The 56,227-nt window shown below is 69.7% G+C and carries 54 protein-coding genes and 1 tRNA gene (2 of these 55 only partly in view); 33 read left to right on the top strand and 22 right to left on the bottom strand.

Annotated elements, in window-relative coordinates:
- Both BEN78_03750 and BEN78_03745 read right to left on the bottom strand, forming a co-directional pair.
- Positions 1-728: the 5' portion of a ribosomal protein L11 methyltransferase gene (locus tag BEN78_03750; protein ID ASR42639.1), read on the bottom strand. 187 nt of this gene lie to the left of the window's left edge; the window shows 728 of its 915 coding nt (coding positions 1-728); the start codon lies at positions 726-728; its stop codon lies off the left edge, out of view.
- A 70-nt stretch (positions 729-798) separates the two neighbouring features.
- Positions 799-1,155, bottom strand: a complete 357-nt coding sequence (locus BEN78_03745) for a hypothetical protein (protein ID ASR42638.1) — start codon at positions 1,153-1,155, stop codon at positions 799-801.
- Between the two features lie 247 nt (positions 1,156-1,402).
- On the opposite strand from BEN78_03745, the gene BEN78_03740 reads away from it, so the two are divergent.
- The 9 genes from BEN78_03740 to BEN78_03700 all read left to right on the top strand — a co-directional run bounded on the left by BEN78_03740 (position 1,403) and on the right by BEN78_03700 (position 15,499).
- Positions 1,403-2,368: a hypothetical protein gene (locus tag BEN78_03740; GenBank protein ID ASR44888.1), complete on the top strand. Its 966-nt coding sequence runs from the start codon at positions 1,403-1,405 to the stop codon at positions 2,366-2,368.
- Entirely contained in the window at positions 2,365-2,814 is a 450-nt protein-coding gene (locus BEN78_03735; GenBank protein ASR42637.1) for a hypothetical protein, read from the top strand. The genes BEN78_03740 and BEN78_03735 overlap by 4 nt, the downstream gene beginning before the upstream one ends.
- A 391-nt stretch (positions 2,815-3,205) precedes the next feature.
- Positions 3,206-4,759 (top strand): starch synthase, encoded by a 1,554-nt coding sequence (locus BEN78_03730; protein ASR42636.1) that lies wholly within the window; start codon positions 3,206-3,208, stop codon positions 4,757-4,759.
- 47 nt (positions 4,760-4,806) lie between these two features.
- Entirely contained in the window at positions 4,807-6,969 is a 2,163-nt protein-coding gene (locus tag BEN78_03725; protein ASR44887.1) for a 1,4-alpha-glucan branching enzyme, read from the top strand.
- The gene (locus BEN78_03720) at positions 6,957-8,717 is read left to right on the top strand and encodes a malto-oligosyltrehalose trehalohydrolase (protein ID ASR42635.1); all 1,761 of its coding nucleotides are present in this window, start codon (positions 6,957-6,959) and stop codon (positions 8,715-8,717) included. The genes BEN78_03725 and BEN78_03720 overlap by 13 nt, the downstream gene beginning before the upstream one ends.
- Positions 8,714-10,609 carry a 4-alpha-glucanotransferase gene (locus BEN78_03715; GenBank protein ASR42634.1) on the top strand — a complete coding sequence of 632 codons (1,896 nt, stop codon included), beginning with the start codon at positions 8,714-8,716 and terminating at the stop codon, positions 10,607-10,609. Before BEN78_03720 ends, BEN78_03715 begins: the two co-directional genes overlap by 4 nt.
- On the top strand, positions 10,606-13,113 hold the full coding sequence (locus tag BEN78_03710) for a malto-oligosyltrehalose synthase (protein ASR42633.1): 2,508 nt from the start codon (positions 10,606-10,608) through the stop codon (positions 13,111-13,113). The genes BEN78_03715 and BEN78_03710 overlap by 4 nt, the downstream gene beginning before the upstream one ends.
- Before the next feature lie 11 nt (positions 13,114-13,124).
- Positions 13,125-13,301 (top strand): DUF2934 domain-containing protein, encoded by a 177-nt coding sequence (locus tag BEN78_03705; GenBank protein ID ASR42632.1) that lies wholly within the window; start codon positions 13,125-13,127, stop codon positions 13,299-13,301.
- Complete coding sequence (locus BEN78_03700; protein ASR42631.1) at positions 13,301-15,499, top strand: glycogen debranching enzyme GlgX; 2,199 nt, start codon at positions 13,301-13,303, stop codon at positions 15,497-15,499. Before BEN78_03705 ends, BEN78_03700 begins: the two co-directional genes overlap by 1 nt.
- 44 nt (positions 15,500-15,543) lie before the next feature.
- Here BEN78_03700 and BEN78_03695 read toward each other — a convergent pair whose 3' ends face one another.
- Positions 15,544-15,954, bottom strand: coding sequence for a hypothetical protein (locus BEN78_03695; GenBank protein ASR42630.1), 411 nt, complete (start codon positions 15,952-15,954; stop codon positions 15,544-15,546).
- Between the two features lie 236 nt (positions 15,955-16,190).
- Here BEN78_03695 and BEN78_03690 point away from each other — a divergent pair, with 236 nt between their 5' ends.
- The 4 genes from BEN78_03690 (at position 16,191) to BEN78_03675 (ending at position 19,988) form a co-directional block, all read left to right on the top strand.
- Positions 16,191-17,171 carry a tRNA dihydrouridine(20/20a) synthase DusA gene (locus tag BEN78_03690; protein ASR42629.1) on the top strand — a complete coding sequence of 327 codons (981 nt, stop codon included), beginning with the start codon at positions 16,191-16,193 and terminating at the stop codon, positions 17,169-17,171.
- A gap of 306 nt (positions 17,172-17,477) precedes the next feature.
- Complete coding sequence (locus BEN78_03685) at positions 17,478-17,720, top strand: hypothetical protein (protein ID ASR42628.1); 243 nt, start codon at positions 17,478-17,480, stop codon at positions 17,718-17,720.
- Between the two features lie 58 nt (positions 17,721-17,778).
- The gene (locus BEN78_03680; GenBank protein ID ASR42627.1) at positions 17,779-18,465 is read left to right on the top strand and encodes a DNA-binding response regulator; all 687 of its coding nucleotides are present in this window, start codon (positions 17,779-17,781) and stop codon (positions 18,463-18,465) included.
- A 77-nt stretch (positions 18,466-18,542) separates the two neighbouring features.
- Complete coding sequence (locus BEN78_03675) at positions 18,543-19,988, top strand: two-component sensor histidine kinase (protein ID ASR42626.1); 1,446 nt, start codon at positions 18,543-18,545, stop codon at positions 19,986-19,988.
- A 41-nt stretch (positions 19,989-20,029) separates the two neighbouring features.
- On the opposite strand, the gene BEN78_03670 is transcribed toward BEN78_03675, so the two are convergent.
- Complete coding sequence (locus BEN78_03670) at positions 20,030-20,770, bottom strand: hypothetical protein (GenBank protein ASR44886.1); 741 nt, start codon at positions 20,768-20,770, stop codon at positions 20,030-20,032.
- A 28-nt stretch (positions 20,771-20,798) separates the two neighbouring features.
- A complete protein-coding gene (locus tag BEN78_03665; GenBank protein ASR42625.1) occupies positions 20,799-21,053 on the bottom strand; it encodes a hypothetical protein in 255 nt (84 codons plus the stop codon).
- Positions 21,054-21,228: 175 nt separating this feature from the next.
- Between BEN78_03665 and BEN78_03660 the strand changes: the two genes are divergently transcribed.
- From BEN78_03660 to BEN78_03640, 5 genes are all read left to right on the top strand, one after another.
- Positions 21,229-22,227, top strand: coding sequence for a biotin--[acetyl-CoA-carboxylase] ligase (locus BEN78_03660; GenBank protein ID ASR42624.1), 999 nt, complete (start codon positions 21,229-21,231; stop codon positions 22,225-22,227).
- Positions 22,224-22,970 (top strand): pantothenate kinase, encoded by a 747-nt coding sequence (locus tag BEN78_03655; protein ID ASR42623.1) that lies wholly within the window; start codon positions 22,224-22,226, stop codon positions 22,968-22,970. Before BEN78_03660 ends, BEN78_03655 begins: the two co-directional genes overlap by 4 nt.
- A gap of 9 nt (positions 22,971-22,979) precedes the next feature.
- Positions 22,980-23,678 carry a hypothetical protein gene (locus tag BEN78_03650; protein ID ASR42622.1) on the top strand — a complete coding sequence of 233 codons (699 nt, stop codon included), beginning with the start codon at positions 22,980-22,982 and terminating at the stop codon, positions 23,676-23,678.
- Positions 23,679-23,705: 27 nt separating this feature from the next.
- Positions 23,706-23,781, top strand: a tRNA-Thr gene (locus tag BEN78_03645).
- Between the two features lie 90 nt (positions 23,782-23,871).
- Positions 23,872-24,279, top strand: a complete 408-nt coding sequence (locus BEN78_03640) for a hypothetical protein (protein ASR42621.1) — start codon at positions 23,872-23,874, stop codon at positions 24,277-24,279.
- A 144-nt stretch (positions 24,280-24,423) separates the two neighbouring features.
- Here the strand turns inward: BEN78_03640 and BEN78_03635 are convergent, their stop codons facing one another.
- Positions 24,424-24,675: a hypothetical protein gene (locus BEN78_03635; GenBank protein ID ASR42620.1), complete on the bottom strand. Its 252-nt coding sequence runs from the start codon at positions 24,673-24,675 to the stop codon at positions 24,424-24,426.
- A gap of 847 nt (positions 24,676-25,522) precedes the next feature.
- Here BEN78_03635 and BEN78_03630 point away from each other — a divergent pair.
- From BEN78_03630 to BEN78_03605, 6 genes are all read left to right on the top strand, one after another.
- Positions 25,523-26,446 carry an arginase gene (locus tag BEN78_03630; GenBank protein ASR42619.1) on the top strand — a complete coding sequence of 308 codons (924 nt, stop codon included), beginning with the start codon at positions 25,523-25,525 and terminating at the stop codon, positions 26,444-26,446.
- Between the two features lie 133 nt (positions 26,447-26,579).
- Complete coding sequence (locus BEN78_03625; GenBank protein ASR42618.1) at positions 26,580-26,738, top strand: entericidin; 159 nt, start codon at positions 26,580-26,582, stop codon at positions 26,736-26,738.
- A 244-nt stretch (positions 26,739-26,982) separates the two neighbouring features.
- Positions 26,983-27,183, top strand: coding sequence for a hypothetical protein (locus BEN78_03620; protein ASR42617.1), 201 nt, complete (start codon positions 26,983-26,985; stop codon positions 27,181-27,183).
- Positions 27,184-27,361: 178 nt separating this feature from the next.
- The gene (locus tag BEN78_03615; protein ID ASR42616.1) at positions 27,362-28,681 is read left to right on the top strand and encodes a tryptophan--tRNA ligase; all 1,320 of its coding nucleotides are present in this window, start codon (positions 27,362-27,364) and stop codon (positions 28,679-28,681) included.
- Positions 28,678-28,989 carry a hypothetical protein gene (locus BEN78_03610; GenBank protein ASR42615.1) on the top strand — a complete coding sequence of 104 codons (312 nt, stop codon included), beginning with the start codon at positions 28,678-28,680 and terminating at the stop codon, positions 28,987-28,989. Before BEN78_03615 ends, BEN78_03610 begins: the two co-directional genes overlap by 4 nt.
- Before the next feature lie 95 nt (positions 28,990-29,084).
- A complete protein-coding gene (locus tag BEN78_03605; protein ASR42614.1) occupies positions 29,085-30,020 on the top strand; it encodes an MBL fold metallo-hydrolase in 936 nt (311 codons plus the stop codon).
- A gap of 59 nt (positions 30,021-30,079) precedes the next feature.
- Here BEN78_03605 and BEN78_03600 read toward each other — a convergent pair whose 3' ends face one another.
- From BEN78_03600 to BEN78_03580, 5 genes are all read right to left on the bottom strand, one after another.
- Positions 30,080-30,502, bottom strand: a complete 423-nt coding sequence (locus tag BEN78_03600; GenBank protein ID ASR42613.1) for a hypothetical protein — start codon at positions 30,500-30,502, stop codon at positions 30,080-30,082.
- A 334-nt stretch (positions 30,503-30,836) separates the two neighbouring features.
- Positions 30,837-31,601 (bottom strand): 3-oxoacyl-ACP reductase, encoded by a 765-nt coding sequence (locus BEN78_03595; protein ID ASR42612.1) that lies wholly within the window; start codon positions 31,599-31,601, stop codon positions 30,837-30,839.
- Between the two features lies 1 nt (position 31,602).
- A complete protein-coding gene (locus BEN78_03590; protein ID ASR42611.1) occupies positions 31,603-31,902 on the bottom strand; it encodes a hypothetical protein in 300 nt (99 codons plus the stop codon).
- 103 nt (positions 31,903-32,005) lie between these two features.
- Entirely contained in the window at positions 32,006-32,668 is a 663-nt protein-coding gene (locus BEN78_03585; GenBank protein ASR42610.1) for a hypothetical protein, read from the bottom strand.
- A gap of 15 nt (positions 32,669-32,683) precedes the next feature.
- On the bottom strand, positions 32,684-33,559 hold the full coding sequence (locus tag BEN78_03580) for a tryptophan 2,3-dioxygenase (GenBank protein ID ASR42609.1): 876 nt from the start codon (positions 33,557-33,559) through the stop codon (positions 32,684-32,686).
- A 132-nt stretch (positions 33,560-33,691) separates the two neighbouring features.
- On the opposite strand from BEN78_03580, the gene BEN78_03575 reads away from it, so the two are divergent.
- Positions 33,692-37,246, top strand: a complete 3,555-nt coding sequence (locus BEN78_03575) for a hypothetical protein (protein ASR42608.1) — start codon at positions 33,692-33,694, stop codon at positions 37,244-37,246.
- Positions 37,247-37,392: 146 nt separating this feature from the next.
- Complete coding sequence (locus tag BEN78_03570; GenBank protein ID ASR42607.1) at positions 37,393-38,973, top strand: aminobenzoyl-glutamate transporter; 1,581 nt, start codon at positions 37,393-37,395, stop codon at positions 38,971-38,973.
- Here BEN78_03570 and BEN78_03565 read toward each other — a convergent pair.
- The 3 genes from BEN78_03565 to BEN78_03555 are packed head-to-tail and all read right to left on the bottom strand — an operon-like array spanning position 38,958 to position 40,285.
- Positions 38,958-39,362 (bottom strand): hypothetical protein, encoded by a 405-nt coding sequence (locus BEN78_03565; GenBank protein ID ASR42606.1) that lies wholly within the window; start codon positions 39,360-39,362, stop codon positions 38,958-38,960. The two genes, BEN78_03570 and BEN78_03565, sit on opposite strands and share 16 nt — an antisense overlap.
- Complete coding sequence (locus tag BEN78_03560) at positions 39,359-39,889, bottom strand: hypothetical protein (protein ID ASR42605.1); 531 nt, start codon at positions 39,887-39,889, stop codon at positions 39,359-39,361. Before BEN78_03560 ends, BEN78_03565 begins: the two co-directional genes overlap by 4 nt.
- A 6-nt stretch (positions 39,890-39,895) precedes the next feature.
- On the bottom strand, positions 39,896-40,285 hold the full coding sequence (locus BEN78_03555; GenBank protein ID ASR42604.1) for a hypothetical protein: 390 nt from the start codon (positions 40,283-40,285) through the stop codon (positions 39,896-39,898).
- A 157-nt stretch (positions 40,286-40,442) separates the two neighbouring features.
- Between BEN78_03555 and BEN78_03550 the strand changes: the two genes are divergently transcribed.
- The gene (locus BEN78_03550) at positions 40,443-42,449 is read left to right on the top strand and encodes a hypothetical protein (protein ID ASR42603.1); all 2,007 of its coding nucleotides are present in this window, start codon (positions 40,443-40,445) and stop codon (positions 42,447-42,449) included.
- 391 nt (positions 42,450-42,840) lie between these two features.
- The gene (locus tag BEN78_03545) at positions 42,841-44,364 is read left to right on the top strand and encodes a dihydroorotate dehydrogenase (GenBank protein ID ASR42602.1); all 1,524 of its coding nucleotides are present in this window, start codon (positions 42,841-42,843) and stop codon (positions 44,362-44,364) included.
- 64 nt (positions 44,365-44,428) lie between these two features.
- On the opposite strand, the gene BEN78_03540 is transcribed toward BEN78_03545, so the two are convergent.
- Positions 44,429-44,911 carry a MarR family transcriptional regulator gene (locus tag BEN78_03540; protein ID ASR42601.1) on the bottom strand — a complete coding sequence of 161 codons (483 nt, stop codon included), beginning with the start codon at positions 44,909-44,911 and terminating at the stop codon, positions 44,429-44,431.
- Between the two features lie 79 nt (positions 44,912-44,990).
- Here BEN78_03540 and BEN78_03535 point away from each other — a divergent pair, with 79 nt between their 5' ends.
- The 3 genes from BEN78_03535 (at position 44,991) to BEN78_03525 (ending at position 48,404) form a co-directional block, all read left to right on the top strand.
- On the top strand, positions 44,991-46,097 hold the full coding sequence (locus tag BEN78_03535; GenBank protein ID ASR42600.1) for a 4-hydroxyphenylpyruvate dioxygenase: 1,107 nt from the start codon (positions 44,991-44,993) through the stop codon (positions 46,095-46,097).
- Positions 46,098-46,261: 164 nt separating this feature from the next.
- Entirely contained in the window at positions 46,262-47,581 is a 1,320-nt protein-coding gene (locus BEN78_03530) for a homogentisate 1,2-dioxygenase (protein ASR44885.1), read from the top strand.
- Between the two features lie 160 nt (positions 47,582-47,741).
- A complete protein-coding gene (locus BEN78_03525; GenBank protein ID ASR42599.1) occupies positions 47,742-48,404 on the top strand; it encodes a hypothetical protein in 663 nt (220 codons plus the stop codon).
- A 37-nt stretch (positions 48,405-48,441) separates the two neighbouring features.
- Here BEN78_03525 and BEN78_03520 read toward each other — a convergent pair whose 3' ends face one another.
- The 6 genes from BEN78_03520 to BEN78_03495 are packed head-to-tail and all read right to left on the bottom strand — an operon-like array spanning position 48,442 to position 54,250.
- Positions 48,442-48,819, bottom strand: coding sequence for a Na+/H+ antiporter subunit G (locus BEN78_03520; protein ASR42598.1), 378 nt, complete (start codon positions 48,817-48,819; stop codon positions 48,442-48,444).
- Positions 48,816-49,100 (bottom strand): K+/H+ antiporter subunit F, encoded by a 285-nt coding sequence (locus BEN78_03515; GenBank protein ASR42597.1) that lies wholly within the window; start codon positions 49,098-49,100, stop codon positions 48,816-48,818. The genes BEN78_03520 and BEN78_03515 overlap by 4 nt, the downstream gene beginning before the upstream one ends.
- Positions 49,097-49,585 (bottom strand): Na+/H+ antiporter subunit E, encoded by a 489-nt coding sequence (locus tag BEN78_03510; GenBank protein ID ASR42596.1) that lies wholly within the window; start codon positions 49,583-49,585, stop codon positions 49,097-49,099. The genes BEN78_03515 and BEN78_03510 overlap by 4 nt, the downstream gene beginning before the upstream one ends.
- Positions 49,582-51,111, bottom strand: a complete 1,530-nt coding sequence (locus BEN78_03505; GenBank protein ID ASR42595.1) for a monovalent cation/H+ antiporter subunit D — start codon at positions 51,109-51,111, stop codon at positions 49,582-49,584. Before BEN78_03505 ends, BEN78_03510 begins: the two co-directional genes overlap by 4 nt.
- Entirely contained in the window at positions 51,108-51,473 is a 366-nt protein-coding gene (locus BEN78_03500) for a Na+/H+ antiporter subunit C (GenBank protein ID ASR42594.1), read from the bottom strand. The genes BEN78_03505 and BEN78_03500 overlap by 4 nt, the downstream gene beginning before the upstream one ends.
- Positions 51,473-54,250 carry a monovalent cation/H+ antiporter subunit A gene (locus BEN78_03495; protein ID ASR42593.1) on the bottom strand — a complete coding sequence of 926 codons (2,778 nt, stop codon included), beginning with the start codon at positions 54,248-54,250 and terminating at the stop codon, positions 51,473-51,475. The genes BEN78_03500 and BEN78_03495 overlap by 1 nt, the downstream gene beginning before the upstream one ends.
- Positions 54,251-54,425: 175 nt before the next feature.
- Here BEN78_03495 and BEN78_03490 point away from each other — a divergent pair, with 175 nt between their 5' ends.
- Positions 54,426-55,286, top strand: a complete 861-nt coding sequence (locus tag BEN78_03490; GenBank protein ASR42592.1) for a hypothetical protein — start codon at positions 54,426-54,428, stop codon at positions 55,284-55,286.
- Positions 55,287-55,296: 10 nt separating this feature from the next.
- Here BEN78_03490 and BEN78_03485 read toward each other — a convergent pair whose 3' ends face one another.
- Positions 55,297-55,791, bottom strand: a complete 495-nt coding sequence (locus BEN78_03485) for a hypothetical protein (GenBank protein ID ASR42591.1) — start codon at positions 55,789-55,791, stop codon at positions 55,297-55,299.
- 227 nt (positions 55,792-56,018) lie between these two features.
- Here BEN78_03485 and BEN78_03480 point away from each other — a divergent pair, with 227 nt between their 5' ends.
- On the top strand, positions 56,019-56,227 hold the beginning of the coding sequence (locus tag BEN78_03480; protein ASR42590.1) for a hypothetical protein. Its footprint extends 1,798 nt past the window's final position; the window shows 209 of its 2,007 coding nt (coding positions 1-209); its start codon is at positions 56,019-56,021; the stop codon falls past the right edge of the window.

Here is a 56,227-nt window from a genome sequence, read left to right as displayed (position 1 = left end):
AGGATGTTGGCGACCACCACCGGATAGCTCGCCTGTGGCGCGTCGCTGGGCAGAAACACCGTCAGGGCCGTGTCCACGCCATTGCGCGCGGCGTTGTCGCCCGAGGCCTGGAGCGCCTGCGGATCGTTGTCGACGCCGATCGCCTGCGCGGCGCCCAGCTTGAGCGCGGCGAGCGCGAGGATGCCGCTGCCGCAGCCGTAGTCGAGCACGGTGCAGCCGTCGAGCACGCCATCGGTGGCCAACCCATCGAGCCACTGCAGGCACAGCGAGGTCGTGGGGTGGGTACCCGAGCCGAAGGCCAGGCCGGGATCGAGGCGGACGATCGCCGCATCGTCGCTGGCCTCCTCGGGGACCTCGCTGTTCCACGGCACGATCCAGGTGCGCGCGCCGAAGCGCAGCGGCACGTACTGGTCCATCCAGGCCCGCTCCCAGTCCTGGTCCTCGACCTTGGCGAAGCCGGCGCGGGTCCAGTCGAGCCCGCCGTCGAAGGACTCGAGCGCGGCCAGCAGCGCCAGCGCGTCGGTGTCGACCTCGAACAACGCGGTCAGCACCACAGAGTTCCACAACGGTGTCTCGCCCACGCCCGGCTCCAGGATCGCCTGCTCGTTGGAGGTATCGGCGTCGGCGTCGAGCATCGTCACTGCCAGGGCCCCCACGTCTTCGAGCGCGCGCGCATAGCGTGGCTGCTCGGCTTCGCTGCAGCGCAGGCTCAGTTCGAGGTGAGGCATGGTGAATTTCCGCGACGTGGGGCCGGCATCTTCGGTCCCATGTCCCGGCGCGTAAAGGCCGCAGTGTCGCTCAAGGGGCCGGCGGCGGGTCGGGCGGCGGCGGCGCGGGGTCGCCAACGGGTTCCGACAGCGGGCCCTGCTCGACGCTGTCGGCCGGGGGCGCGGCGGTGCGGTCGCCGTCCACGTCCTGAGCGGTGACGCCCGCGCCCGCGTCCGGGTTGCGAGTGGCCGCGTGGTCGGGCGGCGGCACGGTCTGCGGGTCGGTCGATAGCGCTTCTTGCTGGTCGCGGCGATCGCAGCCGGCGGCGGCGAACAGGGCCAGCGAGGCGAGGGCGGCGGCGAGCGGGCGCACGAACGGCGTGGGACGCATGGCGGGCTCCGAAAAAGGGCGGCACATCACCTTGCGGGCGGCGGGTGCATGCAGCATGTCAACGCGCGTCTCAAAAGGCGCGCCGGATGCCACCACTGAGGTCTGCCCTGCAGGGCGTGTGAGCGCGCGCGCAATGACGTGATGGCAGTCACACATTGTGGCCGGGATCCCGCCCGGGCGGGATCCCGCGATGGGCTACAATCGCGTCCCCGCCCGGTTCCTGCGCGCCGGCGGCATTGCCGCCCAGGTCGAATGGCTCGGCGTGGGCGATCCCGCTCCTGCCCGGACCTGCCGGAAGCCCACCTTGCATCTGAGAGTCGCCGCCGCCCTCGTGCTCGCCGCCGCCGTGGTCCTGGCGCTGGCGTTCTCGCGTGCCGATGCACCGGCTGCTGCGAACCGGAGCCGTGACGCGGCGCCGGTTAGCGATGCATTCGCCATGTCGCGGGTGTCTGGGGCTGCAACGAAGACGACCCCACGGTTGGGACGGACGACGCGCCATGCCACCTCGCAGCGCGCGGCCTCGGCGGTCCCGGTCTCGCCCCGGCAGGCTTTCGAGCGGTCGCAGGATCTGTTCGCACTCGCGCAGCGATTGCTGCCGCTGGCCGAGAGCGGCGACGCCGAGGCGCGCTGGCTGGTCAGCCGGATCCATGAGTACTGCGCCGGCTATGCCCGGGCGCCGGTCGACTACGCACGCGACACCTTGTTGCTCGCCAGTCTGCCCCTGCCGGCCGCGCGCCCGCTGCGGGACGCGCGCGCCCGGATCGAGCGCCGCTGCGGCCGCTTCGTCGCCGACGACGCGCCGAGTTTCGTGCAATTGGTGGAACAACGGCGCGAGGCGGCGCTGGCCGGCAGCCTGCCGGCCGAGGCGGCGTTGCTGTCGATGGGCGCGCCGCTGGCCGACGACGAGGACTATCGCCGCGGGCTGGTCGACCGCGTGCTCGAATCGGCCGACCCGGATGCCTACACCGCATTGGCCCCGGCGATGGGCGAGGCGGCGGCCGGGGATCCGGCGCTGGCCGGTCGCGTGGCCGGCTCCCAGAACGCGGAGATCGCCTGGCACAACGCGGCCTGCGGCCTGGGCCTGGATTGCAGCGGCGACGGGGCGCTGATGACCCGGTACTGCGCCGAGGGTGGCATCTGCGCTCAGGATGAGAGCCAGGATTTCTCGGCGTTCGTCCGGGAGGCGTCGCCGCCTCAGGACGCCGAACAGATCGAAGAGATGACAGCTGAACTACGACGCGACCAGCAGGTCGGGATGGTGACGAAATGAAGCAGCGGGCGTTTTCGCGCAGGGTACGGTTCTGGTTCTGGGCTGCGGTCTTCTTCGGCTACTCGGTCGCGGTCGCAGGGGTGGTCGTCGATGCGATCGGCGACCATTACGGTGGCCTGGCCGAAGTCGCCGAGACCACCATCGCGGCGCCGCCCGAACAGCGCCGCCTCGGCGCTGCGCAGGTGGCCGCGTTGTATCGCGCGCAGAGCCCGACCCCGTTTCGGACGTTGCCGCCCGGGGCCACATTCCGTGTGGTCTGGCCGGATGGGTCGAGCGAGCTGGTGCGCATCGTCAGCCAATCGAGCGAACACGGCACGCAACTGGTGGAAGGCTCGCAGGTCGGCGCGAGCGGTTTGCCGTCCACGCAGACCGAGGTGCAGGTGGTGCCAGTATCGACGGCGACGCCGGCACGCCGCGCGCCCGGTGCGAACGCGCACGTCGACTGAGATGGTCAACCGGCCTTGCGCTCGCGCCATCGGCCATGCGGCGCGCGGCAGTGTCGAGGCAACCGGCCTGTAGATCGAGAGGCAGAACGCGATCGATCCGCGTGCGCGATTCAGGCGCAGCGCTGACGGGCAGCGTCCCCACAGCGCATTCATCGCATCGTTGTGCCCGTTGCCTGCGTCCGAGATGGCGAAAGTTCGTCCCAGGCGTCACATCGCGGCCATGCCCGCTTCACGACGCTTTTATTGGCGCATTCCCATAGTGGATTCAAGGCCGGGACGATCGTCCCGTCGCCGGTGACTCCCCCACACGCCATCCCGCCATGGATCGCCGCCCTGCCCGGGCAGCGCGCCGTATGACGGCCGTTCGTCGCCACGCTTATCGGACTTCGTCATGCCACAGCCCATCGACCACCCAGGACCCGTGGTCCGCGCCAAGACCGTTCGCGGCTTGCAGCGCCAACGCGATGCACGCGGCCGGTTCGCCCGTTCCGCTCCGACCGCCCGGATCGCAGTCACCGCGCCAGCGCGACAACCCTCGCTGTTCGTGACGTCGGAGATGAGCGACTTCGTCAAGGCCGGTGGTCTGGGCGAGGTGGCCGCTGCGCTCCCACGCGCGTTGCGCGCGCGTTATGACGTGCGGGTGCTGATTCCGGGCTACCCGGCGGTACTGGAGAAGGCCGGCGCGCTGGAGATCGTCGGTGAGATCGCCGGCAGCGCCGCATTGCCGGCCTGCCGCATCGGCCTGGTGCGCCAGGCCGACGGCCTGCCGGTCTACGTGCTGCTCAACGCCGCGCTGTTCGAGCGCGAGGGCTCACCCTATGTCTCGGATGCCGGCACCGACTGGGACGACAATGCAGTGCGCTTTGCGACCCTGTCGCATGCAGCCGCGCAGATCGCCGCCGGCCGCGCTGGCCTGGATTGGACGCCGCGGTTGCTGCATCTCAACGACTGGCCGTGTGCGCTTGCCGCCGGCTACCTGCGTTGGGAGGGGATCGCGGTCCCCAGCCTGCTGACGATCCACAACCTCGCCTACCAGGGCCTGTTTCCGGCGACGATGGCGCCACAGTTGGGCATTCCCGAGGCCGCCGCGCCGGCGCTGGACTTCTACGGCCGGCTGTCGTTCCTGCAGGCCGGCATCGTGCATGCCGACCAAGTCAACACCGTGAGCGTGAGCTATGCGCGCCAGATCACCGGCCCGGAGCTGGGCTGCGGACTCGATGCGCTGCTCGCACGCCGCGCCGCGGCCGGGCGCCTGAGCGGGATCATCAACGGCGTGGACGCCAGCTACGATCCGCGCACCGATACGCATCTGCCCGTGCACTTCAGCGTCAATCAGTGGCAGGGCAAGAACGTCAACGCCGAGCAGGTGCGGCGCGAGTTCCATCTGCCGCAGAGCCGCGGACCGCTGTTTGCGGTGGTATCTCGGCTGGTGCACCAGAAGGGTATGGACCTGGTGGTGGAGGTAGCGCCGCAGATCGCCGCCGCCGGCGGCCAGATCGTGTTCGTCGGCCAGGGCGAACGGCAGATCGAGCGCTCGGTGCGCACGCTGTGCGGCCGCTATCCGGCGCACATGGCGGCGATGATCGGCTTCGAGGAGAGCCTGGCGCGGCGCGTCTATGCCGCATCCGATTTCCTGTTGATGCCCTCGCGCTTCGAGCCGTGCGGGCTGAGCCAGATGTACGCTCAGCGCTTCGGCAGCTTGCCGATCGCGCATGCCACCGGTGGGTTGATCGATACCGTCGACGACGGCGTGACCGGCTTCCTGTTCGCCGAGCCGTCGGCCGATGCGCTGCGCCGTTGCGTCGGACGTGCGTTCCGGACCTGGCGGCTGCCGGGCCTGATGTCGGCGATGCGTCGCGCCGCGATGCTGGTGCCCTCGGGCTGGGAGCACGCAGGCCAGCGCTACGCCGACCTCTACGCGCGCACCGCGGCGCGCGCCGCATGAGCGAATCTGCCAGCGCCGGCCACGATCCGGCGCATGCCTCGGACGACCTGGGGCCAGAAGTCGACGCATTGCTCGAGGCCTGCGCCGCCGATGCATTCGCGCTGCTCGGCCCGCACGTCCAGGCCGATGGTGACATGACGGTGCGCGCGCTGTTGCCCGGGGCACACGGCGCGGCGCTGGTCGACGCGACCGGTGCGGTGCTGGCGCCGATGCGCGCGCGCGATCCGCGCGGCCTATTCGAGGCGCGGCTGGCGACGGGGACCGATTACCGCCTGCGCATCGAATGGCCTGACGCGGTGCAGATCACCGAGGACCCGTACCGGTTCGGCCCGGTGCTGGAGGAGGCGACGCTGCATGCGCTGCGCGACGGCGATCCCGATGCGACGCGCCGCGCGCTCGGCGCCCATGCCAGGACGCTCGATGGCGTGCCCGGCACCGGCTTTGCGGTCTGGGCCCCGAATGCGCAGCGGGCCGCCCTGGTCGGCGACTTCAACGCCTGGGACGAGCGCCGGCATCCGATGCGCCTGCGGCATACCGCGGGCGTGTGGGAGTTGTTCCTGCCGCAGGATCTGGCCGGGCAGCGCTACAAGTTCGCGATCGTCACTGGCGACGGCCGGCGCTTGGCGCACAAGGCCGATCCGCTCGCGCGGCAGGCCGAACTGCCGCCGGCGACCGCGTCGATCGTGCCGCAGCAAGGGCCATTCGCGTGGACCGACCAGGCCTGGATGGCCGAGCGCGAGACACGCGCCGACCTGCCGATGAGCATCTACGAAGTCCACGCGGCGTCGTGGCAGCGGACGTCCGACGGCGCATCGCTGGACTGGGACGCGCTCGCCGCGCAGCTGGTGCCCTATGTCGCCGGGCTGGGCTTCACCCATGTCGAGCTGCTGCCGGTCGGCGAGTACCCGTTCGGCGGCTCCTGGGGTTACCAGCCGACCGGACTGTATGCGCCGACCGCGCGCCACGGCGGGCCCGACGGCTTCGCCCGCTTCGTCGATGCCTGCCATCGTGCTGGTCTGGGCGTGATCGTCGACTGGGTCGGCGCGCACTTCCCCGACGATGCACACGGGTTGCAGGGCTTCGACGGCACCGCGCTCTATGAGCACGCCGACCCGCGCGAAGGCCTGCATCGTGACTGGAACACACTGATCTACAACTACGGCCGCAACGAGGTCTCGGGCTATCTGATCGGCTGCGCGCTGGAGTGGATCGAGCGCTTCCATCTCGACGGGCTGCGCATCGATGCGGTTGCCTCAATGCTCTACCGCGACTACAGCCGCGGCGACGGCGAGTGGGTGCCAAACGAACACGGCGGGCGCGAGAACCTGCAGGCGGTCGCGTTCCTGCGCCGGCTCAACACCGAGGTGGCCGCCCGCCATCCCGGCGTCTGGGTCATGGCCGAGGAATCGACCGCGTGGCACGGGGTGACCGCGCCGGTGGAGGAGGGTGGCCTGGGGTTTTCGCACAAGTGGAACATGGGCTGGATGCATGACACGTTGCAGTACATGCAGCGCGACCCGGTGCATCGCCGGCACCACCACAGCGAGATGACCTTCGGCATGGTGTACGCGTTCTCCGAGCGCTTCGTGCTGCCGCTTTCGCATGACGAGGTCGTGCACGGCAAGGGCGCGCTGTTGTCGAAGATGCCCGGCGACGACTGGCGCCAGCGCGCCAACCTGCGGGCCTACTTCGGCTTCATGTGGGCGCACCCGGGCCGCAAGCTGCTGTTCATGGGCGGCGAGTTCGGCCAGCGCCGCGAGTGGGCCCACGACGGTGCGCTGGACTGGCACTTGCTCGACGACCCGGGGCATGCCGGGATCCAGCGCCTGGTCGGTGATCTCAATGCCCTGCTGCGTGCGCACTCCGCACTGCATGTCGCAGACGACCGGCCCGAGGGCTTCGACTGGAGCGTCGGCGACGACCACGCCAACAGCGTGTTCGCTTTCCTGCGCCATCGTCCCGGCGGCGGACGTCCGGTGCTGGTGGTCAGCAACATGACCCCAGAAGTTCACCACGGCTATCGGGTCGGGGTGCCGCATGCCGGGCGCTGGCGCGAGATTCTCAATACCGACAGCGCCCACTACGGCGGCAGCAATGTCGGCAACGGCGGTGATGTCGTCACCGCCCCCGAGAGCATGCACGGTCACGCACAGTCACTGCGGCTGACCCTGCCGCCGCTGGCGACGATCTGGCTGGAATGCCTCGGGTGAGCACGCCGGCAGGCGCCTGGGGCGCGCAACCGCAGGCTGACGGCACGGTGCGGTTCTCGATCTGGGCGCCTGCCTGTACGCAGGCCTGGTTGGTCCCCCAGGACGGTGCGCCGGTGCCGATGCGTGCCGACGGCGACGGTGGCTTCGTGCTCGACCAGCCCGCCGCGCCCGGCCTGCGCTATCGCTACCGGCTCGATGACGCGCTGGTGCCCGATCCCGCCTCGCGCTGGCAGCCCGACGGCATCGACGGCCCGAGCGCGGTCGTCGATCCGGCGGCCTATCGCTGGCGCCACGACGACTGGCGCGGGCGTCCCTGGAACGAGACGGTGCTCTATGAACTGCACGTCGGCGCCTGCGGCGGCTATGCCGGCGTGCGTGCGCAGCTGCCGCGGCTGGCGAAGCTGGGCATCACCGCGATCGAGTTGATGCCGCTGGGCGAGTTCCCGGGCGCGCGCAACTGGGGCTACGACGGCGTGCTGCCGTACGCGCCAGCCTCGGCCTACGGCACGCCGGACGAACTGCGCGCGCTGATCGACGAAGCCCACGGACATGGCCTGATGGTGTTCGTCGACGTGGTCTACAACCACTTCGGTCCGCACGGCAATCATCTGCCGGCCTACGCGCCGGCGTTCTTCCGCAGCGACACGCCGACGCCGTGGGGCGCGGCGATCGATTTCCGCCAGCCCCGGGTGCAGCGTTTCTTCATCGACAACGCGCGCATGTGGCTGCACGAATACCGCATCGACGGGCTGCGGTTCGACGCCGTGCACGCCATCGCGCCGCCGGCGTTCCTCGAGACCCTGCGTGCTGCGCTGCGCGCCGAGATACCGGCGCAGCGGCACGTGCACCTGGTGCTGGAGAACGAACACAACACGGCCTCATGGCTCGGCGGCGATGGCTACGACGCGCAGTGGAACGACGACTTCCATAATGCCTTGCATGTGCTGCTGACCGGCGAGACCGAGGGCTACTACGCCGCGTTCGCCGATGCGCCGGCCGCCCACTTGTCGCGCGTGCTTGGCGAAGGGTTCGCCTTCCAGGGCGAGGCCGATGCACGCGGCCTTGTGCGTGGCGAACCCAGTGCCCAGGTGCCGCCGCAGCATTTCGTGGCGTTCGCACAGAACCACGACCAGATCGGCAACCGGGCGTTCGGCGATCGGCTCGCGTCGCAGCTGCCGGCCGCGCGGCTGCGCGCGGCGCTGGCGCTGACCGCACTCACGCCGATGGTGCCGCTGTTCTTCATGGGCGAGCCCTGGGGGGCGACCGCGCCGTTTCCGTTCTTCACCGATTTCCCGCCGCCGCTCGATGCCGCGGTGCGCGAAGGCCGGCGCCGCGAGTTCGCGTCGTTCGCCGCCTTCGCCGACCCGCAGGCGCGCGCGCGGATCCCGGACCCCAATGCGCTCGCGACGTTCGAACTGGCGCGTCTGGACCCGGGCGAGGCCGAGGCCGGGCCGGGCGCCGAATGGGCCGCCTGGTTCGCCGACCTGCTGGCGGTGCGCCGCGCGCAGTTGGTACCGCGGCTTCGCGCGTTGCGCGCACAGGGCGCGCGCGCCATCGCGCCGGCCGCGGTGCGCGCGGCCTGGTCGGATGGCACGTGGCACATGGAGCTGGTCTGCAATCTGGGCACGACGCCGGTCGCGTTCGAGCCGGAGCTTGCGACCCCGCTCGGCCACTACCGCAGCGACGGCGGTCCCGATGCGTCACAGGTGCCGCCCGACACCACGGCGCTGCGCTGGGGGCGGGCATGAACGCCGCGCTCCATGCGCTGGCCGACGCCGCTGGGCTGTGCCGCGCATGGGAGGACGCCGCCGGCCGCGCGCGCATTGTCGACGACGGCGCACTGCGCGCGATCCTCACGGCGTTGGGCCTGCAGACCCATACACCGGCGGCGATCGAGGCGGCGCGCCGCGCATGCGCTGCTGCCGATGCGATCCCGCCGCCGCTGGCGACCGCCGAAGCCGGCATGGCCTGTCGTTTGCCGGCCGGCGCCACACTGACACTGATCCATGAGGATGGCGACGAACATGTGGTCACTGTCCCGGCGGACGGCTGCACTCGCGCACCGGTCCGGCCCGGCGACTGGCGATATGTCTGGCAAGGGCGCACGCAGACGCTCGCGGTCGCCCCGACGCGCTGTTTCGGCGTCGCCGATGCGCTCGGTATCCCCGCACCGCGTGCCTGGGGCGTCGGGCTGCAGGTCTACGGCACGCGCGCCGTGGACGATGGCGGCGTCGGCGATGCCGCCGGCGTGCTCGACTGGGCGCAGCGGGTCGCGGCCGCGGGCGGCGATGCGCTGGCGCTCAGTCCGGTGCATGCCGCGCGACCGCGGGGCGGCCTCTACAGTCCGTATTCGCCCAGCGATCGGCGTTTTTTCGATCCGGTCCACGCCGCACCGGCCCTGGTGCTCGGCGATGACACCGTCCGCGCGCTGTGCGCGGCGCTGGAGTTGTTCGCGACCGACGGCGCGGACGCGGATCTCGTCGACTGGCCGGCCGCGGCCGGGCTGCGCTGGCGTCGGCTGCGCGCGCTGCATGAGGCGCGCGATCGACTGCCCGAGACCGCCCGTGCGGCATTGACGCAGTTCGAAGCCGCAGGCGGTTCCGCGCTCGACGCCTTCGCCAAGCACGCCGCCGCCGACTTTGGCGATGACGATCCGTCGCTGCATCGCTTCGCGCAATGGCTGGCGGCTGGGAGCTTGGACGTTGTGCAGGACGCCGCTCGGCAACACGGCATGGGCCTGGGGCTGATCGCCGATCTCGCGGTGGGCTTCGACCCGGCCGGCGCCGAGGCCGCCGCCTGCCCGGATGCGGTGCTGCAAGGGCTCGAACTCGGCGCGCCACCCGACGCCTTCAACGCCGAGGGCCAGGTCTGGGGTGTCACCAGCTACGCCCCCAGCGCTTTGCGACGCCAGGGCTTCGCTCCGTTCCGAGCGTTGCTCGATGCGACGATGCGCGGCCGCGGCGGCATTCGCATCGACCACATCCTCGGCCTGATGCGCCTGTGGGTGGTGCCGCGCGGCGCGCCCTCGTCCGCCGGTGCCTACCTGCGCTGTCCGCTGGACGATCTGCTCAATCTGGTCGCGCTGGCGTCATGGCGCCATCGCTGCATCGTCATCGGCGAGGACCTGGGCGTGGTGCCGCCCGGCATCCGCGACACGTTGGCCCGTCGCGGCGTGCTCGGCATCGACGTACTGCCGTTCACCCGCGACGCCGATGGCGCCTTCCTGCCGCCGTCGCGCTGGCGCCGCGAAGCGATTGCGACCACCACGACCCACGACCTGCCGACGCTGGCCGGCTGGGCATGCGGCCGCGATCTCGATTGGCGCCTGCGATTGGGGAGTCTGACGCCGGCGGACCAGCGCGTGCAGCGGCAAGCACGCGCGGCCGATGTTGCCGCGCTCGACGCGGCCTGTGCGCAGGCACTGGGGACGACCGGGCCGACAGCCTGGCGCGCCTTCGTCGCCGCTTCGCCTTCGCCGCTCGCGCTGCTGCCGGCCGAGGACGCGTTGGACCTGGACGAGCAGCCGAACCTGCCGGGCACGGTCGACACCCATCCCAACTGGCGCCGACGCCTGCCCACGCCCGACGCATCGTTGGATGCAGCGCTGGCCGCGTTCGATCGTGCAAGGAAATGCCCATGACCGCGCTGCGCGCGACCGCCCGCCTGCAACTGCATGCCGACTTCGGCTTCGACGCGGCCGCAGCGCAAGTCGACTACTACGCCGCGCTTGGTGTCAGTCACCTGTACCTGTCGCCGGTCGGTACCGCGGTGCCCGGCTCGACCCACGGTTACGATCAGATCGATCCCACCCGTCTCAATCCCGAGCTCGGCGGCGACGCCGGCTTCGCGCGGCTGGCGCGCACTGCGCGTGACGCCGGCCTTGGCCTGCTGCTCGACATCGTGCCCAACCACATGGCCACGCACGCCGACAATCCGTGGTGGTGGGACGTGCTTGCCCAGGGGCGTGCGTCGCGCCACGCGGACTGGTTCGATATCGACTGGCGTGCGCCCGGTCGCGAGGGGCGGTTGTGGCTGCCGGTGCTGGACCGGCCGCTGCGCGCCGCGATCGCCGATGGCGTGTTGCAGGTCGAGGATGGTGCGCGCGGCCCGGTGCTGGTGCATCACACGGTACCGTTCCCAGTGACGGGCGCGCCCGAAGGCGACCGCGCCGCCTGGTGCGCCGCCTGCAATGCCGACCCGGCGCGGCTCGAGGCGCTCGCGCTGGCGCAGCCCTACCGGTTGGCGTGGTGGCGCACGGGCTTCGATCGCGTCAACTACCGGCGTTTCTTCGACATCACCTCGCTGGCGGCGCTGCGGATCGAACACGTGCCGGTCTTCGACGCGGTGCATGCGCTGCCGCTGCGGCTGCTGGCCGAGGGCGCGATCGACGGCGTGCGCATCGACCACGTCGACGGCCTGGCCGATCCGCGCGGCTACCTGCGGCGCCTGCGCCGCGCCCTTGATGCGGCGAGCACGGGGCCCGATCGACCGGTGCTGCTGGTCGAGAAGATTCTCGCGCCGGGCGAGGGGCTGCCTGCCGACTGGGCCTGCGACGGCACCACCGGCTACGACTTCATGGACCAGGTCGCCGGCGTCTTGCATAACGACGAGGGCGAGGCCGCGCTGCAGGCGCAATGGCGTGCGGCCAGCGGACGCAGCGGCGATTTCGCTGCCGAGGAACGACTGGCGCGTCACCAGCAACTGGACCGGGCGCTGGCCGCAGAAGCCGACCGCGCGGCGCGCGCCCTCGACGCCGTGGTCGCCGGCGATGCCGCGTTGCGCGAACTGGGGGCGCCGGCGCTGCGCCGGGCGCTGGTCGCGGTGCTGTGCGAGTTTCCGGTCTACCGGACCTATGCGCATGCGGGCGGCTTCGACGCCGACGACCTGGCGCGCTGGCAGACCGCGGCGCAGTGCGCGCTCGCGCGCGACGACGATGCGGTGCTGGCGGTCGCGGTCGCTGCGCTGCTCGAGGCCTTGCAGCGCCCGGGCGCGGCCTCGCGCGCGCTGCGCTTGCGCTGCGAACACCTCTCGGCGCCACTCAATGCGAAATCGGTCGAGGACACCGCGTTCTATCGCCACGGCGTGCTGCTCTCGCGCAACGAGGTCGGCAGCCACCCCCAGCATCTGGCACTGCCGGTCGAGGACTTCCATACGGCCGCTGCCCGCCGTGGGCCGCGGGCGTTGCTGGCGACCTCGACCCACGATCACAAGCGCGGCGCCGACGTCCGGGCGCGGCTGGCGCTGTTGAGCGCCGAGCCCACCTGGTGGGCGAATGTCGTGGCCGATGTTGAGTCCTCGCTGGTCGAAGCCTGCGCGCCGGTCGATGGCGGTGACCGCGCGATGCTGTGGCAGACGCTGGTCGGCGCCTGGCCGCCCACGTTGCGCGCCGACGACAGCGCCGGCGTCGCGCACTTGCGCGAGCGCGTCGCCGCCTGGCAGCTCAAGGCCTTGCGTGAGGCCAAGCTGCGCTCGTCGTGGACGCGGCCTGATGCCGACTACGAGGCCGCGGCGACGGCGCTGCTCCGTCGCGCGCTTGCCGACGACAGCGCGCGCGCGGTGCTCGCGCAGGCGGCCGAGTGCTTGGCCGCGCCGGGCGTGGTTGTCGGCTTGGCGCAGGCGGCGTTGCAGTTGTGCGTGCCCGGTGTGCCGGACCTGTACCAGGGCTGCGAGGGCTGGGATCTGTCGCTGGTCGATCCCGACAATCGGCGTGCGGTGGACTTCGACTTGCGCCGGGCGTGGCTGGCTGACGACCGCGCACCCGATGCGGACTGGCGCGAGGGGCGTCCCAAGGCCTGGCTGTGGCGATGTCTGTTGGCCTTGCGTCATGCGCACTCGGCGCTGTTCGCGCATGGCGACTATGCCCCGCTGTACGCCGACGGCGATGCAGCCGATCGAGTGCTTGGATGTACACGACGGCATGACGGCGATGCGCTGATAGTGCTCGTGCCGCGCGCGTTCGGGCTGTCCTGGGTCGAGGGGGACGCGCCGGCACTGGTTCCCCGGGTCTGGAATACGACGTCGATCGTGCTTCCCGATGGCCGCTGGCGCGATGCGATCGCCGGCACCGTCGTGGCAGGCGGGCGGCATCGGCTCACGGCGCTGTGGTCGCGGTTTCCCCTGGCGGTGCTCACCGCCGAACGATGAGTCGAACGACAATGGACGAACAGCAGCGCACGGCCCGGATCCGGGAGCTCGCGCGCGAGATCTGGCAGGCCGAAGGCCGCCCCGATGGCGAATCGTTGCGCCACTGGGCGATGGCCGAGCGGCTCGTCGATGCCGAATTGCAGGCCGAGCGCGAAAACATCGAACACGTCGCTGGGATGCCGCGCTGATGGCCGCGCCACGCACTGCGCGCGCCACGCCACCGCGCCTGTTGCAGCGCTCGCGCGTACGCGAGGGCCGCCCGTTCCCGCTGGGGGCGACCTGGGACGGCCTGGGCGTGAACTTCGCGCTGTACTCGGCCCATGCCACGCGCGTGGACCTGTGCCTGTTCGACGCGCGTGGCCGCGAGCAGGAACGCATCACGCTGCCCGAGCACACCGACGAGATCTGGCATGGCTATCTGCCCGACGCCCGACCGGGCCAGCTCTATGGCTATCGCGTGCATGGCCCTTATGCACCCGATGCAGGCCACCGCTTCAACCCCAACAAGCTGCTGCTCGATCCTTACGCCAAGCAGATCGTCGGCGAGCTCAAGTGGGCGCCGCACTTGTTTGGCTACACCGTCGGTCACCGCGATGCCGACCTGAGCTTCGACCGTCGCGACAGCGCGCCGTACATGCCCAAGGCCGCGGTCATCGACCCGGCCTACACCTGGGGCGAGGACCGCCGGCTGCATACGCCATGGGATCGCACGGTGATCTACGAGGCACACGTGCGCGGCCTGAGCATGCGCCATCCCGCCGTGCCCGAGTCTGCGCGCGGCACGTTCTCGGCGCTCAAGCACGATGCCCTGATCGACCACCTGCGCGGGCTGGGCGTGACCGCGGTCGAGCTGTTGCCCATCCATGCCTTCGTCGACGACCAGCACCTGCTCGAACGCGGCCTGCGCAACTACTGGGGCTACAACTCGATCGGCTTCTTCGCGCCGCATCCGCGCTACCTGGCGTCCCACAACATCGCCGAGTTCAAGCAGATGGTCGCCCACCTGCATCGTGCCGGCATCGAGGTGTTGCTCGACGTGGTCTACAACCACACCGCCGAGGGCAACGAACTGGGGCCGACGCTGTCGTTCAAGGGCATCGACAACGCCAGCTACTATCGGCTTGCCGACGACCGTCGCTACTACATCAACGACACCGGCACCGGAAACACCTTCGACCTGACCAACGCCGGCGCGCTGCGCATGGTCAACGACTCGCTGCGCTACTGGGCCTCGCAGATGCATGTCGACGGCTTCCGCTTCGACCTGGCGACGATCCTGGGGCGCGAACCGCATGGCTTCGATCGCAGCAGCGGCTTCCTCGATGCGGTCGGCCAGGATCCGCAGTTGGCCCAGGTCAAGCTGATCGCCGAGCCCTGGGACATCGGGCCGGGCGGCTACCAGGTCGGCAACTTCCCGCCCGGTTGGTCGGAGTGGAACGACAAGTTCCGCGACACGATGCGCGCATTCTGGCGCAGCGATGCCGGCCAACTGCCCGAGTTCGCGCGGCGGCTGACCGGTTCGGCCGACCTGTTCGACCACCGCGGTCGGCGTCCGCGTGCCTCGGTGAACTTTGTCACCGCGCACGATGGCTTCACGCTGCACGACCTGGTGACCTACGCCGACAAGCACAACGAGGCGAACGGCGAGGATAACCGCGACGGCCACGATCACAGCCTGTCGGCCAACTACGGCGTCGAGGGCGAGACCGACGACGCCGCGATCAACACATTGCGCGCGCGGCAGAAGCGCAACCTGCTGGCGACCCTGCTGCTGTCGCAAGGCACGCCGATGCTGCTGGCCGGCGACGAGTTCGGCCACAGTCAGCAGGGCAACAACAATGCCTACTGCCAGGACAACCCCTTGACCTGGCTTGACTGGGAGGCGGCCTGGCGCGGCGAGGGCGCGGCACTGTCGGCCTTCGTCGGCCGGCTCGCGCGGCTGCGTCGCGACCAGCCGCTGCTGCGCAGCACGCGGTTCCTCGACGGCCGATTCGACGAGCGTCGCGGCGTACGCGACATCGCCTGGCTCGCGCCCGATGGCAACGAGCTCTCGCCTGGGCAATGGGATGACCCGAATGCGCGCGCGATCATGGTCCGGCTCGATGGTCGCGTCGAGGACGCCGAAGGGCACCCAGGCGCCCGCCATGTCAGCCTGTTGCTGCTCGTCAATGCCAGCGCCGACGCTGTCGACTTCGCACCGCCGACGATCGATGGCGTGCCGTGGCGCGTGCTGATCGACACCGCCAATCCGGACGACCGCGGCCAACTGGCACCGGGCGCGACACGGGCACTGGTCGACCGCAGCCTGATGCTGCTGGTGGCCGAACATGAGGGTGCGGGCGCAACGGCGGCGCAGCGGTCCTTACCCGAGCCGGACGCCAGCTGAGCGGCGCAGCACAGGCCGACCGTGCGATGGATCGTGGGCCGCGATCAGTCGCGCTTCGGGCGGCCGCGCCTTGACGCGCGCCGCCGCTGCGCATGCGTCGACCAGAAGCCGATCGATGCGAACTGCGCTGCGCACAGCATCAGCAGCGTCCAGCCCAGATCGAGCCCCAGATAGACGCCCGATAGCCGGTTGAGCCAGCCCCATTCCGAGCGACGCAGTGCCAGGCTGCCCTCGCCGAATACTGCGTGCAGCGCCTGCGCGGTCGTTAATGCCTCCCAGTCGCCGTAGCGCACGAGCCCGACCAGCCCGACGCCGAACGCCGCCGCAGTCGCCAGCGCCAGCAGCCCGGCAACCCAGGCCAGCGCATCGCTGGCGCGAGGCGTGTCGCGCCACAGCAGCACCGCGCCCAAGCTCCAGACGACCAGCAGCGCGGCGAACAGGAAGACGAACACCATCGAACGGACCCTCAGGCGCGCTTGCGGCGCGATCGCTGTGCAGCATCGCAATGCGCCCGCATTCGCGGCGTTGTGGCGCCCGCGCGTACAGACACCGACCGGTCGTTCAGACGGTGGCGTTTGAGGCGTCAGGCGCGCGGGCGCACAATGGCCGACCCTGCACGGCCCGCGACGCGACGGGCCTCGCGCGACGCCCACGCCGGCAAGGCCGGCACGTCGCGCCCAACGGAAGCCGTATGCACACTTTCGACCCCGACGCCCTGCGGCTCTCGGTTGCGCCGATGATGGACTGGACCGACGTCCATTGTCGGCAGTTCCACCGCATCCTCGCGCCCGGCGCACGCCTGTACACCGAGATGGTGCATGCCAACGCGGTGATCCACGGCGACCGCGTGCGGCTGCTCGCGGCCACGCCCGAGCAGGCGCCGCTGGCGCTGCAACTGGGCGGGAGCGATCCGGCGTTGCTGGCGCAGGCGTCGGCGATTGCCGCCGAGCATGGCTTCGACGAGATCAACCTCAACTGCGGCTGCCCCTCGGATCGGGTGCAGGCCGGGCGTTTCGGGGCTTGCCTGATGCGCGAGCCCGCGCTGGTCGCCGACTGCGTCGCGGCGATGGCCGCCGCCAGCCCGGTGCCGGTCACGGTGAAATGCCGGCTCGGGGTCGACGACGATGACGATTACGGCGCATTTGCCGCGTTTGTCGATGGGGTGGTCGCCGCCGGTGCGTCGATGGTGGTGGTGCACGCGCGCAATGCCTGGCTGCAGGGTCTGTCGCCGAAGGAGAACCGCGACATCCCGCCGCTGCGCTATGACTGGGCCTGGCGGCTCAAGCGCGAGCGCCCGGCGCTGCCGGTTGTGGTCAACGGCGGCATTGCGACGCTGGAGGCGGCGCATGAGCAGTTGAGGTATGTCGACGGCGTGATGCTGGGCCGCGCCGCCTACCACGATCCCTATCTGCTGCACCGGCTCGATGCCGCGCTGTGGGGGCGGGTGGAACAGCCGCGTGAGGCGTTGCTGCGGGCGTTGCGTCCCTGGATCGAGGCGCGCCTGGCCGAGGGCGTGGCGCTCAAGCACGTCGTGCGCCACGTGCTGGGGCTGTTCCACGGACAACCGGGCGGGCGGCGCTTCCGGCAGATCCTCAGCGAAGGTGCGCACCGGCCGGGCGCCGACTGGGCCTTGGTCGAGCAGGCACTGGAGGCGACGGCGGTGCCGGCCTGATCCATTGACGTCGGATCGAGGGACCGCCGTTGCACCCTTGGGCGAATCCGGACATGATCGGACCCCCTTCGAAGCTGAACACAGACAGCCTTGTCAACGAAAAGTTAAGGACGGATTCACCGCCTCCGCCCGACCATGCCATGCATTAGTCCGCCGACCCACGCTCAAGGAGCGGCCGTGCCTGCCCCGTCGTCCAGACCCACTTCGCTGATCCTGCTCGCTGTGGCGTTTTGCGCCTCGGGCGCGGCCGTGACGGTGCGGGCGCAAGAGGGCCCGCCGATGGGAGACGCCCGCAGCGGGCCCGACATGCGGGCATCGTGGGGGCGGCAGAACGTGGGCCCGCGGGGCGCCCAGGATTCCATGTCCGCTTCGGTCCGCCGGATCGAACGCACGACGCGGGGCCGGGTGCTCAGCGTGGAGCGGATGCATGCCGATGGCCGCGACGTCAATCGCATCAAGGTGATGGACGATAGCGGCCGGGTCCGGGTGTACGTCGACGATCCGCAGCAGCGTGGGCGTGACGCCCGTGCACGCGGCGACGACGATTGATCCTGCATTCTCGCCCCCAATTCACGGCCGGTCCGGCCGTTCGACCGGAGTTGACCCCATGCGAATCCTGCTCGTCGAAGACGAAGCTCCCCTGCGTGAGACCCTTGCCGCCCGGCTGAAGCGCGAAGGCTTTGCCGTCGACGCTGCCCAGGACGGCGAAGAGGGCCTGTACATGGGCCGCGAAGTGCCGTTCGACGTGGGCATCATCGACCTGGGGCTGCCGAAGATGTCGGGCATGGAGCTGATCAAGGCGCTCCGCGAAGAGGGCAAGCAATTTCCGGTGCTGATCCTGACCGCACGTTCGAGTTGGCAGGACAAGGTCGATGGCCTCAAGCAGGGCGCGGACGACTACCTGGTCAAGCCGTTTCACGTCGAGGAACTGCTCGCACGCATCAATGCGCTGGTCCGCCGCGCGGCGGGCTGGAGCAAGCCCACGCTCGAATGCGGCACGGTAACGCTGGATCTGGCCGCGCAGACGGTCAGCGTGGACGGCAAGAACGTCGATCTGACGAGCTACGAGTACAAGGTGCTCGAGTATCTGATGATGCATGCCGGCGAGCTGGTCTCGAAGGCCGATCTGACCGAGCACATTTACCAGCAGGACTTCGATCGCGATTCCAACGTGCTCGAGGTGTTCATCGGCCGCCTGCGCAAGAAACTCGATCCGGACGGCGCGCTCAAGCCGATCGAAACCGTGCGGGGCCGTGGCTACCGGTTCGCGATTCCGCGCAACGGCGAGGGGTGAGCCGCGCGGTCGGCAGTCGCGCCCTTCGGCCCGTTGCCGTCACGCATCCGGGCCGCAGTCCACGCCCGTGAGCCTTCATGCCTGCTGAGTCCCGACGCCCCAAGACCAAGGTGCGGCGCCCCTCGCGGTGGCGCCCGCGCTCGTTGCAGGCGCGCCAGTTGCTGGCGGCCAGTATCGGCCTGCTTGCGTTCCTGGCACTGGCCGGTTATGCGCTCGATCGGGCGTTCATCGACGTCGCCAGCGAAGGCCAGCGCGAGCGCCTGCGCAACTATGTCTACGCCTACGCCGGCGATATCGAGTTCCTGCGTGGCGGTGAGATCTACCTGCCGTCCGAGTCCCCGCCCGACGACCGCTTCCTGCGCCCAGGCAGCGGCCTGTACGCCGAGGTGGTGCTGCCCAGCGGCACCTGGGCCTCGCGTTCGGCGTCGGGCCCGCAGTTGCCCGAGGCGACGATGCTCGGCGCGCGCGAGGAGAAGTTCGAAGGCCCGCTGCCCATCGTGCGCAGCGACGGCTCGCCGGGCGAGGTCTATCGCTACGGTCTGGGCCTGCTGTGGTCGCCGGAGGAGACGCGCACCGACGACGAGTTCGCCTACACCATCTATGTGATGGAGGACGCCGGTATCGTGCCGCGCCAGGTGCGGGTCTTCCGCGCCGCGCTGTGGGTCAACCTCGGCATCGCCGGCATGATCCTGCTGCTGCTGCAGGCGCTCATCGTGCGCTGGAGCCTGTGGCCGTTGCGGCGGGTCGAACACGAACTGGTGCGCGTACAGCGCGGCCAGGCCGACCGCATGGGCATGCAGCATCCGCGCGAGCTGCTGCCGCTGACCGAGAGCATCAACGCGCTGATCGAAAGCGAGCGCGAACACCTCGCGCGTCAGCGCAACACCATGTCCGACCTGGCGCACAGCCTCAAGACGCCGCTGGCGGTGTTGCGCTCGCGGCTCGACGCCGGCACCGGCGAGGCCGAACTGCGCGAGGAGGTCGAGACCCAGTTGCAGCGCATGACCGACCTGGTGACGTACCAGCTCGCGCGCGCGGCCTCCAGCGGCCATCAATTGTTCTCGGCCGCAATCGAGATCGAACCGCATGCCGAGCAGATCGTGCGCGGGCTGGAGAAGATCTACGCCGCCAAGGGCGCGGTCTGCGAGTTCGAGATCGACGCGGCAGCGCGCTTCCATGGCGAACCCGGCGACCTGCAGGAACTGCTCGGCAACCTGCTCGAAAACGCCTTCAAGTGGGCACGCTCGCGGGTGCTGCTGACGGTGCGTTCGGGCGACACCGCGCCCAACCGGCGGCCGGGCCTGGTGCTGGTGGTCGAGGACGACGGTCCCGGCATTCCGCCCGATCGCGTCGCAACGGTGCTCCAGCGCGGTGTGCGTGGCGACGAGCGCGTGCAGGGCCACGGCATCGGCCTGTCGATCGTGCAGGACATCGTGCATAGCTACCGCGGCGAACTGCACGTGGGACGTTCGGAAGAACTGGGCGGTGCCTGCTTCTCGGTGCGGTTGCCGCCGGGCTTCTGAGTGGCATCGGCGGCCGCCTGTCGCGACGGCGCTGCGCTGGCCTACGCCAGCGGCGACGGACCGTAGAAGCGTTCGAGGTGCGCGGCGACCTCGGGCAGCGTGTCGCGCAGCAACGCCGGCGCGCTGAAGTGGTACTCGCTGCAGACGGCGAAGAATTCCTCGGGCGCCTCGGCTGCGTAGGGGTCGAGCGCGGTGTCGTGCCCTGCGTCGACGCGGGCGACGAAGCCATCGAACGCGCGCTGGAAATCCTGCGCCCAGGCCCGCTGCCACGGGCGCGGCAGCGGCGGGGTGCCGTCGAGCACGCCATCGAGCGCATCGAGCTTGTGCGCCATCTCGTGCACCGCCACGCAGAAGCCGCCGTCGGGCTCGGCGATGTCGCTCTGAATGTCGGCCCACGACAACACCAGCAGCCCGCTCTCCCAGGCTTCACCGATCAGTTCGTCGTCCCACTCATGCATCACGCCGGCGGCGTCGATGTGGCTGCGGTTCACCCGGAACGCATCGGGGTAGACGATGAGCTGTGACCAGCCGTGCAGGCCCTCATCGCCAAACTCGAGCAGCGGCAGGCAGCACAGCGTCGCGAGCAGCAGCCGCTCGCGTGCGTCCAGCGCCAGGCCGGCGACCGGGGTGATGGTCTTGCGGTGCAGGAAGTGCGCTGCGAGCGTGCGCAGCCGCACCGCACGTGCATCGTCGAGCGCGTGGACCCAAGGCAATTGGTGGCGGATGGCCACCCAGTCCGCATCGGGGATGGGCGGCGGGGCGCCCGCGAACAGGCGCCGGATCAGCGAACGCACGACCGGAGCCGTCGCCTCAGCGGAACATGCCGGGAAGGAAGCTGTGCCAGCGCGGGCCGCGCAGCGGACCGTCGCTCTCGATGCCGCCCGAGGTCGCCGGACGGGCCTTCGACGCGCTGGCCGGCGGGCGCCGGACGGCGTCGCTGCCAGCCGTCTCGGGGGCTGACGCAGGCGTCGCCGCGGCGCAAGGCGGGGTGTCCGAGGGCCCGGGGACGCGCGCTTCGCGGGCCGCCGCCGGCAGGCAGGCAGCGAACAGCAGCGCGCAGAACATCGCTCGTATCGACATCGAAGACCCCGGGCAGTCAGGCGGACGCGAAGATCCACCGACTATAGCGCAGGTCGCGCGCCCGCGACGTTGCGTCGCAGCAGCGCACGACAGCGGCGGCGCCCTCGCCGATAATCGGCCGCATGTCCGCCTTCTCTGTTCATCCGCCCGCGACCGCCGCATGACCACGCCCAACGCCGAGCGCGCCTTGCTGGCGCGGCTGATCGCAGGCCCGGTGTCGGGCGATGCGCTGGCGCGCGAGTCGGGACAGACACGCGCGGCGGTCTGGAAGCGGATCGGCCTGCTGCGCGAGGCCGGCGTGCCGATCGAGGCCCGGCGCGGGCAGGGGTATGCGCTGGCCCACCCGGTCTCGCTGCTCGACCGGGACGCGATCCTCGCGGCATTGCCGGCGAACGCGCGCGCGGGCCTGGATCGGCTCGACGTGGCCTGGACCCTGGATTCGACCAACGCCGAACTGCTGCGCCGGCCCATGCCGGGCGCGGCCGCCGAGGCGCTGCTGGCCGAACGCCAGACCGGCGGGCGCGGGCGCCGGGGCCGGAGCTGGTGCTCGCCGCTGGCCGCGCACATCTACCTGTCGCTGCAGCGTGGCTTCGAGGGCGGGCTCGCGCGCTTGGGCGGGCTGAGTCTGGTGGCCGGTGTCGCCGCGGTGGAGGCGCTGCATGGGCTCGGTTTTGGCGACGTGCGGCTCAAATGGCCAAACGACCTGGTGGTGTCGGACAGCGCCGGACTGCGCAAGCTCGGCGGCGTACTGGTCGAAGGCGGCGGCGAGCATGCCGGGCCGGTGCGCGCGGTGCTGGGCATCGGGATCAACGTGCGGATGCCTGACGCCGATGCCGCCCGTATCGATCAGCCCTGGATCGATCTGGCGAGCCTCGCCCCCGCGCTGCCGTCGCGCGATGCGGTCGCCGCTGCCGTGATCGGTGCCTGGATTCCGGCGTTGGCGCGTTTCGATCGCGACGGCCTGACGCCGTTCCTGCCCGCATTCGCGGCGGTCGACGCGCTGGCCGGTCGCGCGGTGCGGGTGCAGACCGGGGCCGGCGTGCTCGAGGGCAAGGCCGAAGGCATCGCCGACGACGGCGCGCTGCGCGTCCGCTTCGACGACGGTGTCAGGACCTTCCACGCAGGTGAAGTGAGCGTGCGCAACGGGGACGCGGCATGACGGTCTGGCTGTTCGATCTGGGCAACACCCGGCTCAAGTACGCGCCGCTCGAGGGCGCGGGCATTGGACCCGTGGCGGGCACGGCGCATGCGGCCGGCGGGCTGGATCCGGCCTGGATCGAACGCCTGCCGCCCCGGATCGGGACCGCGGTGGTGGCCAGCGTCGCCTCGCCAGCGCTGCGGGCGGTGCTGCTCGACGCGCTGACCGCACGCGGCGCGCAGGTCGAGCTGGCGCGTACGCTGCCGGTGCTCGATGGCCTCACGATCGCTTATGCCGACCCGACGCGGCTGGGCGTCGACCGGTTCCTCGCCCTGCTGGCGGCGCGCGCGCAGGCCGCATCGCCCGTCGTCGTGGTCGGGGTCGGCACCGCGTTGACGATCGATCTGCTCGACGCCGACGGCCGGCACCTGGGGGGCCGCATCGCGCCGTCGCCGACGCTGATGCGCGAAGCCCTGCAGCGTCGGGTCGCGCAACTGCCCGCGACGGGCGGACGCTATCTCGAGTTCGCGAGCGATACCGACGACGCCCTGGCGTCAGGCTGCGAAGGCGCCGCCGTGGCGCTGGTCGAACGCAGTCTCGCCCAGGCCGCGTCGCGGATCGGCGCCACGCCCGACCTGTTGCTGCATGGCGGTGGCGCGGCAGACCTGCAGCCGCTTCTGCCGCAGGCGCAGGTCCGGCCCGACCTGGTCCTGGCCGGCCTGGCGCGCTGGTACCGTGCGAGGCCGACCACGGCCGGCACCTAGGAGGCTTCCATGCTGCTGCGCGCGCTCGTTCTGTTGCTGGTGATCCTCAATCTCGGTGTCGCCGCCTGGTGGGCACTGCGCGACACCCCGGCCGAATCGGCGCCACTGGTGGCGGAGGCTCCGCCCACACTGACCCTGCTCGAGCCGCAGGCGGCACCGCAGGCCCCGGTGCCGCTGGCCGAGGCCTTCGAGAGCGCAGAGGCCGCGGTACTCGATGGCGACAGCGAGGGCGACGCGGCGGCAGCGCCGCGCTGCGTCGCACTTGGCCCATTCGCCAACACCGGCGCACGCGATGCCGCGCGCCGGCGTCTGGCGAGCGATGGTGTCCGCGTGTTCGCGCGTGAGGTCGCCGTCGCGCCGCGCGGCTGGCGGGTCTGGCTGCCGCCGCAGCGCGACCGCGCCGCGGCCGACGCGATGGCCGCACGGCTGCGCGCGGCCGGGATCGAGGACCAGTACGTGATTGCCGATGGCGACGACGCGCACGGCATCGCGCTGGGCCGCTTCGACAGCGAAGCGCCCGCGCAGGCACGCGTCGACGCCCTGCGCGCCGCCGGCTTCGCCGCGCAGGCCGAGCCGATCGGCGGCCAGGCGCAGCCCTGGCTCGATGCGCTGGTCGACGGGGCAATGGCCGATGCCGCGCTGCGCACGGGCACCGGGGCGGCCCGGGTCGAACCCGGCCACTGCGCTGCCACCCAGGATGCAGGTTAGAATCCCCGCGCGGCCTCGCCGCCCCATGCCGGCATAGCTCAGTTGGTAGAGCAACCGCCTTGTAAGCGGTAGGTCCCCAGTTCGAACCCGGGTGCCGGCACCATCTTCTGATTCCAGGTCATCCCAGGCGGCGGGGGAGCACGGACGCCCAGGCCTCGGCCTGGATAGAATCGGGCCGACTTTCGTCCAGGGGATGACGATGATGAAGCAGGGAGGCATCGCGGCCGGCGTGGCCGCTGTCGTGATCGCGCTACTGGCGCCGGCGGTATCGGCCTCCGGCGTCGATCAGCCGCCGCGCACCGTCGGCGAACTCGCGACCTGGTGCCGGGATGCACTGCAACCCTGGATAGCAGGCGACGAGCCGCCTGCGGCCGAGGCAGCGCGCGGCGCCTACTGCTTCGCCTACGTGCAGGCGGTGATCGACAACACGTCCGCCGCGCCAGACAACCCTTACTGCTTCCCGATCGGCGCCTCGCACCGCGAGGTGATCGAGGGCTTCGTTAAGTACACAGCGCGCGCGCCGCGCGAGGTGCAAGAGGCAGAAGTTGGCGCCGGTGTCGACGCGGCGCTTCGGGCTGCGTATCGCTGCCCCACGCGCTGATTGATTGGGAAAGCGGCCGGCAAGTGCAGCCCGGTCGTGCCATGGGCTGCAGCGTGGTTCTGGTAGCTGGCGCGGGCGTCGGATTGGCGCTGGTCGCGGGCGCTCGGGCGGTATTTACGACCGCGCTTGCCTAGCGCCTCCGCGTCAGTCCGGCAGCTTTGCGATCGCCCAGCCGGCGGCCAACTCGAACGCGGCTTGCGGGTCCGAGACGCGGGCGAACCCCTCGCCGCTGGTGACCTCGAACATGCCGTCCTCCAGCAGTCGCACGCTCGATAGCACGCACGATGACGCCGGCCCGATCCTGTAGGCCTCCCACCGAGACCGATCGACGTGCTCGCCGCGCAGCGGATTCCGCCAGCCGCGGTCGTTGAAGACCGAATCGCCGAGCGACGGCATGTTGGCCAGCCCAGCAGGTGGGATCACGTGCGGCTCGCGAGAGCGTAGGAGGGCGGCTTTGGCTGTTGATCTGGAAGGCATGCTGGGCATCATCCCGGCCGTGGTCGCATGGGCTGCGACCCGCGCGACGCTGGCGCGGCGCTCCCGTCGGTTCTCAACCGCTCTTCGCGCACTCGGCGTTGCTGAAAAGCGCGCCCAGCATCGATCGGGGGCGCGCCAGAACGGAGGTGTGGACGGCTGTATTGGCTACTCGCAACCGATGCCGTCCCCGTCCCGGTCCAAATGTGGCCCATAGCCTGGCGCTCCGCGCCGGATGGGGGCCGCGCCTGCCTCCCGTGCCTCAGTGCAGTTGCGATATGACCACCCCGCGGCTGGCACGACGCTGGATGGCGCAAGTCGCTGCCGTGGCGGCGCCGGTGCCGATGGCGACCTGTGGCAGTGATACTCACCGGTCTTCCGGTTGTTGTGGCAGCCCTCTGCGTTAAGGCCACCCGGATGCGCTTGCGCTGCGGCGGCGGCAAAGAGGAGGGCCAGTCCCGCGCTTCTGTACATGATCCGTCCTTGGCGATCGAGTGGGGCAGGTTCGGAGCATGGCGCCCCGGCTGATAGACTGCGCCTCTTACCAGTGGCGCGCCTACGGAAGTTTCGTAGCACGCCTCCGGCTTTGTCGAAGCTCCAAACGATTCAACCGGCCCCCATGGTTTTCGAAGCCGGGTGCCGCACCATCCAGACGCCGTTTCCGCGACCCGCGCCGCCCAGGCGCCTCCCACGGCCGCACGGTGTCGGTCCGTCGTCCGCGCGTGGTGCCACCCGCGCGGCTTGCGTCCGCCAGTTCCCAGGAGAAGCCATGCAGCACGCGTACCCGCCGGTCTCGATCTTCGGTGTGCCCACGGACGTGGGGGCAGGACGTCGCGGTGCCTCGATGGGCCCCGAAGGCTTGCGTGTGGCCGGCTTGGCCGAAGCCTTGCTGGCGCGCGGGATCGATGTCGTCGACCTGGGCGATCTCAAAGGGCCCCGGAATCCGTGGCAGGGGCCGCAGGGGGGCTACCGGCATCTCGACGAGGTGGTCGCCTGGAACCGGGCCGTGCTTGAGGCCTCGTCGGCGGAACTCGCGCGCGGGCGCATGCCGATCATGCTCGGCGGCGACCACTGCTTGGCGATCGGCTCGATCGCGGCGGTCGCGCGCCACTGCCGGGCGGTCGGCAAGACGCTGCGCGTTCTGTGGCTCGATGCGCACACCGATTTCAATACGTCGCAGATCACCCCGTCGGGCAATGTGCACGGGATGCCGGTCGCCTGCCTGTGCGGGATCGGGCCGGAGGTGCTGACCGGACTCGGCGGCGAGACGCCGGCCACGCGGGTCGACCAGTTCCGCCAGATCGGCATCCGCTCGGTCGATCCGGACGAGAAGCGCCTGGTCAAGGCGCACGGCCTGGACATCTACGACATGCGCTACATCGACGAGGTCGGCATGCGGCGCGTGGTCGAGCAGGCGCTCGAGGGTGTCGATGCCGACACCCATCTGCATGTGAGCTTCGACGTCGACGTGCTCGACCCGACCATCGCCCCGGGTACCGGCACCCCGGTCCCGGGCGGCATCAACTATCGCGAGGCGCAGTTGGTGATGGAAATGATCGCCGACACCGGGCGGCTGGGGTCGCTGGATGTGGTGGAGGTCAACACCGCGCTCGACCACGGCAACGCCACCGCGGAACTGGCGGTGGATCTGGTTGAAAGCCTGTTCGGAAAATCGACGCTGATGCGCGACTGAGGGCCCCATGCAGGGCGCCGCAGCCGGGACGATGTCAGCGCGTTGCACGCGGTATTCACACTGCGGGCTCCTATAGTCCGCCCAACGGTTGCCTGCCTGCGCAATCGCCCGTGAAACCTCCCTGGAGAATCCCATGAAGCGTCTGACTGCACTTCTGCTGCTCGCCCTGTTCACCGCCGGCTCGCTGAGCGCCTGCAACACCGTCCGCGGCGCTGGCCAGGACGTCCAGAAGGTCGGTGAGAAGATGGAAGACAGCGCGAACGACACGGGCGCCACCACGCGTCGCCCCTGATCGTACTCCGCACCACGCAATCCGAAAAAGCCGGCGAATGCCGGCTTTTTCGTGCGCGTGTGGTCATCGCCTGTCGCGAGCGGCCCATGAACGGTCAGGGAAGCGCTCAGCGATGTGACGGCCGAGATCATGTTCCCTTGACCGCCACTTGATGCGCGCTGCGCGAGGATCTCCCCAAGCCCGCTGCGATCCAATCCGCATCGCTTCTGCGGGCCTTCCGACCTCACGATAGGACGAAACGACGATGAACAAAGACATCATTTCCGGCAAGTGGACCCAGCTCAAGGGCAAGGCGCAGGCCAAGTGGGGCGACCTGACGGATGACGTATTCGATGTCGCTGCCGGCGACAGCAAGTACCTGGCCGGCAAGCTGCAGGAGAAGTACGGCTGGGAGCGCGACCGCGCCGAGAAGGAAGTGCGCGAGTTCGAGAAGACCCTCGACTGATCCGCTTCATCGAGATTCAATGCGCCACGACGGGCCGGTTCGCCGGCCCGTTTTCGTATCTGGGGAGCGGAGCCGGCGACCAGACCAGTGCGTCGACGTGCCGGTCTGGCGGCGCGAGCGGGGGATCGGCTGCAGTCGAACAGGTAGACTGGGCCATCCCTGGTCTGTCGCTGCTGCCATGTCACAACGTCCCCTGCGCGTCCTCACTGGCATCAAGCCCTCCGGCACGCCGCACGTCGGTAACTACGTCGGCGCCGTGCGCCCGGCAGTCGCCGCCAGCAAGGCGCCGGGCACCGAGAGCTTCTACTTCCTCGCCGACCTCCACAGCCTGGTCAATACGCAGGACCCGGCCCGTGTGCAGCGCTCGACCCTGGAAGTCTCGGCCACGTGGCTGGCCGCGGGCCTGGATCCGGCGAAGGTCTGGTTCTACCGCCAGAGCGATGTGCCCGAGACCACCGAGCTGATGTGGCTGCTGACCTGCGTGGCCGGCAAGGGGCTGCTCAACCGGGCGCATGCCTACAAGGCCGCCGTGGACCGGAATCGGGCCCAGGCGCTGGATGAGGACGCGTCGGTGACCGCCGGGCTCTATCTCTATCCGGTGCTGATGGCGGCCGACATCCTGATCTTCAACGCCGACCGCGTGCCGGTGGGGCGCGACCAGATCCAGCACATCGAGATGGCACGCGACTTTGCGCAGCGCTTCAACCATCTGTACGGGCGCGAGTGGTTCACGCTGCCCGAGGCGGTGATCGACGACGACGTCGCCACGCTGCCCGGCCTGGACGGGCGCAAGATGAGCAAGAGCTACGACAATACGATTCCGCTGTTCGCACCGCCCGCGCAGCTCAAGAAGCTGGTGTTCTCGATCCTCACCGACTCCCGTGCACCTGGCGAGCCGAAAGACACCGAGGGCTCGGCGCTGTTCCAGCTCTATCAGGCGTTCGCCACGCCGGAGCAGACGGCCGCATTCGCGCAGGCCTTCGCCGACGGCATCGGTTGGGGCGAGGCCAAGCAACAGGCGCTCGATGTGATGGAGCGCGAGATCGCGCCGATGCGCGAGCGCTACGAGGCGTTGATCGCGCGGCCGTCGGACATCGAGGACATCCTGCGCGACGGCGGGCGCCGGTTGCGCGAGCGCTACGCGACCCCGTTGCTGGCACAGCTGCGCGATGCGGTCGGCCTGCGCGATCTGGGCCGGGTGGCGGTGCCGGCCGCCGCCGGCGCGGCCGCGATCCGCAGCGAGCCGCCGCAGTTCAAGCAGTACCGCGAGGCCGACGGCCGGTTCTATTTCAAGCTCGTGGACGGCGACCGGGTGTTGCTGCAGAGCCACGGCTTCGACGCGCCGCGCGAGGCGGGGCAGAGCATTGCGCGCCTGCGTCGCGGCGAGCTGACACCGGCACAGGCGCCTGCCGAGCTTGGCGAGGGCGTCGCGCTGGCCGACGTGCAGGCCGCACTGGATGCGATCGCAGCGGCGGAGGCGGAGAAGGCGGCATCATGAACCCGCTCGTCGAGTTCAACCTGACGTTGCTGCTGTTTCTGCCATGGTTCGCGATTCTCGGCGTGCTGTTCTGGGTCTATCCGCGGCGTCCGCGTGGCGTGCGCCGCGTGCTCTACGATCTGGTCAGCCTGGCGGTGTCGGTGGCCGCCTTCATGGTCTCGATCTATTGGGCGCAGACGAGTGCCGATCCCGTGCATGGCCACATGTGGCAGCAGATCCTGGCGACCGCGGTCGGCTACGGGGTATTCCTGGCGGTGCTCGGCGCCGCGTTCGTGCTGCGCCTGTTGATTCTGCGCCCGCGCGACTGAGGCCGGTGGCGCCGCGTCGCGCCTACGACCAAAGACCCATGCGCGTCTTCCGGCGCACGACCTAGACTGCCGGTAGCGGACCTGGGAGCGACGCGATGCGCGAAGACAGCGGCGGAATCACCATCATCGATACGGGCTATGTGCGGCCCGCGTTGTGCGCGGCCTATCTGCTGCGCAGTGGGGGGCGCGCCGCGCTGATCGACTGCGGGACCGCGACCTGCGCTCCGCGCGTGCTTGCCGCGATCGAAGCGGCCGGTGTGGACCGCGCATCGGTCGACTGGGTCATGGTCACCCACGTGCATCTCGACCACGCCGGCGGCGCCGGGCCGTTGATGCGCGCGCTGCCCAACGCGCGACTGGTCGTGCATCCGCGCGGCGCGCCGCACATGATCGATCCGACGCGGCTGATCGCCGGCGCGAGGGCGGTGTACGGCGAGGCGGACTTCGCGCGCGACCACGCCGGCATGTTGCCGGTGCCTGAGGCGCGCGTGGTGATCGCCGACGACGGCCATGTTGTCGATCTGGCGGGCAGGGCGCTGGTCTGCGTCGATACGCCCGGCCACGCCCGTCACCATTACAGCGTCTGGGACGACGTGACACGCAGTTGGTTCGCCGGCGATACCTTCGGTATTTCCTATCGCGAGCTCGATACCGACGCGGGCGCCTTCATTGTTCCGACGACCTCGCCGGTGCAGTTCGATCCGCAGCAGATGCATGCCTCCATCGATCGGCTGCTGGCGCGTGCGCCGGTCTCGATCCGGATCGCGCACTACGGCGAGGTGACCGAGTGCACGCGGCTGGGCAGCGACCTGCATACGGTGATCGATGCGATGGTTGCGATCGCGCAGGCGGCTGACGGGCGCGACGATCGGCAATCGGTGATCGCCGACGGCCTGGTCGGGCTCTACACCCAACGGGCCGTCGCCCACGGCATCGTCGACGCGCCTGCGCGCGTGCGCGAGGTGCTCGGCGGCGACATCGCCCTCAACGCACAAGGGTTGTGCGCCTGGCTGGATCGCGTCGCGCGCTGACTGTACGCCGAGGCCGCCCCCGCCGGCATCGTCGACGGGGGCGGGCCGGCCAGATCGGATCAGCCCAGCGGCGGCTGGCCCAGCTCGGCCAACAGCTGGTTCTGTGCCTTGAGGGCGTTGGCGCGCGGGAGCTTGGCCATCACGCCGGGATAGGACAGCGCGAGGTCGCCCTTGAGCAGCAGGCCGTCGACATGGACGTAGCTGCGGGTGGTGTAGCGATTGCCGTCGCGCTCGACGTCCAGGCGTGTCGGCGCGGTCAGGATGTTGATGCCCTTCTGATAGACGCGGCGGCGACCGTCGTCGCTGCGCAGCTTGTAGCCGTTGGCTGCGGCCCAGGCGTCGACCCGGCCCAGCACGTCGCCGTCGGCGGTGAACTCGCGCACGTCCCACGGGTGGTTCGCGCTCTTGGCCTTGTGCGCCATGAAGTTGATCAGGCCGAAGCCCATGAGCCCGCCTGCGATCGTTGCGGTCAACATCGCCATTGTTGCGATTCCTGTTCATGATGAATGGGGAGCGCACTTTAGTGTGCGCCATGTGAAGGCGGTGCTGGGGTGCTCCCCAGGTGGCAGTGCGGGGCTCGGTATGCCACGCAGAACGCGGCGACCGCGCCAGGGCAGCGGTCCTGGCCCCCCACCGTGGGGCGCGCCGGAGCGCCGCGCCCGTGCATAGGCGCGAAGGACTTGATCGGGTGGCATCGGCGCCCGCGGCCAGACGTCGGCGCGGTCGTCGCGGTCGAAGGACGAGGACATGCGGCTGCGGCGCGGCATGCGGGCGTGCCTCGGAGGCAGCCGGGCGCCGGGCGGCGCCGTGGCGGCCTTACACGCCCAGTGACTGCCCGCCGTCGACCGCCAGGACCTGGCCGGTGATCCAGGCGGCCTGGTCGGAGCACAGGAACAGCGCCGCCGCGGCGACGTGTTCCGGACGCCCGAAGCCGCCGAATGGGATCGCGTAGCGGACCTGCGCGTACAGCGCAGGCTCCGATTCCGCACGCCGTGCCCACAGCCCGTCTTCGAAAAGGATTGAACCTGGCGCGAGCGCGTTGACCCGGATGCGCTCGCGGGCGAGCTCGGCCGCCAGGCTCAGGGTGTAGTGGTGCAGCGCGGCCTTGAGCGCCGAGTACGCCGTGGCGCGCGGCGTCGGGCGCAGCGCGTTGATCGAGCCGACGTTGAGGATCGACGGCACAGCGCTGCGGCGCAGGTGTGGCAGCGCGGCCCGGTTGCAGCGCACCGCCGCCATCAGGTCGACCTCGAAGCCGGCGTGCCACGCGGCATCGCCGGCGGCGTGCGACAGCGCGGAGGCGTTGTTGACGACGATGTCGATGCCGCCCAGCGCATCGGCGGCGGCCGCGACCCAAGCCTCGATCTGCGCGGCGTCGGCGAGATCGCAGGCATGTCGGTGCACGCGTCCGCCGGAGTGTCCGATCGTGGCGATCGCGGCATCGAGTGATGCGGTGCCGCGTGCGCAGATCGACACCGCGGCGCCGGCGCCGGCCAAGGCCCGCGCGATCGCGAGCCCGATGCCGCGGCTGCCACCGGCGACGAGCGCGCGGCGGCCGGCGAGCGGCGGCGTCTCTGCCTCCACGTCAGTGCGGCCGCGCGAGGTCGTCGCGCATCGCGAGGCAGCGCGCGGCCTCGCCACCGGTCCCGGCGCAGCGGGCGACGCGGGGCGCCTCGTGGCCGACGCACGCGGCATCGGAGCCCACCTCGCCGGTGCGCTGCAGGGCGATCGCCTTGCTGTCGAAAGTCCGCACGAACAGCCTTCGCACCAACAGCGACGGCCGCGTGGCGGGAGCGGCGAAGGCCTTGCGCAACGGCGCGACGCGCGTGCTGTCCGGGCCGAGGCCGTGCAGGTCTTCGATCTCGAACTTCGCGGCGACGGTCATCACACCCACCGGTCAGAGACAATCGCGCCATGATACTGGCGGCGATGTGCAAGGCCCATTGCACATCGCATCATGACAGCAGGGCGCCACGACTGCGCGTGGCTCACATCGGGGCCTGGGGCCAGAGATAGGCGCGGTCGTCGAAGCTCGTGCACCAGTGTGGGCGATAGACCACGATCAGGGCCATCACCGTGCCGGAGAAGAACGCCTCGGCGAACATCAGCAACGGCGTCGCAGTCAGGTAGGCATCGACCGTCCGGCCGCCGAGCCAGGCCGTCACGGCGGCCTTGGCGAGCATCGAGGCTGCCATCGCCAGTGCGGCGGCCGCGAACGCGTTGAGCATCACGTAGACGACGATGTTGCGCGGCGCCCAGCGCAACGCCGCGCGCGAGGCCACCGCCGTGACCGCGATCGGCAATGCACCGGTGACCAGGACGTCGGCCGCCCAGCCCTGCCACGCCGCGCCCAGCAGCACGCCGCTCAAGCTCACGGCGGCCATCGCCCAACAAGCAACGCCGGCGCCGAACAGCAAGGTGGCGATGGTCGCGCCCAGGAAGTGCAGCATCACGCCCTGCAGCGCGGCGGTGTTGAACCAGCGCATCGCCGCCAGCGCGAGGGTCGCGACCAGCAGCACGCGCAATGTGTCGGGCGTGGCTGCGCGGATATGCGCGCGCAGCGCGCCGGCCTGGCGCAGCAGCACTGCGATCGCAGCGGTCCAGGCCAGGGCCTGGAGCCAGAGCGGCAGTGCATTCCCAGACGGGGCCATCGGATCGGCGGCGCCTCAGCCGGGCAGGGACGGCGTCGGCTGGCCGAGGTGGGTGCGGACCTCGAACAGCTCGGGGAAAAAGCTCAGTTCCAGCGCCTGGCGCAGAAAGCCAACACCGCTCGAGCCGCCGGTGCCGCGCTTGAAGCCGATGATCCGCATCACTGTGCGCATGTGGCGGAAGCGCCACGCCTGGAACTGGCTCTCCAGGTCGACCAGGTCCTCGCACAGCGAATACTCACGCCACCAGCGGTCGGTGTCCTCGTAGATCGTACGCAGCACCGGCACCAGATCCGCATCGAAGACGTGCGGCTGCGCCCAGTCGCGTGCCACGTGCGCCGACGCAACCGGATGCCCCCAGCGTGCGAGATAGCGCAGGAACTCGTCATACAGGCCGGGCTGCTCCAGCACTGCACGCAACCCGGCCTGGCCGTCGGGGTCGTGCGCGAACACTTCGAGCATTGCGGCGTTCTTGTTCCCCAGCAGGAACTCGACCGTGCGGTACTGCAGCGATTGGAATCCGGACGAGGGGCCCAGCACATCGCGGAACTCCATGTACTCGGCCGGCGTCATCGTCTCGAGCACCGACCACTGCTCGGTCAGCTGCCGCAGCACCTGCTTGCAGCGTGCCAGCACCTTGCGGCAGCGCCAGACCTCGTCGCGGCGCAAGTGCGCGATGGCCGCCGACAGTTCGTGGATCATCAGTTTCAGCCACAGCTCCGAGACCTGGTGCTGCACCACGAACAGCATCTCGTCATGGTGTGGCGGCTCGGACAGCGGCTGCTGGGCGGCGAGCAGCAGGTCCAGGCGCAGGTAGCCGCTATAGGTCAGGCGCCCGGACAGGTCGCGGTGGATGCCGTCCTCGAGCGGACGCTGGTTGCGGTCGATGGTCATCGGCACAGCGTAGCGCAGGACGCGCCGTGGGCCCCGAGGGTGGCCATGCCGCAGAGCGTCATGCAACCGACACTCGGGCGGTTCACCATCGGGGCGGGGCGCCTTGCCCCGGGGATGTCAGGGAACCGACGCATGAACGAGACCGTCCGCCGGCTGTTGCCGGCGCTGTTGCTGTCCTGCGCCGCCATGGGCGCGCAGGCCCAGGTGGTGGTCAGCCAGGTCTACGGCGGAGGCGGTAACGCCGGTGCGCCGTACCAGGCGGATTACGTCGAACTGTTCAACGCCGGCAACCAGCCCGCCTCGCTCGCCGGCAAGTCGGTGCAGTACGCGAGCGCGACCGGCAATGGCCATTTCGGCGCCGGCGCCAACCAGATCGTGGTGCTGCCGAGCGTCGACATCCCCGCCGGCGGCTACTTCCTCGTCGCACTGGCCGGCGGCGCGAACGGTGACCCGCTGCCGGCGCCCGATGCGAGCGGCACCATCAACATGTCGGGCAGTGCGGGCAAGGTGGTGTTGGCCGACACCGCAGCCGGGCTGGGCTGCAACGGCGGCAGCACGCCCTGTAGCCCGGCGCAGCAGGCGCTGATCCTCGACCTCGTGGGCTTTGGCGGCGCGAACTTCTTCGAAGGCTCGGGGCCGGCCCCGGCGCTGGGCAATGCGCTGGCCGCCGTGCGCGCGGGCGGCGGCTGCACCGACAGCGACGACAACGCTACCGACTTCTCGGCCGCCGCGCCGGCGCCGCGCAACGCGGCCTCCGTGCCCAACGTCTGCGGCGGGGGCGGGGCGCTGTACCTGAGCATCGGCGATACCCGCGGCGCCGAGGGCGACAGCGGCACCACCCCCTTCTTCTTCACCGTCAGCCTCAACCAGCCGGCGGGACCGGACGGGGTGGGCTTCGCGTATGCGACCGCCGACGGCAGTGCGACCGTGGCCGACCAGGACTACGTGGCCAAGTCCGGAACCGGCCGCTTCGCGCCGGGACAGCGCGAGCTGACGATCCACGTCGACGTGGTCGGCGACCAGACCGTCGAGCCCGACGAGGACTTCCATGTGGACCTGGCCGACGTCGAGGGCGCGCTCGTCGCCAAGGCGCGCGGCACCGGGCTGATCGTCAACGACGACGTGCTGACGCTGCCGATCCATCAGATCCAGGGGCCGGGTGCCCGCTCGCCGGTCGAGAACCAGCCCGTCGCCACCACCGGCATCGTGACCGGCCGCAAGAACAACGGCTTCTTCATCCAGACGCCCGATGGCGATGACGACGGCGATCCGATGACTTCCGAGGGCGTGTTCGTGTTCACCGGCAGCGCGCCGCCCGCCGATGCCGCCGTCGGCAACAAGGTGCTGGTGCAGGGCACGGTCATCGAGTACGTGCCGGCCGCCGATCCGCATCAGTTGCCGCTGACCGAGATCACCGACGCCTCGGTCGTTGCGCTGTCCAGCGGCCATGCGCTGCCGGCGCCGGTCGTGCTGAGCGTCGAACTGCCGCGCGCCGCCGGCGGCCTCGACCAGCTCGAACCGCTGGAGGGGATGCGGGTGACCGCGCCGAGCTTCACCGTCGTGGCGCCGACCGGCGGCAATGTCGACGAGCGCGCCGCGAGCGCAATCGGCAATGGCCGGTTCGCGGTCGTGGTGACCGGGACCCCGCGCCCGTTCCGCGAGCCGGGCATCCAGGTGCCCGATCCCGATCCATTGGGCAGCAGCGCGCCGGCGATCCCGCGCTGGGATTTCAATCCCGAGACGATCGTGGTCAACAGCGCCACGATCGGTGCACCGGCGGCCGATCTCGCGGCCGGCTGCCGGATCGTCGGCGGCTCGCTGACCGGCCCGCTCGACTACACATTCCGCCGCTACACGATCTACCCCGACGGTGCGCTCGACACCGACTGCAGTGGTGCTGGCGAAGTGCGTCCGGCCGCGCTGCCGGGCCCCGATCACGTGAGCCTGGCGACCTACAACCTGCAGCGCTTCTTCGACACCGTCAACGACGGCAACAGCGGCCCGACGCTGACCGCCGCGGCGCTGGAACGACGGCTGGCCAAGGCGTCGATCGGCATCCGCGCCTTCCTGCACATGCCAGATGTCGTCGGCGTGACCGAGGTCGAGAATCTCGGCGTGCTGCAGCGACTGGCCGCGCGCATCAACGCCGATGCGGTGGCCGCGGGCCAGCCCGATCCCGGCTACGTCGCCTACCTGCAGGAAGGCTTCGACGTCGGCGGCATCGATGTCGGCTTCCTGGTGCGGACCGGCGCGGTCGCACCGGGTATCGCAAGGATCGAGGTGCGTTCGGTCGTCCAACAAGGCGCCGACGCGGTGCTGGTCAACCCGAACGGCTCGACCAGCGTGCTCAACGACCGCCCGCCGCTGGTGCTCGATGCGGTCGCGCATTTCGCCGACGGCCGCCGGTTCCCGTTCACCGCGATCGTCGTCCACCAGCGCTCGCTCAGCGGCATCGAGGCCGACGACGGTGGCAGCAACGGCTGGATCAGCGGCGGCGCGCGCGTGCGTGCCAAGCGCCAGCGGCAGGCCGAGTTCCTGGCGTCGCTGATCGACGACATGCAACGGACCGATGCCGGCCGGCACATCGTCGTACTCGGCGACTTCAATGCCTTCGAGTTCAACGACGGCTACGTCGATGCGATGGGCACGACCACCGGTCTGCCGTCGCCGGATGCGCAGACCGCCGTCGACGGCGACGGTGCGGTGTTGGTGGCGCCGTCGCTGCTGAACATGACGCTGGAGGCGGCCGATGAGGCGCGCTACTCCTTCGTCTTCGACTACCAGGCGCAGTCGCTCGACCATGTGCTGGTGAACCAGGCGGTCGTCGATTCGCCGCTGGTCGCCGGGCTCGCCATCAGCCATGCGCGCATCAACGCCAACTTCCCCGAGACCGCGCGCAACGATGCGACCACGCCGACCCGGCTGTCGGATCACGACCCCACGGTGCTGCTGTTGCGGCTGCAGCCGGCGGCGCTGGCCGACCTGGGCATCGAGGCCGAGGCGGCGAATGCCGAAATCTTCGAGGGCGCGCCGCTGGCGTTCTCGGCCGTGCTGCGCAACGCCGGCCCCGATGCTGCGCAGTTCCCCGGTTTCGGTGCGGTCATCGACGCCGAGCTCGCGGACCTCGTGGTCACTGCACCGGCCGGCTGGAACTGCGAGGCGCCGGTCGTCGGTGACGGCACGACGACACTGTCGTGCAACCACGATGCGCTCGCAGTTGCGGGCGAAGCGGCGTTCGCGCTGTCGGCGACCGCGCCGTCCTCCGCGGTCGGCCGGACGTTGGTGCTGACGGTCGCCGCGACCTCGCAGACCCACGATCCGGATGAGGGCGACAACAGTGCCAGCGCATCGACTGCGGTACTTGCCGATCCAGCGCTGCCATTGACCGATGGCGTGCCGGTTCAGGGCGTCTGGGGCGCGGCGGGCGCGTCGCGGCTGTTCCGCATCGATGTGCCCGAAGGTGCCCGTACGCTGCGGGTGCTGACCTCGGGTGGCAGCGGCGACGTGTCGCTGTACGCGTCGCATGCCGCGATGCCGACGCCGGACGACTTCGACCTGCGCTCGCGCCGTCCAGGCAACAACGAACTGGTCCAGATCGTCTCGCCTGCCGCGGGACGCTGGTACCTGCGCGTGGTCGGCGAACGCGCGTTCGAGCGGGTCAGCGTGCGTGCCAGCATCGCGCGCTGACCCCGCCGCATCATGCGGGCGTCCGGCCGCTGCGACGGTCGGGCGCAGGGGAAATGGGCGCCTGCGGACGCAGGCCGCCTGCCGGCGTGGGGTTGCGACGTGCTGCTAGGATGCGCGATCGCACGCTTTGCAGGGGACTCCATCGCATGAGCCAGCCTTCGTCCGACACCGGCGCACCGCGCGGCATCGTCGCCCGTCTTCTCGACACGATCGAACGCACCGGCAACCGGCTGCCGGATCCGGCCATGTTGTTCCTGTTGTTGATGCTCGCGGTGTGGGCGCTGTCGTGGGCGCTGTCGGGGGTGGACTTCGCTGCGATCGATCCGCGCAGCGGCACGCCGATCCAGATCGTCAACCAGCTTTCGGGCGAGTCGCTGACCGCGTTCATGGCCAACATGGTGCGGGTGTTCCTGGGCTTCGCGCCGCTGGGCGTGGTGCTGGTCGCGATGCTGGGGCTGGGCGTGGCCGAACATACCGGCTTCATCAACGCGGCACTGCGCAGCGTGCTGTCGGTGACGCCGAAGATGCTGCTGACGCCGGCGCTGGTCGCGGTTGCGGTGTTGAGTCACGTCGCAGTCGATGCCGGCTATGTGCTGGTGATTCCGCTGGGCGGGGTGATCTTCTATGCCGCAGGACGTCATCCACTGGCCGGGATCGCCGCTGCCTTCTGCGGCGTGTCGGGGGGATTTTCGGCCACGCTGCTGGTGCCCTCGTCGCTGGATCCGCTGCTGGCCGGTTTCACCCAGGAAGCCGGACGCATCCTTGACCCGGCGCTGACGATCAACCCGCTCAACAACTGGATCTTCACCACTGCGTCGAGCCTGCTGATCATCGCGATCGGCTGGTTCGTCACCGACCGCATCGTCGAGCCGCGGCTGGCGCGGACGGTCGTCGACGGCGACCCGGCCAATCTGCCGAAGATGGACCCGCTGAGCGCGGCCGAGAAGCGTGGCCTGACCTGGGCCGTGGTCGCGATGCTCGTCGCGTCCCTGCTGTTCGCGCTGACGCTGATGCCCGAGACCTCGCCGTGGCGCGCGCCGGCAGACGCGGTGCCCGAGGGCAGTCATCCACTGCTGGTCGCGGCCGCGCCGGTGATGCAGTCGATCGTCGCGCTGATCTTCGTGCTGTTCCTGCTGCCAGGCGTGGTCTACGGCGCCGTCGCCGGTACGGTCCGCTCGCACCGCGATGTCATCGCGGCGATGACCAAGTCGATGAGCGGCATGGGTTACTACATCGTCATCGCGTTCTTCATCGCGCAGTTCCTGGCCGCGTTCAACGGCTCGGGCCTGGGCACGCTGATGGCGGTGGAGGGCGCGGACTTCCTCAAGGCACTGGGGCTGCCGATGTGGTTGACCATCATCGGTCTGATCCTGATGACCGGTGTGGTCAACCTGTTCATCGGTTCGGCCTCGGCCAAGTGGGCATTGCTGGCGCCGATCATGGTGCCGCTGATGATGCAGCTGGGCGTGTCGCCGGACCTGACCCAGGCGGCGTACCGAGTCGGCGATTCGATGACGACGATCCTGACCCCGCTGATGCCGTACTTCCCGCTGATCGTGGTGTTCTGCCAGCGCTACGTGACCGCGGCCGGCATCGGCACGCTGGTGTCGATCATGATTCCTTACTCGATCGCCCTGTCGGTGCTGTGGACCGCGTTCCTGCTGGCGTTCTGGGCGCTGGGCATCCCGCTGGGACTGGGCGCGAGCTACGACTATCCCGCTGGCTGAGCAGGGGCCGACACGCTTGAGTTCTCTCGTGCTGTTTCGGGGTTGGCGGGCGCCGAAGCGTCCTGCCCATCTTCGCCATCGAGAGAGAACGCCGGAAACGACCAGTCGTAGGCGATCGACCAGACGCCCACCATCAGCAGCGGCAGGATGATGGCCGCGATGTCGTACCCGGTGGTGATCAGCCCGGACCACACGATCAGCATCGCAATGAAGCTCGCCGCCAACACGAGGTCGCGCACGCCGCGGCGGACCGCCGTGCGGGTCTCGCGGGCGAGCATCTCCCGCAGGGCGACGCGTCTGCTGCTGTGATCGATGAACGCGATGTCGGGCGGGCGCGGTGCGTCGGCGAGTGAAGCCTCGAGCAGGGCGTCCAGGTCGTCGTCTTTCATGGGGTCTCCTTGCGGTCACCGAGGTCCTCGCGCAGCCTCGCCTTGCCGCGCGCGATCAAGCTCTTGACGGTGCCGAGCGGCAGGTCGAGCAGCGCGGCCGCCTCGCCGTGTGTCCAGCCCTGCCCATCGCAGAGCACGATCGCGGCGCGTGCCTGGGGCGACAGTCGCGCCAGCGCGGCGGCGAGGTCGTGTTGGGTATCGCCCTCATGGCGGATGCTGTCCGCCAGGTCTTCCATCGCCGAGGCATGGCGCCGATCGCGCGAGGCGGCACGCCGGCGCTCGTCGAGAAACAGGTGCCATCCGATCCGCGTCAGCCAGGCCGCATAGCTGCCTTCCGTCCCGAACTGGTCCGCACGCTCCCACGCCCGCACGAAGGTGTCCTGCGCCAGGTCGTCAGCGTCGGCAGCGCCGGCCACGCGACGCAGAAAGCCGCGCAGTCGCGCCTCGTGGCGCGCAACAAGCACCGCGAAGGCGGCCCGATCGCCAGCCGCCGCACGCGCGTTCAACGTGGCATCGCTCTCGCTCACCCCGGCTCAGTCGCGATGCCGACGAAGCATCAGCGCTCCCCAGAGCGCGAGCAGCAGCCCGACCAGCAGCGGGAAGATCGACAGACCCAGCGAAAGCCTCCAGATCGCGGCATCGCCCTGCACGAGTCCGAAGCCGACGCAGGCGAAGGCCAACACGATGAGCAGCAGGCCGTTGCGAAGGTCGCAGCGGGCGCGTTCGGCGGCCGGACGATGGCCGAGCGCGCGGTCCAGCGACGCCATGCTGATCGGTACGCCTGCGTCGATCGCGCGCCGCAGCGTCCTGTGCAGCAGCGTCAGCCGAATGAGCCGGGCCGCCTGGATCAGGCCGACCAGCAGGATGAGGGCGATGGTCACGCCGGCGATTGTGGCGCCTGCGAAATGCGCGTCGAACATCATGGATCCTTTTCATCGTGTTTGCGCTATGACGAACGCCGTAGCGCGCCTGGATGCAGCCTGGAGAAAAAATAATCGTGGACCGGCTGCATCCCGCCGGTCCATCGGCGTCGTCCTGCAGGGAGATGCCAGGCCTTCGCCTGGCCGACAGGACCCTGCCATGCCCATTTGCCGCCTGCCTCTGTTCCTCTTCGCGCTCCTGCTCGTCGCCGTGCCGGTCGCCAGTCGCGCTCAGACCACGCCGACCGTCCTCGCCGGCCTCGACCTTGCCGGCATGGATCGCACCGTGCGCCCTGGCGAGGATTTCTACGCCTATGCGAACGGCGCCTGGCAGCGGCGCGCGGTGATTCCACCTGACCGCAGCTGGCTCGGCGTGCCGATCGCAATGCAGGACGCGACCGCGGACGACATCCGCAGCCTCATCCAGGAGGCGGCCACACGCACCGGATCGCGGATCGGCGACCTCTATGCCAGCTACCTCGACGAGACGACCATCGCGGCACGGGGGCTCACGCCCGTCCAGCCGTGGCTGGACGCGATCGACCGGGCCGCTTCGCACCAGCAGCTTGCCGCGGTCATGGGCGGGCTAGCGCCCTACGACATCGGCGGTCTGTTCGACTTGGGCATCGGCGAGGACGATCACGCCTCCGGCACGATGGTCGTGACCCTGAAGCAAGGCGGCCTGGTCCTGGCGAACAGGGAGGTCTATCTCAGCGATGCGTCCGACCCTCGCAGGACGGCCTACCGGGCGTATCTGAAACGGATACTGTCCCTCGGCGGCGCCGACACGCCCGTCGAACGCGCCGAAGCGATCATCGCCTTCGAGACGGCGCTGGCCGGCGTCCACTGGTCTGCGAGCGCCACACGCGATGCGGAGCGCGCCTACACCCCACGCACGCTGACCGAACTCGCGCATGCGGCGCCCGGCTTCGACTGGGCAGCGTGGCTCGGGGCCATGGGGTTGGGCGGACGCCCCCGCTACATCGTCGCGCAGCCGGACGCCCTCGCGGGCGAGGCGGCGATCTGGGCACGCACGCCGGTCGCGGTGCTGCGCGACTGGCTGCGCATCCGGCTGCTGACCCGCTATGCCCGCTATCTGCCGACGGAATTCTCCGACGCCCGCTTCGCGATGTTCGGGACGGCCATGACCGGCGCGACGGGCGAGCCGCCGCGCTGGCGCTGGGGTGTCGCGCTGGTGACCAATCTGCTCGCCGACGACGTGGGCCGCGCCTATGCGGACCGGCATCTGCCGCCCGAAGTGCAGGCGGCCGCCACCGACCTTGTGCGCAACATCGTGGCCGCGCTCGATGCCGAGCTCGCCTCGGCCGCATGGATGACCCCCGCCACGCGGGAACGGGCGCGCGCCAAGCTCGCCCGGACCCGTCTGAAGGTCGGCTACCCCACGCGCTGGCCCGAAGACGCGGGCGTGCGGATCGTGCGCGACGACCTGGTCGGAAACGTCGCGCGCGCCAGCGCCGCCCTGTTCGCGCGCAACGCGGCCAAACTCGACCGTCCGGTCGATCCCGACGCCTGGGTCGCCCCCGTCACCGTGCCCAACGCCTTCGCCAGCGCGGGCGCCAACGAGATCCTCCTGCCCGCCGCCATCCTGCAACCGCCGCTGTTCGACGCCAACGCCGACGCGGCCGAGAACTACGCCCGCATCGGCGCCACCATCGCCCACGAGCTCTGTCACCTGTTCGACGACCAGGGCCGCAAGTACGACGAACACGGCGCACTGCGCGACTGGTGGACACCCGCGGACGTGCAGGCGTTCAAGGCGCGCGAACACGCCCTTGTCGCGCAGTTCTCCGCGTACGCGCCGCTGCCCGGCGTTCATATCGACGGCACGCTGACGATCGGGGAGAACATCGCCGACCTCGCGGGCCTGGAGGTGGCCTACGCCGCATTCCAGCGTCTGCCTGCGAGCGCGCGCCCGACCCGTGACGGCATGAGCGCCGATCAGCGCTTCTTCCTGGCCTGGGCCCAGGCCTGGCGCACCGCCTACCGGGAACCGTTCCTGCGCACCCTGCTGCAGTCCGACGCCCACGCGCCCGGCCGGGAACGCGCGCTGACTGTGAGGAACATGGATGCGTGGTACGCGGCGTTTCATCCGGCGCCTACCGATCGGCTCGCCCTGCCGGAGTACCGGCGCATCCGGTTCTGGTAGTGACTCGCGCGTCGAATGCCCGGATCGCTGACATCCCGCAGGTCTGGATGCCGCTGCGCCTTGGCCTTGCGCGCACCCCGTCCGCGATGGCCCGCCACCGCCGGAGCCGTCCACACCGCCAACGCAGCCTCCATGGTTCGGACTGATACGCCACGCTCCTCGCACGGCGTATCAGCTCAGGTTTTGCAAGTCCCCGCTGCCGGCTGGACTTGGGCGGCAGCGCCAACCGATAGCGACGACGATCCTGCTGGCTGAACAGGGGCACTGTGCAAAAGTCCTCCCGGCTGGGCGTTGACGCCACGTTGACGCCCGGGCTCCGGGCTGGGATTCTCGCCGCTCCCCGGCGGCTCGTCCGACCGGGTCGTCCCAGCTTCCCTATGCAAGGATCTTCATGAGCGCCGACGTCGTCGAGCCCAAAGTCGCGGCTGTACCGCCGCCGCCCGTCAATCCGCCCGAGTTCCCCCAGGTGCTCGGCCATCCACGCCCGCTGTGGATGCTCTTCATGTCGGAGTTCTGGGAGCGCTTCGCGTTCTACGGCATCCGTTGGGCGATGGTGCTGTACATCGTCGCGCAGTTCCACGGTGGCGATGCGGCCGGCGAGCGGCCGGCGAGCGAGATGTACGGCGCGTACCTGGCGTTGGTCTATGCGGGCGCGATCTTCGGTGGCTATGTCGCCGACAAGCTGATCGGCTTCCAGCGTTCGATCCTGCTCGGTGCGATGTTCATGGCGCTGGGCCTGTTCATGCTGGCCTCGCCGAGCGAACCGTTGTTCAAGCTCGGCCTGGCGACGATCATCGTCGGCAACGGCCTGTTCAAGCCGATCATCTCGACCATGGTCGGCAAGCTGTACATGCAGGGCGATGCACGCCGCGATGCCGGTTTCACGATCTTCTACATGGGCATCAACATCGGCGCGATGATCGCGCCGGTGGTCACCGGCTGGCTTGCGCGCAAGGTGTTCGGCACTGACACCGACCCGCACTACCAGTGGGTGTTCATCGCCGCCGGCATCGGCATGGTGATCAGCCTGGTGTGGTTCTGGGCCGGCCGCAGCCAGCTCAAGGGCATCGGTCTGCCGGATCCTGGCCAGGAAGGCCTCGGCCGCGTTGGCCTGGTCGCACTGCTCGGCGCCGCCATCGGCGTTCCGCTGTTCTACTTCCTGCTCACCATCGACGCGAGCGCGCTGCAGGCGATCCTGATGGCGCTGTTCGTGGTGCCGGCGGTGATGCTGCTGGTCGAGGGCATCCGCGAGGGCAAGATGGCGCGCGACAAGGTGATCGCGATGCTGATCATCTTCGTGTTCAACGTGCTGTTCTGGATGTTCTTCGAGCAGGCCGGCAGCTCGTTCACGTTCCTCGCCGACCGCATCGTCGACCGCGACTTCGGCAGTTGGACCTTCCCGCTGGAGTGGTTCCAGTCGGTCAACTCGATCGCCATCATCACCTTCGCGCCGGTCATGGCCTGGATGTGGGTCAAGATGGGGCGGGCCAATCCGTCGATCCCGCGCAAGTTCGGTCTGGGCCTGATTTTCAACGGCCTGGCGTTTCTGCTGCTGATGATCGCGCTCAACAGCATGGTCGACGGCAACGGCAAGATTCCGTTCTGGACGCTGTTCGCGGTGTATGTGATCCAGTCGATCGGCGAGCTGTGCCTGTCGCCGATCGGTCTGTCGATGACGACCAAGCTCGCGCCCTCGCGCGTGGCCGGCATGGCGATGGGTTGCTGGTTCCTGTCGATCGCGATCGGCAACAACCTGGCGGGCATCTTCGCCGGTCAGGTCAGCGGCGAAAGCGGTATGACGGCTGCTTCGGCGCAGGCCGGCTACACGTTCGGCTTCTGGGCGTTGGCCGGTGCCGGCGTGCTGCTGTTCGTGATCGCGCCGCTGGTCAACCGGTTGATGCACGGTGTGAAGTAACCGGCCGAGCCGAACAGAAAAACGGCGGCCTTCGGGCCGCCGTTTTCGTTCCTATCGCCGACGATCAGCCGGCCAGCGACGCCTCGAGCTTGTCCATCAGTCCGAGCAGGGTCGCGCGCTCGTCGGCATCGAGCGGCGCCATGACCCGCTGCTGGTACTCCAGCGCCAGCGGGGCCACGACGTCGTAGACCGCTTCGCCGGCGGGACTGAGCGCGAGCACCGAGCGCCGACGGTCGCTGTCGTGCATGCCGCGCAGCAGCAATTCGCGCTCGAGCAGCCGGGCGACCGCGCGGCTGACGGCCACCTTGTCCATCGCGGTGCGTTCGGCCACTTCGTTCGCCGACAGGCCGCGGTCGCGACCGAGCACCGCGATGACCCGCCACTCGGTCACACTGATGCCGAACCGCTCCGAATAGATGTCCGCCAGCCCCCGGCTGATGTGGTTGGTCAGCACACTGAGCCGGTAGGGCAGGAACGTTTCCAGGTCGAGCGTGGCGTGTTCAGGGACCTGCCCGTTTCCAGCGACAGGGGATACCGGCTGCGTCATGGTGCGGTGCGCCTTGCAAGTGGTTGCAGCTGAAACTATAAACGGGCATCCAAGCCATCGTCACGCCACGGAGTATCCCATGAGCGCCCCCGCACACACCGGCCCCAATCTGGGCATGAACGTCACCACGTTCGAGAACCCGATGGGCATCGACGGCTTCGAATTCGTCGAATTCGCCGCGCCGGCAGGCCAGGCCGATGCCATGCACGCGTACTTCCGCAACATGGGCTTTACCGCGGTGCTCCAGCACAAGTCGCGGCCGATCACCGTGTACCGCCAGGGCGGAGTGAACTTCCTGCTCAACGCCGACCCCGATTCGTTCGCGGCCGATTTCGCCAAGGCCCACGGCCCCTCGGCCTGTGGGTTTGCGATCCGGTTCAAGCGCCCGGCCGACGAGGTCTACGGGCGCGTGCTGGAGAACGGCGGCGAGGCGATCGGCGCGCGCGAATCCACCAAGGCGGTCGATGCGCCGGTGGTCAAGGGCATCGGCGACTGCATGCTCTATCTGGTCGATCGCTACGGCGCCGCAGGTTCGGTCTACGGCGACGACTACGTGCCGGTCGAGGGCGCCGACCAGAACCCGGTCGGGTTCGGCCTGACCTTCATCGACCATCTCACGCATAACCTCTACTTCGGCAACATGCAGAAGTGGTCGGATTACTACGAGAAGCTGTTCAACTTCCGCGAGATCCGCTACTTCGACATCAAGGGCAGCAAGACCGGCCTGGTGTCCAAGGCGATGACCGCGCCTGACGGCATCGTGCGCATCCCGCTCAATGAGTCCAGCGATCCCAAGTCGCAGATCAACGAGTATCTGGACGCCTACAAGGGCGAGGGCATCCAGCACATCGCCTGCTTCACCGACGACATCTACAGCTCGATCGAGAAGATGCGCGAGCACGGCATCACCTTCCTCGACACGCCCGACACCTACTTCGACGTGATCGACCAGCGCATTCCCAACCACGGCGAGGATGTACCGCGGCTGCGCCGGAACAAGATCCTGATCGATGCCGATCCGGAGACCAAGCAGCGCAAGCTGCTGCAGATCTTCACCGAGAACGCATTCGGTCCGATCTTCTTCGAGATCATCCAGCGCAAGGGCAACGAGGGCTTCGGTGAGGGCAATTTCCAGGCGCTGTTCGAGAGCATCGAGCGCGACCAGATGAAGCGCGGCGTGCTGTGACGCCGCGCCCGTGCGCCCGGCGGACGTCGGGCGCACGGTATCGCGCGACGACGATCGGCGGCGACGGATATGCGCGGCTTGCCGACATGGCTGCGCCGCGCGGCGATGGTAACGACCCTCCAGGTGAAGCGATGAACGCAACGATCGACGACACGATCATCCCGATGCCGCAGACCGAGGCGCAGTCGCGTCCGGTGCTCGACTACATGTCCGGATTCGGCAACGAGTTCGCGACCCAGGCCGAGCCCGGCACGTTGCCGGTCGGCCAGAATTCGCCACAGCGCGTCGCGCACGGGCTTTATGCCGAGCAACTGTCGGGCACCGCGTTCACCGCGCCGCGCGGCGAGAACCGGCGCAGTTGGCTGTATCGCATCCGCCCGGCGGTGCTGCATGGGCGCTTCGTGCCGTTCGAGCAGCCGCGCTTCCATGACGGTTTCGATCGCGGCCCGGTGACGCCGGAACAACTGCGTTGGAGCCCGATCCCGTTGCCCGAGACGCCGGTCGATTTCGTCGATGGTCTGTTCTCGATGGGTGGCAGCGGCGGGGCCGGCGCTTACGACGGTGTGGGCATCCACGTCTACGCCGCCAACGCGTCGATGACCGACCGCTTCTTTTACAGCGCCGATGGCGAGCTGTTGCTGGTGCCGCAGCTGGGCCGCCTGGTGGTGGCGACCGAGCTCGGCACACTCGAGGTCGAACCGCAGGAGATCGCGGTGATTCCGCGCGGCATCCGGTTCCGCGTCGAGCTGCCCGATGGCGCGAGTCGCGGCTATGTGTGCGAGAACCAGGGGCGCGCGCTGCGCTTGCCTGACCTCGGGCCGATCGGGGCCAACGGCCTGGCCAACCCGCGCGACTTCCTGACGCCGGTCGCGCACTACGAGGATATCGAGGGCGATTTTTCGCTGATCGCCAAGTTCCAAGGGCATCTGTGGCAGGCGTCGATCGGGCATTCGCCACTCGACGTCGTTGGCTGGCACGGCAACTACGCGCCGTACAAGTACGACCTGCGCCGGTTCAACACGATCGGCTCGATCAGCTTCGACCACCCGGATCCGAGCATCTTCACCGTCCTCACTTCGCCCAGCGACACCCCCGGCACGGCCAATCTCGATTTTGCGATCTTCCCGCCGCGCTGGCTGGTGGCGCAGCACACATTCCGGCCGCCGTGGTTCCATCGCAACGTCGCCAGCGAATTCATGGGTCTGGTGCACGGCCAGTACGACGCCAAGGCCGACGGCTTCTCGCCCGGTGCCTGTTCGCTGCACAACTGCATGAGCGGCCACGGGCCGGATGCGGCCACGTTCGACAAGGCCAGCGCTGCCGATCTCGCCAAGCCCGACGTGATCGCCGACACGATGGCCTTTATGTTCGAGACCCGCGGGGTGCTGCGACCGACGATGCAGGCACTCGAAGCCGCGCATCGGCAAGCGGACTACCAGACCGTCTGGGCGGGCCTGGAGCGTCGGTTCGTCCCACCGCGTTAGCGCAGGACATCACGCCCGCCACGGCGGGTGGATGGCGGGCGGCAAGTGACGGCAACAGTGAGGTCAAGCCGGTGCCCGTCGGCCGCGGCACCCGCACAGTTCGCAGCGCATTCACACGGGCTCGCGGACGCTGGCGCGGTCTTTTTCCGTGGAGTGACCCATGAAGCAGACCCTGCCTGCCGTCGCCTTGCTGGCGCTCGCGCTGTCCGCCTGCGGCGACCGCTCGCCCGCGCCAGCCGCCGGCCACGAGACCGATGCCCAGACGCCGCAGGCTGCCGATCCTGCGCCTGCAGGTTCGCCGCCGATGCCGTCCGCAGGCACCGACGCGCCGCCGGCCAACACACAGGCGCCGGGCACGAACATCCCGCAGGTGGTCGATGGTGTGATCACGTTCGACGGCTTTGGACCGGCCGCCTTCGGCAGCACCAACGAGGCGGTGCGCATGGCTTGGGGCAACGACCTCGGCGATGCGGCGCCCTCGGAGCCGGGCGGCTGCTACATCCTCAAGCCGCAGCCGATCGGCACGACCGACTACCGGCTCGGTTTCATGATGGAGGGCGATCGCTTCGTCCGGATCGATGTCCGCAACCCGGGATACACCGCGCCGGGCGGCGGCAGGGTCGGCATGGATCGGGCCGAGATCGAGCGCCTCTACGGCGGGCGCGTCGAAGCCTCGCCGCACAAGTACGTCCAGGGCGCGCAGACGCTGCGTGTTGCCGAAGGCGACAAGGCCCTGGTGTTCGAGACCGATGCCGCGGGCAAGGTCACCGAATGGCGCATCGGCGTGCCGCCGCAGATCGACTACGTCGAAGGCTGCGGCTGACGGCGCGTCCCTCGCCCGAAGGCGCGGCTGGCGTAGGTCAGTCGCGCTCGGGCGGTGCCGGATCGTCGTCGTCGACCACGCGCTTGCGCGCATCGGGCGTACGTCCGGGATGCGGTGGCCGGTTGTCCATCAGCGACAGCGCAGCGCGCGACATCAGGTGCGCGCTGATCGGTGCGGTCAGGAACAGGAACACCGTGATCAGCAGTTCGCGCGGGTGCACACCGCTCTCGTTGACCGAGTGGTAGAGGATCGAAGCGAACAGAATGCAGCCCACGCCCAGCGTGCTGGCCTTCGCCGGCCCGTGGACGCGCTGGAAGAAGTCGCGCAGCTTGAGCAGGGCGATCGCCCCGAGCAGGGTGAAGAAGCACCCCACCAGCAGCAACAGCGCGATGACCAGATCGAGGACGATGTTCATTCGACGACGTCCCGGCGGATCACGTACTTGCTGAGCACCACGGTGCCGACGAAGCCGAGCATCGCGATGATCAGCGCCGCCTCGAAGTAGATCTCGGTATCCATCAGCATGCCGAACAGGATGAGCTGGGCGATCGAGCTGACGTAGAGCGTATCGAGCGCGAGGATGCGATCGGGCGCAGTCGGGCCGCGCAGCAACCGCCAGGTCGACAGCAGCATGGCGATGCCGACCAGATGCATGCCGGCGATGATGGCCAGTTCGATCAGGGGATTGCCGTTCATGGGAAGATCTCCCGCAGCGGGGCCTCGTAGCGGTCCTTGATCTCGGCGACCAGCGCGTCGGGATCGTCGGTGCTCAGGCAGTGGATCAACAGAAACCGGCGGTCTTCCGACAGTTCCGCGGACACGGTGCCGGGCGTCAGCGTGATCAGGCTGGTCAGCGCGGAGATGCCGTGGATGTTGGTCAGGTCCAGCGGCAGCCAGACAAACTGGGAGTTGAGTTTGTCGGTGGGGCCGAGCACCTGCCGGGCGACGGTGACGTTGGCGACCACGATGTCCCACAGCAGGCGCGCGCCCAGCGCCCAGACGCCGCGCAGGCGGCCCAACTGAGCGAATTCGCGTTCCATCCGTGAGGCCAGCAGCGGCATCAGCCAGGCCAGCAATAGCGCCATGACGATGTTGGCCGGGCTGAAGTCCTCGGCCATCAACAACCAGAACAGGAAGACCGTCAGGCTCTGCGGGATCGACGGCAGCAGACGACGCTTCATCGCGAGGGCTCCCGGATCAACGGCGTGGTCCCGCCGACGCGCTCGACCGTCGCCCCGGTATCGAGCAGTTGCGTGGCCGTCGCCTCGGTGTAGCGCAGCAGCGGCCCGGCGAAGAGTGTCATCGCCACACCGTAGCCGAGCAGCAGCATGGTCGCAGCGATCTCCGAGCGGCGCAGCGGCATCGGCGCTGTGCCCTCGGGGACCGGGTCGACGCGCCAGAACAGCCGCGTGCCGCTGCGCGACAGGCCGATGATCGCCATCAGGCTGCTGACCAGGATCGCAGCCCAGACCCAGCCGATGACCGATTCGGGGACCGAGTTGAGCAACTGCAGCTTGCCGATGAAGCCCGACAGCGGCGGCAGGCCGGTGACCGAGATCGCCGCGATCAGGAACAGCAGTGCCGGCACGGTCTTGCCGGGCATCGAGGCGATCGGCATCAGATAGTCGCCAGTGCTGCCGCGGTGGCGCTGGATGATGTCGGCCAGCAGGAACAGCGCCGCGGTCACGAACACGCTGTGCGGCAGGTAGTACAGGCCCGCGGAGATCGCGCCGCGGTTGGCGAGCGCGAACGCGACGAACAGCATCCCCGCCGACAACAGCACCAGATAGGCCACGCCGATGCGCAGCCGCGGCGCGCCGACCACGCCGAGTGCGGCCAGGACCATCGTTGCCGCGCCGGCCGGCAGCAGCCACGGCCAGGCGAGGTCGGCCAGCAGACCGGCATCGGCGCCGAATACCAGGGTGAACACGCGCAGGATCGCGTACAGGCCGACCTTGGTCATGATGGTGAACAGTGCCGCCACCGCCGCCGGCGCCCGCGCATAGGCTTCCGGCAACCACAGATACAGCGGCAGCAGCGCGGCCTTGGCGCAGAACACCAGCAGCAGCAGGCCGGCGCCGGCCCGCACCAGCGGCGCGGTCTCGGGCGGCACCTGCGCCACGCGGACCGCCAGCTCGGCCATGTTCAACGTGCCCAGCAGGCCGTAGAGCAGACCGAGCGCGAGCAGGAACACCGTCGATGCCGCGATGTTGAACACCACGTAATGCATGCCGGCCTTGATCCGCGCGCCGCGCGCGCCGCTCAGCAGCAGGCCGTAGGAGGCGATCAGCATCACCTCGAAGAACACGAACAGGTTGAACAGGTCGCCGGTCAGGAACGAGCCGTTGAGACCCGCGAGCTGGACCTGGAACAGGGCATGGAAATGCAGCGCGCGCTTGTCCCAGCCGGCGCAGGCGTAGAGCAGGCAGGGGATGGCGAGCAACGTAGTGGTCATCACCATCATCGCCGAGAGGCGATCGACCATCAGCGCGATGCCCAGCCGGGCAGGCCAGTCGCCGAGCAGGTAGACCAGCATCTCTTCGCGCTGGACCTGCAGCAGCAGCGCGATGCTGACCGCCAGCAGCACCGCCATGCCCAGCCACGCCCACAGCCGCAGCGTCGAGGCGCGATGCCGGCGCTCGAGCAGCAACAGCAGGGCGCCGGTGATCAGCGGCACCAGGATCGGGGCGATCGCGATGTGGTTCATCGACTGCCCCCGCGCCGCTCATCGTCGGGCTCTTCGCCGTCGACATGGTCGGTGTGCAGATCCGAATGCTCGCGCATCGCCACGACCACGGTCACTGCGGTCATCGCAAAGGCGATCACGATCGCGGTCAACACCAGCGCCTGCGGCAGCGGGTCGGTGTAGCTGGCCAGCGTCTCGGGAAGGCCGTCGCCGAGCACCGGCGGCTTGCCGACCACGATGCGGCCGGACGAGAAGATCAGCAGGTTGGTGGCGTACGAGAGCAGCGTCAGCCCGAGGATGACGTCGAAGGTGCGTGCGCGCAGCAGCAGGTACACGCCCGAGGCGGCGAGCACGCCGATGGCGCTGGCGATCGCGAATTCCATCAGGGCGTCTCCTCGCTGGACTGGCGTTGCTTGACCGTGCCCATCGTCGAGAGCATCAGCAGCGTGCCGGCGAACACCACCACATAGACGCCGGTATCGAACACCAGGGCGCTGGCCACCGGCAGCAGGCCGACGACGGGCAGGTTCAGGTCGATATGACCGCTGGTCAGGAACGGCAGACCGAACCACCACGAGCCCACGCCGCCGATCACCGCCAGCAGCAGGCCGATGCCGATGCCGCGCAGGTAGTCGAAGCCGAAGGTCGCCTCGACCGCGCGCGCGCCCTGCAGCACGTACTTCACCAGCACTGGTACCGCGAACACCAGGCCGGCGATGAAGCCGCCGCCCGGGGCGTTGTGCCCGCGCAGGAACAGATAGATCGAGACCGTCAGCGCCAGCGGGAACAGCAACTGGGTGAGGTCGGCCGCGATCGGCAGGTGCACCGGCGGGCCGGGCATCACCTCGTCGGGCTGCAGCCGCGCCCAGCGCAGCAGCGCGTGCACCACCAGCGCCGCGGTGCCGAATACGGTGATCTCGCCGAAGGTATCGAAGCCGCGGAAGTCGACCAGGATCACATTGACGACATTGCGTCCGTAGGCTTCGGGCAGCGAGCGCACTAGCAGCTCGCCGGAGATCGTGTCCACCGGCGCCATCATCATCGCGTAGGCCAGCGTCGCCAGCCCGCCGCCGGCGACCAGCGAGATCGCCACGTCGCGGACCTTGCGCAGCGGCGTACGCGCGACCTTGGACTGCTTGGGCAGATAATTGAGCGCCATCATCATCAGCGCGATGGTGACCATCTCCACCAGCAGCTGAGTCAGTGCCAGATCCGGCGCCGACAGGTAGACGAACATCAGGCTGACGGTCAGGCCGACGCCGCCGATCACGATCAGTGCGGTCAGCCGCTTGCCATGCACCAGCACCGTGCCGATCGACGCAGCCACCAGCAGCGTCCACAGGATCCAGCCGATCGCCGGCATGGTCTGCGAGCGTGGCGCGGCCGACAGGATCTCGCCGATCTCGCCGACCAGCGGCCAGCCGGCGAGCAGCAACGCGACCAGCAGCAGGCCCAGCAGGCTGCGCTGCAGGCGGCCATTGGCCACGCGGGCAGTGAAGGCGCGCGCCAGCGAGAACAGCCGTTCGATGTTGACGTGGAACACATGCCGGCCGATCGACCGGGTGACCACTGCGTGGAAGTCGAGCAGCCGGCGCAGGCCCAAGTACAGCGTCACGCCCAGCACCAGGCTGGCTACGCTCATCAGCAGCGGCAGGTTCACCCCGTGCCAGACCGCAAGACTGAAGGCAGGCGCCGCGTCACCGAGGGTGCCAGCGACCATCGTGCGCAGCAGCGGCTGCACCGTCAGCGCGGGCACGATGCCGACCACCACGCACAGCACGGCGAGCACGCCGACTGGGATGCGCATCCAGCGCGGCGGCTCGTGCGGCACCACATCCAGCGCGCGCGGCCCGTTGCCGAAGAACGTGTCATGCACGAAGCGCAGGCTGTAGGCGATGCCGAACACGCCGGCCAGCAGCGCGGCGACGCTGATGACCAGCCGCATCGTGCCGTGCCCGCCGATCTCCAGCGCCTCGGCGAAGAACATCTCCTTGGACAGGAAGCCGTTGAGCAGCGGAATGCCCGCCATCGCCAGCGAGGCGATGATCGCCAGAGCGCTGGTCATCGGCATCAGGCGCCGGAGGTTGCCGAGCCGGCGCATGTCGCGGGTCCCGGCCTCGTGGTCGATGATGCCCGCCGCCATGAACAGCGAGGCCTTGAACATGGCGTGGTTGAGGATGTGGAACAGGCCGGCCACCACGGCCATGTCGGTCGACAGGCCGAACAGCAGCGTGATCAGGCCCAGGTGCGAGATCGTCGAGTAGGCCAGCAGCCCCTTGAGGTCGTGCTGGAAGATCGCGAACCAGGCGCCGACCAGCAGCGTCGTCGCGCCGACGCCGGTGACGACGTAAAAGAACAGGTCGGTGCCCGCCAGCGCGGGGTGCAGCCGCGCGAGCAGGAACACGCCCGCTTTGACCATCGTCGCCGAGTGCAGATAGGCCGAGACCGGCGTGGGCGCAGCCATCGCCTGCGGCAGCCAGAAATGGAACGGGAACTGCGCGCTCTTGGTGAACACGCCCAGCAGCACCAGGGCCAGCGCCGCGGGATAGAGGTGGCTGGCACGGATCGTGTCGCCGGCTGCGAGCACCGCATCGAGGTCGTAGCTGCCGACGATGCGCCCGATCAGCAGCACGCCGCCCAGCAGCGCCAGACCGCCCAGGCCGGTGATCGTCAGCGCCATGCGCGCGCCCTGGCGCGCGTCCTGGCGATGCGACCAGAACCCGATGAGCAGGAATGAGCTGATCGAGGTCAGTTCCCAGAACACCGCCAGCAGCAGCAGGTTGCCGGCCAGGACCATGCCCAGCATCGCACCCATGAACAGCAGCAGATAGGTGAAGAACCGCCGTGGACTGTCCTTGGGCGACAGGTAGTAGGCGCCGTAAAGCACCACCAGCCCGCCGATGCCCAGCACCATCAATGCGAAGGTCCAGGCCAGTCCGTCCATGCGCAGGCTGAAGTCGAGCCCGGCCTCGGGGATCCATGCGTAGCCGGTGCGCAGGATCGTGCCGTCGAATACGTCGCCAGCCGCTGCCGCCAATACCGCCAGTCCCAGCAACGGCACGAAGCCGGCGAGCCAGGCGGTGGTGCGACGCGACGCGTGCGCCGAGAGGGCGACGACGAGCGCCAGCACGAAGGGCAGGGCCAACAACAGTTCGAGCATCGGACTCCTTGTGGAGGCGGTCGGCCAGAAGCCGGCGGAGCGCGCAAGGGCCGGGCAGTCTAACCGATGCGCGCGAACAGTTCGTCGATTTTGCCGGCTATGCTGTGAGGATGTCAGCATGCTCCGCGCCGTTCGCGTCTTCCCGGTGCCGGCCGCCTCTCCACGGCGGACGGACATGAACAGGCATTCACTGGTGCTGGGCGGCAGTGGTGCGATCGGGCGCGCGCTGGTGGCGCGGCTGCTCGCCGCTGGCTGGACGGTCGATGCGGTCTCGCGAGAGGCCCGTCCGTCGCAACCGGGCCTGCGCTGGCATCTGGGCGGCTTCCAGGCGATGCCGGTGTTGACCGGCCGCTTCGATGCCATCTTCAGTTGCGGGCCGCTGGACCACTTCTCGATCTGGTACGCGGCCACTGGCCCCGAGTGTCCGCGCGTGGTGGCGTTCGGCTCGACCAGCGATGCGACCAAGCAGGCCGCGGCCGACCCCGACGAACGCGCGCTGGCCGCACGTTTGCGCGAAGCCGGGACGCGCTTGTTCGCGGCCGCCGGCGATCGCGGCGCGGCGGCGACGTTGTTGCGGCCGACGCTGATCTACGGGCCCGGCAGTGCGCACAACCTGGCGCGCGTGGTCGCGCTTGCGCGTCGTCGTGGCCTCTTCGTGCTGCCGTCCGATGCCCGTGGCCTGCGCCAGCCGGTGCATGCCGACGACCTCGCGGCCGCGGCGCTGGCCGCGGTCAATGTGCCGGCCGCCGCCGGCCAGACCTACGCCTTGCCCGGCGGCGAGACGCTGCGCTACCGGGACATGATCGCGCGCACGCTCGCGGTGCTGACGCCGCGGCCGCGGTTGCTGGTGCTGCCGGCGCCATTGTTCGAAGTGGCATTGCGGTTGGCGCATCGAGCCGGCCAACTGCAGGGGTTGCCGGCGGGCGCGGTGGCGCGGATGCGCGAGGATCTGGTGTTCGACCCCGGCCCGGCGCAGGCCGCGTTCCGCTACGCGCCGCGGCCGTTCCTGCCCGACGCATCGATGTTCCCGGACTGAGCGGCCACCCTCAGTACCGCCAGCCGAGCCGCCGATACAGCTTGGCCAGCACCCACGCCGGCCCGATCAGTAGATAGCGCAGGTCGGTCAAAAAGCTCGGCTTGCGGGCCTCGAACCACCGGCTGTGGCCAACGAACTGGGCGATCCATGCCACCACGAAGACGGCCACGCCCAGCGCCAGCAGCCCGGGCGTGCCGAGCGTGCGATGCAGCCAGGCCGTGGCCGCGGCCATCGCGATGAAGACGGCGAGCATACCCAGGCCCAGCGGGCGCGAGGCGCGCTGATAGAACAGCCAGGCGCCGAACATCGCGAGCGCGGCCCAGGCCCCATGGCGGAAGAACGGCCCCGGCGGCAGGCACCACAGCAGGGCCACCACGCTCCACAGGATCGCCGGCACGGCAACGACATGGATCCGCTGGTTGGCTGCGTTGCGATGGTCGGCCGAGTAATGCGCGAACCAGCGCTCGATCGGGCGCACGCCTTCGCCGTCGTGTGTCGTGTCCATCAGGACTCCCAGGTGCCGTGGGTGCACGGGCATCTTCGCAGAATGCAGCGCGACCGATGCCGGTCGCAGCGCAGATCGACCTGGGTGCGGCGCTCGGCGTCGTTTTCTCCTCGGTCCTATCGTCCGCGCCAGAAGCGAGAATATTTTCCGATCAGGCTTGACTTGTCCGATTCGGGGCGAGACAGTCGGCAGATTGGTCCTACGTCCGTCCCGTCGAGGTGCTCCCGATGTCAGGTTCGTTGCGTGTGCGATCGTTGCTGGCCTGCTTGCTGCTGTGCACCTCCGCGTTCGCCCAGACGGGGCCCGCGCCCGCGACCCCGGCGGCCCCCGAGCTGACGGCGACTGCCCAAACGCCCCCGGCCGCCGACGGCGCCCATGTCCTGACCGGGACTGACGTCACGGCCTGGCTCGACGGGTTCATGCCCTATGCGCTGGC

The sequence above is a fragment of the Xanthomonas citri pv. mangiferaeindicae genome (assembly GCA_002240395.1).
GTDB lineage: Bacteria > Pseudomonadota > Gammaproteobacteria > Xanthomonadales > Xanthomonadaceae > Luteimonas > Luteimonas citri_A.
This window is presented reverse-complemented; position numbering and strand designations above follow the sequence as displayed.

Excerpts from the sequence above, each read along its gene's own strand:
- BEN78_03745 (ASR42638.1), bottom strand. The coding sequence starts at position 1,155 with ATGCTGCATGCACCCGCCGCCCGCAAGGTGATGTGCCGCCCTTTTTCG.
- BEN78_03735 (ASR42637.1), top strand. The coding sequence starts at position 2,365 with ATGAAGCAGCGGGCGTTTTCGCGCAGGGTACGGTTCTGGTTCTGGGCT.
- BEN78_03730 (ASR42636.1), top strand. The coding sequence starts at position 3,206 with ATGCCACAGCCCATCGACCACCCAGGACCCGTGGTCCGCGCCAAGACC.
- BEN78_03720 (ASR42635.1), top strand. The coding sequence starts at position 6,957 with ATGCCTCGGGTGAGCACGCCGGCAGGCGCCTGGGGCGCGCAACCGCAG.
- BEN78_03715 (ASR42634.1), top strand. The coding sequence starts at position 8,714 with ATGAACGCCGCGCTCCATGCGCTGGCCGACGCCGCTGGGCTGTGCCGC.
- BEN78_03710 (ASR42633.1), top strand. The coding sequence starts at position 10,606 with ATGACCGCGCTGCGCGCGACCGCCCGCCTGCAACTGCATGCCGACTTC.
- BEN78_03705 (ASR42632.1), top strand. The coding sequence starts at position 13,125 with ATGGACGAACAGCAGCGCACGGCCCGGATCCGGGAGCTCGCGCGCGAG.
- BEN78_03700 (ASR42631.1), top strand. The coding sequence starts at position 13,301 with ATGGCCGCGCCACGCACTGCGCGCGCCACGCCACCGCGCCTGTTGCAG.
- BEN78_03695 (ASR42630.1), bottom strand. The coding sequence starts at position 15,954 with ATGGTGTTCGTCTTCCTGTTCGCCGCGCTGCTGGTCGTCTGGAGCTTG.
- BEN78_03690 (ASR42629.1), top strand. The coding sequence starts at position 16,191 with ATGCACACTTTCGACCCCGACGCCCTGCGGCTCTCGGTTGCGCCGATG.
- BEN78_03685 (ASR42628.1), top strand. The coding sequence starts at position 17,478 with ATGCGGGCATCGTGGGGGCGGCAGAACGTGGGCCCGCGGGGCGCCCAG.
- BEN78_03680 (ASR42627.1), top strand. The coding sequence starts at position 17,779 with ATGCGAATCCTGCTCGTCGAAGACGAAGCTCCCCTGCGTGAGACCCTT.
- BEN78_03675 (ASR42626.1), top strand. The coding sequence starts at position 18,543 with ATGCCTGCTGAGTCCCGACGCCCCAAGACCAAGGTGCGGCGCCCCTCG.
- BEN78_03665 (ASR42625.1), bottom strand. The coding sequence starts at position 21,053 with ATGTTCTGCGCGCTGCTGTTCGCTGCCTGCCTGCCGGCGGCGGCCCGC.
- BEN78_03660 (ASR42624.1), top strand. The coding sequence starts at position 21,229 with ATGACCACGCCCAACGCCGAGCGCGCCTTGCTGGCGCGGCTGATCGCA.
- BEN78_03655 (ASR42623.1), top strand. The coding sequence starts at position 22,224 with ATGACGGTCTGGCTGTTCGATCTGGGCAACACCCGGCTCAAGTACGCG.
- BEN78_03650 (ASR42622.1), top strand. The coding sequence starts at position 22,980 with ATGCTGCTGCGCGCGCTCGTTCTGTTGCTGGTGATCCTCAATCTCGGT.
- BEN78_03640 (ASR42621.1), top strand. The coding sequence starts at position 23,872 with ATGACGATGATGAAGCAGGGAGGCATCGCGGCCGGCGTGGCCGCTGTC.
- BEN78_03635 (ASR42620.1), bottom strand. The coding sequence starts at position 24,675 with ATGCCGTCGCTCGGCGATTCGGTCTTCAACGACCGCGGCTGGCGGAAT.
- BEN78_03630 (ASR42619.1), top strand. The coding sequence starts at position 25,523 with ATGCAGCACGCGTACCCGCCGGTCTCGATCTTCGGTGTGCCCACGGAC.
- BEN78_03625 (ASR42618.1), top strand. The coding sequence starts at position 26,580 with ATGAAGCGTCTGACTGCACTTCTGCTGCTCGCCCTGTTCACCGCCGGC.
- BEN78_03620 (ASR42617.1), top strand. The coding sequence starts at position 26,983 with ATGAACAAAGACATCATTTCCGGCAAGTGGACCCAGCTCAAGGGCAAG.
- BEN78_03615 (ASR42616.1), top strand. The coding sequence starts at position 27,362 with ATGTCACAACGTCCCCTGCGCGTCCTCACTGGCATCAAGCCCTCCGGC.
- BEN78_03610 (ASR42615.1), top strand. The coding sequence starts at position 28,678 with ATGAACCCGCTCGTCGAGTTCAACCTGACGTTGCTGCTGTTTCTGCCA.
- BEN78_03605 (ASR42614.1), top strand. The coding sequence starts at position 29,085 with ATGCGCGAAGACAGCGGCGGAATCACCATCATCGATACGGGCTATGTG.
- BEN78_03600 (ASR42613.1), bottom strand. The coding sequence starts at position 30,502 with ATGGCGATGTTGACCGCAACGATCGCAGGCGGGCTCATGGGCTTCGGC.
- BEN78_03590 (ASR42611.1), bottom strand. The coding sequence starts at position 31,902 with ATGACCGTCGCCGCGAAGTTCGAGATCGAAGACCTGCACGGCCTCGGC.
- BEN78_03585 (ASR42610.1), bottom strand. The coding sequence starts at position 32,668 with ATGGCCCCGTCTGGGAATGCACTGCCGCTCTGGCTCCAGGCCCTGGCC.
- BEN78_03580 (ASR42609.1), bottom strand. The coding sequence starts at position 33,559 with ATGACCATCGACCGCAACCAGCGTCCGCTCGAGGACGGCATCCACCGC.
- BEN78_03575 (ASR42608.1), top strand. The coding sequence starts at position 33,692 with ATGAACGAGACCGTCCGCCGGCTGTTGCCGGCGCTGTTGCTGTCCTGC.
- BEN78_03570 (ASR42607.1), top strand. The coding sequence starts at position 37,393 with ATGAGCCAGCCTTCGTCCGACACCGGCGCACCGCGCGGCATCGTCGCC.
- BEN78_03565 (ASR42606.1), bottom strand. The coding sequence starts at position 39,362 with ATGAAAGACGACGACCTGGACGCCCTGCTCGAGGCTTCACTCGCCGAC.
- BEN78_03555 (ASR42604.1), bottom strand. The coding sequence starts at position 40,285 with ATGATGTTCGACGCGCATTTCGCAGGCGCCACAATCGCCGGCGTGACC.
- BEN78_03550 (ASR42603.1), top strand. The coding sequence starts at position 40,443 with ATGCCCATTTGCCGCCTGCCTCTGTTCCTCTTCGCGCTCCTGCTCGTC.
- BEN78_03545 (ASR42602.1), top strand. The coding sequence starts at position 42,841 with ATGAGCGCCGACGTCGTCGAGCCCAAAGTCGCGGCTGTACCGCCGCCG.
- BEN78_03540 (ASR42601.1), bottom strand. The coding sequence starts at position 44,911 with ATGACGCAGCCGGTATCCCCTGTCGCTGGAAACGGGCAGGTCCCTGAA.
- BEN78_03535 (ASR42600.1), top strand. The coding sequence starts at position 44,991 with ATGAGCGCCCCCGCACACACCGGCCCCAATCTGGGCATGAACGTCACC.
- BEN78_03530 (ASR44885.1), top strand. The coding sequence starts at position 46,262 with ATGCCGCAGACCGAGGCGCAGTCGCGTCCGGTGCTCGACTACATGTCC.
- BEN78_03525 (ASR42599.1), top strand. The coding sequence starts at position 47,742 with ATGAAGCAGACCCTGCCTGCCGTCGCCTTGCTGGCGCTCGCGCTGTCC.
- BEN78_03520 (ASR42598.1), bottom strand. The coding sequence starts at position 48,819 with ATGAACATCGTCCTCGATCTGGTCATCGCGCTGTTGCTGCTGGTGGGG.
- BEN78_03515 (ASR42597.1), bottom strand. The coding sequence starts at position 49,100 with ATGAACGGCAATCCCCTGATCGAACTGGCCATCATCGCCGGCATGCAT.
- BEN78_03510 (ASR42596.1), bottom strand. The coding sequence starts at position 49,585 with ATGAAGCGTCGTCTGCTGCCGTCGATCCCGCAGAGCCTGACGGTCTTC.
- BEN78_03505 (ASR42595.1), bottom strand. The coding sequence starts at position 51,111 with ATGAACCACATCGCGATCGCCCCGATCCTGGTGCCGCTGATCACCGGC.
- BEN78_03500 (ASR42594.1), bottom strand. The coding sequence starts at position 51,473 with ATGGAATTCGCGATCGCCAGCGCCATCGGCGTGCTCGCCGCCTCGGGC.
- BEN78_03495 (ASR42593.1), bottom strand. The coding sequence starts at position 54,250 with ATGCTCGAACTGTTGTTGGCCCTGCCCTTCGTGCTGGCGCTCGTCGTC.
- BEN78_03490 (ASR42592.1), top strand. The coding sequence starts at position 54,426 with ATGAACAGGCATTCACTGGTGCTGGGCGGCAGTGGTGCGATCGGGCGC.
- BEN78_03485 (ASR42591.1), bottom strand. The coding sequence starts at position 55,791 with ATGGACACGACACACGACGGCGAAGGCGTGCGCCCGATCGAGCGCTGG.